This window comes from Paraburkholderia gardini, assembly GCF_907164545.1.
GTDB lineage: Bacteria > Pseudomonadota > Gammaproteobacteria > Burkholderiales > Burkholderiaceae > Paraburkholderia > Paraburkholderia gardini.
Map to the genome: position 1 here is coordinate 1 of NZ_CAJQZB010000032.1, position 57,671 is coordinate 57,671.

The following is a 57,671-nucleotide window of genomic DNA, read 5'->3' on the forward strand; positions in this document are numbered from 1 at the left end:
GCTTTAGCGCCTTACTCTGGTCCCATGCAACTTGTTGCGGTCGACCAGAGTTGGCGCTTTAGTGCCTTACTCTGGTCCCATGCAACTTGTTGCGGTCGACCAGAGTTGGCGCTTTAGTGCCTTACTCTGGTCCCATGCAAGTCGAGATCGCGGCATGCCAGGCAACGCCGCAGCGTACTTGCGCTATTCGAAAAAAGGCATAATACAGCCTCGCCGGTGTCCCTCGGGACCTAAGAGGGAACACAGATCGACTGTGGCTGCCCCCGCAACTGTATGCAGCGAGTCCGCGCCTCACCTGTGCCACTGGTTCGACCGGGAAGGCCGGCGCGGACCACGACCTGCGAGCCAGGAGACCTGCCGGTGAGACCTGTTCGTGCCAGCCAACGTCGGGCGGGGTGTACCGATGCCGCAGCATCTCCTCCATGACGAGGCGCTCGGGCCGTCGCGCGACGCACAACCCGGTGATCTCTTGAACCACGTTACGTCTGCCTTCGCTTCCACTGCATCGCTGCGCCCTTCGGCTTGCCCGGGGCTGTGGCGCATCGTGCAGGCACGCGACGGCGGTCTGTGCAGAATCAGGCTGCCGTGCGGTGAACTGCGCGCGGATCAGGCGCTCGCTATCGCGGATGCTGCAAAGCGGCACACGTCCGGCGTAATCGAAGTGACGAACCGCGCGAACCTGCAACTACGCGGCGTACGCACCGGCGAGGAAAACGCGCTAACAGGCCGGCTGCTCGACGCAGGATCAGGACCACAAGCGCCACGCGACGCTCACGAAACGAACCCGGTCGCGCGCGACGATCTTCGCAATCTGATGGTGAGCCCGCTTGCAGGGCGCGATCCGCACGCGCTCTTCGACATTACGTCGCTTGCTGCGCAGATACTTTCGCTTCTGCAAACCGATCCGCGATTCACGGCGCTTTCGCCCAAATTCGCGTTGATGCTCGACGGTGGCGAACGTCTTGCCATGCTCGACCATCCGCACGATATCTGGCTTGCTGCAGTGCGGGATCGCAAGGACGTGCGGTTTGCCTTTGGGCTTGCGGGGTGTCCGCCTGTCTTGCATACATCCCGGCATACGGCGTCCGGTACTGTCTTGCCTCATCAGGTTCCCGCGCTCGTCGCCGCGTTGCTGCATACGTTTCTGGATCTCGCCGCGCCTGACGACTCGCGCATGCGCGATGTGCTGGCCGCGCACGGCATCGCGGCCTTCATGGAGCAGGTGCAGGCGCGAGTCGATTTCACTCTTGCGAATGATTTTCACGTTGACACCTGGCGTCGCTTGCCGGCTCAGGTGTCACTCAGACTCGGATCGCATTCGCAAGACGGTGCGAATCTCTCTTACGTGGGCGCTCAACCGGTGCTCGGCCGTCTCGACTTTAAAACGCTGCAGGCGCTCGCCCGGCTTGCCATCGATGCCGGCAGCACAACGCTTCGCATGACGCCGTGGCAAGGCATCATCATTCCGGACGTTCCCGACGACAAAGCATCGCAAGTGTTAAAGCGACTTGAGTCGATTGGACTCGTCACGGATGCCGCCAATCCGCTGGCACATGTCATCGCCTGCACCGGTTCGCAAGGCTGCGTGAAAGGCATGGCCGACACCAAGGCCGACGCCCTTCTTCTCGCGGCCCGCCTGCCGGTCGGTGTCGATGTTCATTTCAGCGGTTGCCCGCGCTCCTGCGCGGCGGCGCATTGCGCGCCGTGGACGCTGCTTGCCGTGGCGCCCGCCCGCTACGACCTTTTTCGACGCGACGGCACACCTGGTTTTGGCGCGCCCGTCGCACGCAATCTGACGATCGATCAGGCGGCCGATACGCTCGAACGCCTGACCCGGAGTTCATTCGATGCTTGATTACATTCGCGACGGTCGGGAAATCTATCGCAGGTCTTTCGCCACGATCCGCGCCGAGGCCGACCTGCGTCACATTCCCGCCAACCTCGAAAAGCTGGCCGTGCGCGTGATTCACGCGTGCGGCATGGTCGACGTCGTCGACGATCTGCAGTTTTCCGCCGGCGCGGGCGCCGCCGGACGCGCGGCGCTGCTGCGCGGCGCACCGGTGCTATGCGACGCGCGCATGGTCGCCGAAGGCATCACGCGCGCGCGTCTGCCGGCCGACAATCCGGTCATCTGCACGCTGGGCGATCCCGGCGTGGCACCGATGGCGCTCACGCTGCACAACACGCGCTCGGCCGCCGCACTCGAACTGTGGCGACCGCATATCGAAGGCAGCGTCGTCGTGATCGGCAACGCGCCCACGGCGCTCTTCTATCTGCTCGAAATGCTCGACGCCGGTGCGCCAAAACCCGCGTTGATCCTCGGCTTTCCGGTGGGTTTCGTCGGCGCGATGGAATCGAAGGCGATGCTCGCGCAGAACAGTCGCGGCGTGCCGTTCGTGATCGTCGCGGGACGGCGTGGCGGTAGCGCCATGGCCGCGGCAGCCGTGAACGCCCTCGCTTCGGAGGAAGAATAAATGACGGTGCGTGGACGTCTTTTTGGACTCGGTGTAGGACCTGGCGACCCGGAGCTGATCACACTGAAAGCGGTGCGTCTGCTGAAGGACGCGCCCGTCGTCGCGTACTTCGTGGCCAAAGGAAAAAAGGGCAACGCGTTCGGGATCATCGAGATGCATCTGGACGAAGCGCAGGAACGCCTGCCGCTCGTCTACCCCGTGACGACCGAAACGCTCGCGCCGCCGCTTTCGTATGAAACCGTGATCGCCGACTTCTACGACACCGCCGCCGACATCATCGCTCGCCATCTCGATGTGGGCCGCGATGTCGCGGTGATCTGCGAGGGCGATCCGTTTTTCTACGGCTCGTATATGTATCTGCATGACCGTCTGGCGCCCCGCTTCGAAGCGCAAGTGGTGCCCGGCGTATGTTCGATGCTGGGCGGGGCGGCGATACTCGGCTCGCCGCTCGTCTATCGCAACCAGACGCTTTCCGTGCTGTCGGGCGTGCTGCCGGAAGACGAACTGAAACGACGGCTCGCCGACGCAGACGCCGCGGTCGTGATGAAACTCGGCCGCAATTTCGACAAGGTGCGGCGCGTGCTGTGCGAACTCGGCCTTGAAAAGCGTGCGCTTTACGTCGAGCGCGCCACGATGACAAACCAGCGGATCGTGCCACTCGCTGAAGTCGATCCGATGGCGTCGCCCTATTTCTCGCTGCTCGTCGTGCCGGGTGAAAAATGGCGTGGATGAATTCAACCGCGCCCGCCATCGTGATTCTCGGCGCCGGCGCACTCGACACGGCGCGACGCATAGCGGCGTGCTATCCCGGCGCGCAGGTTCACGGGCTTGCAGGACGTGTCGAGGCGGACATCGCCTACAGCGAACTCAGCGCCCATCTGCGAGAGTTGTACACGCGCGGCACGCCGCTCGTCGCGTTGTGCGCAGCGGGCATCGTGATTCGCTGCCTCGCACCGCTGCTTTCGGACAAAGGCGCGGAGCCGCCCGTACTGGCCGTGGCCGAAGACGGCAGCGCGGTCGTGCCGTTGCTGGGCGGTCTGGCCGGCGTGAACCGGATGGCCCGCGAAATCGCCGACGCGCTGAACATCGCGCCCGCCATCACGACGAGCGGCGAGCTGCGTTTCGGCACATGCGTGCTGAATCCGCCCGACGGGTACGCGCTTTCGAGTCTTGCCCAGGGCAAGCGCTTCGTATCGGACCTGCTCGCGGGCGAAAGTACGCGCATCGAAGGCGAAGCGCCCTGGCTCGACGACGCGCAGTTGCCGCGCTCATCCAACGCACGGCTCGCCATACGCGTCACGCCGCAAGCATGGAACGGCAGCGCGGACGAGTTGCTGATCCATCCACGCAGCGTCATCGCCGCGATCGGTGGTCTTGATGGCGACATCGTCGGGCATGTGCAGGATGCGTTGAGCGCAAACGGGATCGCAGCGCTCTCGCTGGCTGCGCTGCTCGCGCCCATGGAGCGCGCAGGGGAACTCGCGCTGACCGAAGCAGCCGCAGCGCTCGGCGTGGCGCTCCGTTTTGTCGCCATGCCCACCACCGGCAACAACGAACAGAAACCGCACACGCTCCTGGCCCCGGCGATGCGTGTGCCGCACGACATTCTGGCCGGCGATTCGCCGGTTGCGCTGGCGATCGCGCGCGCCCCGGTCGATCCCTTTTCCGTCGGGCAGACACGTGGGCGACTAAGCGTCATCGGTCTCGGCCCGGGCGATGCGCGCCTGATGGTGCCCGCCGCACGCGAGGCGCTCGACGCGGCCACCGATGTGCTCGGCTACGAAACCTACGTGACGATGGCCGGCCCGTTCCGCGCGGACCAGCGCGTACACGGCACCGACAACCGCGAAGAGATGCAGCGCGCGCGTCACGCATTCGAACTGGCCGCCCAGGGATGTTCGGTCGTGATGGTGTCGTCCGGCGACCCCGGCGTGTTCGCAATGGCCGCCGCCGTGCTGGAGGCGCTTCACGAATCGGGCAACGCACGCTGGGCCAGCGTCGAACTCGAAATCCTGCCGGGTGTATCGGCGGCCATGGCGACGGCCGCGCAGGCCGGGGCGCCGCTCGGTCACGATTTCTGCATGCTGTCGCTTTCCGATAATCTCAAGCCGTGGGATGTCATTGAAAATCGCCTGAGACACGCCGCCGGGGCCGATCTCGTGATGGCTTTCTATAATCCGGTTTCGCGCGCGCGCCCCTGGCAACTCGACAAGGCGCTCGATATCGTTCGCGAATTCCGTTCGCCTGAGACAACGGTCGTGCTGGGAAGAAACGTCGGCAGACCCGGCGGCCAGGTACGCCACACGTCGCTTGGAGCGCTTCGCAGTGAAATGGTCGATATGCGGACGATGGTGATTATCGGATCATCGCTTACACGCGCGTTTTCGGTGAATGGCGGGGTGGAATGGGCTTATACGCCAAGGTGGTATCGCCAGGGTTAAGAAGTTGCATCCAGTGCTATTAACCGATGCACAACAGGTATCCAGTTCGATTATTGCCTGTAATAATGGAGGTTCTTAAGTCTTCAATTAAAGTTTTATTTTGCCGGGCCGTATACGGCCGTTAAGAACCCGAAACGAGGTGGTCGGTATATGGCGTCAAACGAACTGGCAGAAGAAGAATCGGTCGTCGCACCCGAACTGGCGTTTAAGCCCAGTGATGTTCCTTTAGCCACACCGCTGTCGTGGCCCATTGTCGATCAGGACGGCGCCCTGTTGCGTGAACGCGGCGCATCGATTGCCAACGAGGACGAACGCCGTTTTCTCTTCGCGCATTTCAAGCCTCGCCGCAAGGAGACGACGGTTGCGGGCGCAACGTCCGCGCAGCCTGAAAGCGAAACCCCGCTGCCCTCGTCGCTTCCCGAAATGCATTTGCCGATCGGCGCGCTGCTCGGCGTGCGTTCGCTGATCGGCATGGGCCGCCCGATGCATCCCGCCCGCGTGATCGGCTTCGCGCCGAACCAGGTGCTGTTCATCACGCCGCCGGCCGCGAACGGCAAGGCCGCGCCGATCGAGCTCAACGAAAACCTCGACATCGTCGCGATTGCGAGCCAGGCGGTTTACCGCTTTACGTGTACCGTCGAAGCGCTCTGCAGCAATCCCTTTCATTACATTGTGTTGTCGAAACCCGGCGCGATCCGCCGGCTGCGCGAACGGCGCTCGATCCGCGTGCGCGCGCATCTGGCCGTTCGCCACGGCACCGAAGCGAATGAAGCCTGGGACGGCGTGGGTCTCGCGGACGGCGTCAGCGTGCTGGGTCTGTCACTCGCGACGACGAGCGCGCTGGGGCGCATAGGTGAGCGGCTGCGTCTGTCGTTCTGGGTCACATCGGGCGAGATCCAAACGTTGATCGAAACGCGCGCGGTGATCCGCAATCTGCAAGCTCACGAGAAGCACAAGGAACTGGTCGCGCACGGCCTCGAGTTCGATGTGCTGGAACCGTCGATGCAGACCGCGCTCAAAGCGTTCGTGTTCGACCGTCAGGACGATGTGTACATCTGGAGCAGCATGACGCGTGCGTGAACCGAACCTGATCGCGTCCAGCGGAAATCACGATGCGATCAGATCTTCCGGTGTACAGCACAGTGCATCCCAGGCGCGCGCGATCTGTTCGCAACGGCCAAGCCTCACGGCACCACGTTCGAAATCGACGCACACGATCTGATCGGCAAACACCGGACGCACGGGCAGGTCGCTGCTGCGTCCATCCGATAGCAGCCACAGCCAGCGCTGCTGTCCCGGCTTGCCGCGCGCGGCGCGCTCAAGGACGTGAGCCGCCCGCGACACGCCGAGCGCAAGTGGCGTCCCTCCTCCTCCACCCACTGGCTGTAGCCAGCGCTCGTTCCACCAGCGTGGCACCGCGGGCCCGAACCGTACGTCGGCACGCGCACCGCCGAAACACACCAGCGCGGTTTCGGCGCGCGCAGTGGACGCCTGATCGAACATCGCGACAAGCAGGCCCTTTGCCAGCGCAAGCTGCTGGCCCGACATCATCGAGCCGGAACAGTCGAGAACGAAACAGTGCAGCACGCCGCCCTTCGACGCTTCGCGCCTGAAGCGCACGTGCGCGCGTGCGAGCGGCTCACGCCGTTTCGCCGCGAGCGTCGACGGCCAGTCGATACGTCTGCCGGGTTTTGAGCCCCGCGTGCCAGCGCCTGCTGTATGTGGCCATCGAACGCCGCTGATCGATCCAGCGGCGGCGCCTGATCGATGGCTCAGCGTTTTTTTGCAGGTAACGGAATGACGCCTTTGACGCGCATCGTACCGGCTGCCTCCGGCGGCAGTTGTCCCCAATCGCCTTCGCTGCCGGTTTTGCGTTCCGCCTGGGACGTCTGCGGAAATTCGTGCATTTCCTGTTGCGCAGGCGGCGATGACGATTGTGGCGCATGCGTATCCGCATCGCGATTCACGCGGCGGTGCCGCAACACCGCTTCCGCCACACGATCGACATGTTCGACCGTGATCGCCGCGGCCCCTTCCAGCGCTGCCAGCGCACGTGCTGCGCGCAGCATGACGATATCCGCGCGCATCCCGTCGACAGCGGCATCGATACATACACGGCTGACGTGCCCGTGCACCGTATCGTCGAACGCAAGTTGCGGCAGCCGTTCACGCGCGGCGTGAATACGCTGCACATAAGCTGCCTGTTGTGTCGCGTAGCTCGCGCGAAAGGTGTCCGGGTCAGCGTCAAACGCAAGGCGCGCCTTGACGATCGCTTGCCGCACCTTCGAATCGAAGCAGTTTTCGAGTTCCACCATCAAACCGAACCGGTCGATAAGTTGTGGGCGCAACTCGCCTTCCTGCGGATTCATCGTGCCGATCAGCACGAAGCTCGCCGCGTGACTATGCGAAACGCCATCGCGCTCAACCGTGTTCACGCCGCTCGCGGCTGCATCGAGCAGCGCATCCACAAGCGCGTCTGGCAACAGGTTGACCTCGTCGACATACAGCACGCCGCGATGCGCTTTTGCAAGCAGACCCGGCGAAAACTTCACCGAGCCGTCGCGCAGCGCGGTTTCGATATCCAGTGTGCCGATCAGACGCTCTTCGCTGGCACCCAGCGGCAGCGTGACGAGTTGCCCCTCGGGCAGCAATTCGGCGAGAGCCCGGGCGGTCGTCGACTTCGCGGTGCCACGCGGGCCGCTCACCAGCACGCCGCCGAGTCCCGGATCGATTGCCGCAAGCAATAGCGCCTGCTGCAACGGCGCCTGCCCGATCAACGCCGCGAACGGAAACGTGGTGCGGGCGGTTGACGACGACGCGATGCCGCCGCCGGGCAAATCCGTCGATGCGTTCATGTTCGTGTTCCTTCGAGTTGCTGTTCGCTTGCCAGCAGATGCTGCTCGATCTGCGCGCGATAGTCGCCCGGGTTTTGCCACAGGCCGCGCTGCACCGCTTCGAGCAGACGCTCGCAGATGCCATGCAGCGCGTGCGGATTGTGCTTCGCGAGAAAATCCCGCGTCGCGCTATCGTTCAGGTAGGCGTCGGTGACGAGCGCGTACTGGTGATCCGAAATCACGCGTGCCGTCGCATCGAAACCGTAAAGATAGTCGACGGTGGCGGCGATTTCCGCGGCGCCCTTGTAGCCATGACGCTTCACGCCGTCCAGCCATTTCGGATTCACCACGCGTGAGCGGATCACCCGCGCGATTTCTTCATGCAACGTGCGGATGCGCGGTGCAGCCGGATTGCTGTGATCGGCGTGATAGATATGCGGCTGCGTACCCGCGAGATGCCGGACAGCCGCGACCATGCCGCCCTGGAACTGGTAGTAGTCGTTCGAATCGAGTACGTCGTGTTCGCGATTGTCCTGATTCTGAAGCACGACATCCAGCGCCGCGAGACGTGTACCGAAGACCTCGCGCGCGTCCTCACCCGCGCTCTTCTGCGCGTACGCATAGCCGCCCCATGCCCGATACGCTTCGGCCAGATCCGCGTCGGTCTGCCATTGCCGTGTGTCGATCATCTCCTGCAGACCCGCGCCATACGAACCGGGCTTCGCGCTGAAAACGCGCCAGCCGGCGCGGCGGCGCGCTTCGGCTGCATCCATGCCGCGCGCCATCAACGCCTCTTTTTCGCGCAGCACGCGAACGCGGACGGGATTCATTTCCTCGGGTTCGTCGAGTTCGGCGACAGCCTGCACGGCCGCGTCGAACAGATGCATCACGTTGGCGAACGCATCGCGAAAGAAGCCCGATACGCGCAAGGTCACGTCGATACGTGGGCGATCGAACGCCTCGATCGGCATGATCTCGAAGTCGGTCACACGATGGCTGCCTGGCGCCCACCGGGGTCGAACGCCGAGCAATGCCAGCGCCTGCGCGATGTCGTCGCCGCCGGTGCGCATCGTCGCGGTGCCCCACACCGACAGGCCGATCGCACGCGGATAGTCGCCGTGTTCCTGCACGTGGCGCTCGATCAGCTGCTGCGCCGATTTCAGGCCCAACGTCCACGCCGACTGGGTCGGCACGGCACGTGTGTCGACCGAATAGAAGTTACGGCCGGTCGGCAGCACGTCGGGACGACCACGCGAAGGTGAGCCGCTCGGGCCCGGCGGCACGAAGCGGCCCTCAAGCCCGCGCCCCAGTTGCAGCATTTCCTGCGGTCCACAGGCATCGAGCCGCGGCAGGATGTCGTTTCGCAGACGCTCGATCACACGTTCCGCCTGAGGCAACGTACCGGCTTGATATACCGCTCCAGCCTGCAACGCGCTCCCGCCTGCAATATCGTTCAGCAATGCCGACGCCAGTAATTCGAGCCGTTCGCGCGTGTCGCCGTTATGCCGCCACGGCGCGTCGCTGACCTGCTGAAGGACGTCGGGGCGCGCGCCTTCCCATGTCGCTGCCCAGTCCGCTGTCAAAGGATCGAAGAGATGATCCATCTGCAGATCGCGCGCGAGCGCATCGATCAGCCCTGCCTTCTCGCGCTGTCCGTCCCCCACCGGAAAACGGCCGAGCGCAAGCAGCGTATCGCGTCGCTGAACGCCTCGCGGCGACTGTCCAAACGTGTGCAAGCCATCGCGAATCTGCGCTTCCTTCAATTCGCACAGGTACGCATCGGCGCGCGTGAGCAGCGCGTCTTCCGCATCCAGGCCGTCGGGCAGACCGAGACTCAGCTCCTCGTGCAGACGATGCGTGATGATCGTTTCGAGAATGGTCCGCCGCAGCAGTTTCGAGCGACGTGGATCGACCATCAACGCTTCATAGTATTCGTCGACCTGGCGTTCGAGATCCTGCAACGGGCCGTAGCTCTCCGCACGCGTGAGGGGTGGCATCAGATGATCGATGATGACCGCCTGCGTGCGCCGCTTCGCCTGGCTGCCCTCGCCCGGGTCGTTGACGATAAACGGATACAGATGCGGCATCGGCCCGAGAATGAGATCGGGCCAGCAGGTGTCGCTGAGCGCGACGCTCTTGCCCGGCAGCCATTCCAGGTTGCCGTGCTTGCCGACATGCACGACCGCGTCGATACCGAACTGGTGACGCAGCCAGAAATAGAACGCCAGATACGCATGCGGCGGCACGAGATCGGCGTCGTGATAGCTGGCGTAATCGCCGCCTTCGCGCGAGCGCGCCGGCTGGATGCCGATGAACACATGCGCGCAACGCCAGCCCGCGATCATGAAGCGGCCACGCCGCAGCGACGGGTCCTGATCGGGCGTGCCCCATCGTGCGTTCAACGCGTCGCGTACCTCAGCGGGCAACTGCTGGAAATGCGTCAGATAGTCGTCGAGCGCAAGGCTTTGCAGTGCCGGGCGCAGGTCGCGCACCACCGGGTCGTTCGTCACGCCTTCAGTAAGCGTACGCATCAGGGCATCGCCATCGACGGGAATATCGTCAACCTTATAGCCGTGCTCACGCAACATCGAAAGAATGCCGACAACGGACGCAGGCGTGTCGAGCCCCACGCCATTGCCGATGCGCCCTTCGCTTACGGGATAATTCGCGAGAATCAGCGCGAGCTTCTTGTCCGCGTTGTCGATACGCCGCAGCCTGCACCAGCGTCGGCTCAACTCCGCGAGAAACGCGACGCGCCCGTGATCGGGCTGATAACGCACGACGTCGACTTCAGTGTGCGGACACCGATACGCAAGCCCCTTGAAACTGATGGCCCGCGTGATGATGCGGCCGTCCACTTCGGGCAGCGCGATATGCATCGCGATATCGCGCGAATTGAGGCCCTGATTGTCCTTGAGCCAGTCGTCGCGATTGCCGCCGCTCAGGATCACCTGCATCACGGGCGCGTCGCCCGCAAGCGCGAGCGGTTCGGGATCGTCAATCGCCGACGCGGCGAATGCAGTGGTGTTAAGTACCAGCGCCACGTCATGTCGCGCGCACAATTGCTGCACCATGTCGCGGCTGACGTTGTCCTTCAGCGATGTGATCGCGAGTGGCAACGGATTAAGACCCTGTGCATGGAGCGCGTCGATCAGTGCATCGAACACAGCGGTGTTCGCCGCCTGTAGATGCGCGCGATAAAAGAGAATCGCGACGACAGGTGCATTGCCATGCCAGCGTGCCTGCCAGTCTTCGATCGTCGGGACGTCGCGCGACGGATGGTAAAGCGATGCGGCGGGCAACGGTTGCGCAAGCGACGGCTCTTCGCCCCAGCCCAGCGCATGATGCGCGATACAACGCAGAAAACGCTCCGCATTCCGCGGGCCGCCCTCGCGAAGATAGCGCCATAGCTGATGACATAGCGCGGCATCGGCCGTGCTGCGTGCAAGCAGATTCGGGTCTTCCTGCAGGTCGCCTGAGAACATCGCCAGCACCTGCTGCCTGCGTTCGGCGAGCGCGACCACCTGTTCGATGCCGTAAGGCCAGTACGCCTCGCCGCCCAGATGATCGACGATCACCACCTTCGCGTACTGCAATACGTCCTCGACGTAGAAATCGACCGACGCCGGTTGCCTGAGAAACGTCACGTTCGCGAGCCGCAGGCTCGGAAAATCAGCGCCCAGCCGCGGAAATACGCTCGCGAGCAGCGATAGCGTGGTGTCGGCCGAACTGAGCACCACGATGTCCGCGGGACGCTGATCGATCCGGATAACGCCCGCCGTATCGTCGACGAAACCGCCGGGCGTGGTGCGCAGCAGATGCATGTCGTTTTACGCCTGTTGCGTCGTGCCGTGGGGCACGGCATTCATCGCGACGTCGAATGCCTGCTGCAACGTTTTCCGGTCGAGGTCTTCGCCGATCAGCACGAAACGGCTCGCGCGTGGTTCGTCCGCCTGCCAGCGCCGGTCGAAATAGCTGTCGAAGCGCCGGCCCACGCCCTGAATCACGAGACGCATCGCAGCGCCCGGCAATGCCGCGAAACCTTTGACGCGATAGATCGTGTGGCTCTCGACCAGGCTTTGCAACGCCGCGATGGTCGCTTCACGCGAGGCAACATTTGCCGCAACCACGACGGAATCGAATTCGTCGTGGTGATGATCGGCGTCGTCGGCCGAACCGTGATGATCGTGACGCAGATGGATCGACTCTTCGGAAGCCGACTGAAGACCCAGCAGCGCATGAAGGTCGAGTTGCCCCATGTGCGCGCGCACCACCTTCACCTGCGACGGGATTTCCTCACGGATGAGGGCCTCGACCTCGCGTTGCTTCGATTCGTCGAGCAGGTCGGTCTTGTTGAGAATCACCAGATCCGCTGCGGACAACTGGTCTTCGAACAGTTCGTGCAGCGGCGATTCGTGATCGAGATTCGGATCGGCCTTGCGCTGCGCGTCGACGGCCAGTGGGTTTTCCGCGAATTGTCCACTTGCTACGGCAGGACCGTCGACCACGGTGACGACTGCGTCGACCGTAAAGCTGTTCTTGATCTGCGGCCAGTTGAATGCCTTGACCAGCGGCTTGGGCAACGCGAGGCCGGACGTTTCGATCAGCACGTGATCGATCTGGTCGCGACGCTCGACGAGTTTTTCCATGACCGGGAAAAACTCTTCCTGCACGGTGCAGCAAAGGCAGCCGTTGGCGAGTTCATACAATTGACCTTCCGCCTCGCTGCCATCTTCATTGCAGCCGATGCCGCAACCCTTGAGGATTTCGCCGTCGATGCCGAGCTCGCCGAATTCGTTGACGATCACCGCAACGCGAAGGCCGCCTGCATGTTGAAGAATGTGCCGCAGCAACGTGGTCTTGCCGCTGCCGAGGAAGCCCGTAACGATCGTGACGGGAATCTTGCGCGTCTGCATCCTGACTCCAGGGGGTGGACAGTTGAAGTAGATGGGGACGAAAAACGGGTTGCCCGGAATGACTGGACAATCGAAGAAAGCATGGACGATACGCCGCATCCCCGCGGCATTTGCCTGTTTTTCTCGGGCCGGTATCCGGGCTGACGAAATCGCCGCTTCACCTTCCCGCGCATTCGACACGTTGCGCAGTGGACAGATAGTTGCACGTCGTGACATGCATCTATTGAAGCCGGCCTGGCATTGCGTGTGCGCAATGCCTTCGCTTACCGTTGCGGGGGCAGCACAGGTTGGCCCGATCCGTGCAGGAAGGGCTCCCTGTTTCCCGTTTAACTGCGCGCACGGAGCGTGCGCGCGAGCACCAGAGTGCGTGCGAGTGTAGGCTTCGACGGTGGCGACGTCAAGAAAAGGACTATGCGTACGGGTGCGTGCTCGGGGGGGCTTTGGCGAGGCTTTTCAGGCCCGGCGCGCAATACTCATGTACATGTAACCTCTCGAAGCCGAGTCACGTTTCAGTCATCTGCACCAGACCTGGTTAATTCATCAAGTCTGCTCTTTGTGATTCGGGTCATGCAATCCCAAAAGGTGATATAGCGCATGGAGGCTTCGCCCAGCATATAAGTTTCATAATAACAGCCACTCTCACGATATTGCGCCCAAATTTCTTGTGATTTTACGAAATACGGCAACGCCAACGGTTCACCATCTGCCTTAAGAGACTTGTCATTCTCCACTATTTCCGATCGGAGAGCCTTAAGCTTTTTTTCGAGATTCCTGTTCGCGCGCTCATAATTTCTGTGAGCGCATTCTGAAATGTCCATTGTTCCTGCATGCTCGCCAATTTCGCACAATTTAGAAATTTCAGAAGAGGTAAACCCCGAGAAATACATCGACGAAGGTTCAAACTTCCTGTAATCGAATTCACCAGAATAGATTGTTTTCGCCGATGCAGCTATCGACAAGACGCAAGGAAACAGACTGATAATTTTTTTAATGTTGTGCATCGTATATTCCTGCTTTGAATAGTCTCGCCTCGCTTTCGCGTCTCTGGCGCAATCTGGGATTACGGGCATGGAACCTGCAGATAAAGGCGGGCATCATCTCGTAATGCCCGTGATTGACTTCATCGGCCAGCTCTCTCACAGCACCGCCTGCACCGGCATTAAATACAACGCTTACCATGGCATCGTATTCGTACTGAAAAAGCGGGACCATTACGAGCGAATTCAATCTACTTTGTACTTGCTGCAAGTCGTGCCTCAGTAGGTCTCTTGCACGTTCTAAAGATATTATTTGGCCGACGTGCAGATTATCATTCGGCAAAACGAGGTGCCCGCATCCGACCGTAGGGTTGCCTTGGTCATCAAGGTAGACTTGCAAAATCATCCCGTCCATCACCTGAGCGTCTATATGAGTATGGTTCGAGTAGAAGATACGCGTCATGCCGTTCATTCTTCCGCTTTCCCATTCACCCAAAAAGGAAAGACACTGATTTGACGCCCGCCACGGTTTGCATAGTCTGTCCGTAGCTACCGTTACGCACGAATCTGAATTGGTGTTTGTTACCACGTTTGCAAGTGCATCCGGCATTAGATCTCCCTTTTGTGACCGAGATAAATCCGGATAGATTGCGCGCCTTTTGTTTGATATCGCTCAGTGCGTCCCTGTGAATCAGTTACGCTGTGCCTCAGCTCACCCGAAGGCATGCGAACTGTGTAATAGGTGCTCGTGAGAGGCGTTCCCTTTGCATCAACAAGCGTGAATTGTTCATCGTGCTGCGCCGCTCCAGCCTGCGCTGTCGCGGGATTCGCCTCACGTATCACCAGCGCTGCCGCTTCCTGGGACGTGAAGGACATCGTCATACCGCGCTCGGCATAGAAAACCGGCGGCGGGCTGCAATCGCAGATGTTGATATCACCGCTCAAGGCCCATTGCTTTCCGTTGGGGCCGGTTCCGGGCCTGCGCGGTCCCTTCGGTGCGATGAAACCCTCGCGTTTGCAGGCAGTGCAATACGTTTTCATGTAAAGCGTGGCGATTTGTACGCAGGGTGGCGGATTGGAACACGTAACGCCCTCTAACCCTTCCGTGATCACGGCGCTCCCACCCCGATCCCCTTTGGCAAGAAAATAGCGAATCATGCAGCCTCACTCCCGCGCTGCATTTCGGCTTCCGTTACCGGTTCGTAGGTACGGGGATGCGCGCCTCCTTCGCGTTCCGGACTGTCCGAAATCGTATCGCCGTTATCGAGCGTGCTACCAACGTAGGCGAACTGCGCATAAGCCCGATTGGCTTTCATGGAAAGCCCACTCGTAATGCGCGCCGTCGAGCCATCCGGGTAGCAAACCAGGTCACCGATCTGACCGACGTCAATATCGCCGCTGAGGCTGCGCCATTTGCCGCTTACTTCGCGCAGGACGCCGCCGCGCGCGGTGGTCGAACCGCGCAGCGCAAAACGCCAGCACGGCTCGTCAGGCGGCGGCACATAGGACGGATCGAACAGGCCTTCGGGTTTCTCACCCGCGGCAACGAACAGGCCGGACGTTCCATCATCCCAAGGCGTGAAGACGATGCGGTCCCCGTTGCTCAGATGACTGCCGACAAGCGCAAGGCATTTGCCGTCATAAGACGATCGACTGCCTGATCCGTCAACAATAGCGGCTTCGCTTCCATCGCAATAGGTGACAACATCACCTACGCGCGCGACGTACAGACCGCAAATGGACAGCCCGGACGTTGCGTGTGTTACATAGCCGCCGCGCTCCGTGCGTGCTCCAACCGTTGCGAATGCGTACGTGGTGCCTTCACGTTTCTGTTGCTCCATTCTGGATCGTCCTTTTTAAAATTGAAGGGAACTACGTCAGACTCGTGATTCGGGGAAAGGTCGGACATCCCCCGATGAGTGCCGGAGTGCGCAGGCCTTTTTCCTGAACCAGTTGCCAATATCGTTAACTGATCATCCAAATATAATAAGGTCAACAAAATACTTTAGAGATAGCATTGAATTTACAATTCTTTATAAATCCGTCTTTCCGCTCTATTTCTAACGCATACTTCTACGGAGAAACATGAAAAATAGCGCGAGGCCATCGCGCCTTTCCAGTTGATGAAGCAGGGGACCCACGTTGGCCTGATACGCGCAGGAAGGGTTCCCTGTTTCACGTTTAACTGCGCACCGACCGTGCTCCCAGGCGCCTTCTGACAGGCTGTTTCGCATTGGCCTGTGATATCGTATGCGCGCGTTTGGTACCCGCACATGCATTCGCATGTGCAGTTAAACGGGAAACAGGAAGCAACGTAACGCGCTCGGCCTGTGCTGTCCCCGCAACGGTACGCGACCCGCGGATCATTCGTCCGCGCATGTCATTCAACGCCACTGCCTGCGCCGTGCGGGTGGGAAGGCGAATGGCACGTGGTCGTCAGCCCGGATACCGGCCAGACGCGAGGGGCGACCGCTGCGATCGCCGAAGGCCCGATCCGCGGGGGACGGAATGAGGCGCCTGACGTGTGGCAACGCATGATTCATCTATTCCATGAAGCCGTCATGACGACGGCCTTCCTGCTTTCCCTCACTGACTGCAGCGCGCGGCCCGGTACGCTCGCAGCCCACGTCGCGCCATACTCATCCACGATCATCGTGACCGGCGGCGCCGTGATGCATGGCGACACCGTATGAAAACGCTGACAGTCGGCATCGGTTGCAGACGCAACGCGTCCGCCCGGCAGATCGAATCCGCCGTGCGCGCGGCGCTCGCGCTGGCGGCCCGTTCTCTCGACGACGTCATCGCCGTCGCCACGATCGAATCGAAAGCGCACGAGCCCGGCATCGCTGGATTCTGTGCTCACCACGCGCTCCCGTTGCACACGTTCACCGCCGGACAGATCGACGCGTTCGGCGAACTGCCCACGCCGTCCAGTGCGGTACGCGCGAAACTTGGCGTCGACGGCGTATGCGAACCGTGCGCACTGCTTGCGTTGCCCGGCGCCACGCTGATCGTCCCCAAAACCGTGCTCGATGGCGTGACGATTGCCATCGCCAGCGCACCCTGAACATTACGAAAAACAGGACACGCCATGAAGACAGATCCCGAATCGCATCAACGCATGACGCAACGCCGTCGCGAGGGCCACGAAAAGAAACAGGCTTCGGCGACGGTCGAAAAAGGCCTGCTGATCGTCAACACGGGCACCGGCAAAGGCAAGACCACCGCCGCGTTCGGCATGGCCGTGCGCGTGCTCGGACACGGCATGAAACTCGGTGTAGTGCAGTTCATCAAGGGCGCGCTTCACACGTCCGAGCGCGACTTCCTCGGCGCGCAGGCGCATTGCGAGTTCATCACGATGGGCGACGGTTACACGTGGAATACGCAGGACCGCGACAAGGACATCGCGACGGCCCGCAAGGGCTGGACCGAAGCACGCCGCATGATCGAAAGCGGCGATTATCAGATGGTGATTCTCGATGAGCTGAATACCGTGCTGAAGTACGACTATCTTCCGCTCGACGAAGTGCTTGAAGTGCTGACGGCACGGCCGGACATGGTGCATGTTGTCGTGACCGGCCGTCACGCGCCCGATGCGCTGATCGAAGCGGCCGACCTCGTCACCGAAATGCGGATCGTCAAGCATCCGTATCGCGAGCAGGGTGTGAAGGCGCAACGCGGCGTGGAATTCTGAACGATGTCCGCGTGCCCCGCCCTCTTCATTAGCGCGCCGGCCTCGGGTCAGGGCAAGACCACGATTACCGCCGGTCTGGCGCGCCATCACGCGCAGCTGGGGCGACGCGTACGCGTCTTCAAGACGGGGCCCGATTTTCTCGACCCGATGATTCTCGCGCGGGCGAGCGGCGCGCCGGTGCAGTCGCTCGATCTGTGGATGGTCGGCGAACATGCGTGTCGCGTGTTGCTGGCGGAAGCGGCGGAAGACGCCGACCTGATCCTGATCGAAGGCGTAATGGGTCTTTTCGACGGCACGCCATCCAGCGCCGATCTGGCGACGACGTTCAACGTGCCGGTGGTCGGCGTGATTTCGGCGAAAGCCATGGCGCAGACGTTCGGCGCGGTCGCGTTCGGCCTCGCGCATTTTCGGCCGCACGTGCCGTTTCAGGGCGTGTTCGCGAACCGCGTCGGTTCGGCGCGGCACGCACAGATGCTTGAAGAAGCGTTGCCCGACGGTTTGCGCTGGATGGGACATATCGCGAGCGCGAGCGACATCGAGTTGCCGGACCGCCATCTCGGCCTCCATCAGGCCGACGAAATCGCCGACCTCGACGCGCGCATCGACCGCGCAGCCGATGCGCTCGCCGGCACGCCGCTCGCCGGTCTGCCGGCGCCGGTGGATTTTGGCACGGCATCACGCGAAACGATGCCGCGTCTGCTCGATGGCATGCGGATCGCCATCGCGCGCGACGCGGCGTTTTCATTTATTTATCCGGCCAACGTCACGCTTCTCGAGAAGCTCGGCGCGAGCGTCACATATTTTTCGCCGCTCGCAGACGAACCCGTACCCGCGGCCGTCGACGCGCTCTGGTTGCCCGGCGGTTATCCGGAACTGCATGCACCGACGCTTTCGCGCAATACGGTCAGCGCGGCGTCGATTCACGCCCACGCGCGGGCCGGCAAAACACTGATTGCCGAATGCGGCGGCATGCTGTATCTGCTGGATACGCTCACTGACATCAACGGCACGTGCACACCGATGCTCGGTCTGCTACCCGGCGATGCGACGATGCAGTCCCGTCTTGCGTCGCTTGGCATGCAGCAGATCACCGGTACGCGCGGCGCGATGCGTGGGCACACGTTTCACTACTCACGCCTGGAGACGACGATGACGCCGCTGACAAAAGCCGTGCGCGCGCAATCGACGGCACCGGGCGAAGCGGTGTTCCGGGCCGGCAACATCGTCGCGACTTACATGCACAGTTACTGGCCCTCCAATCCGGCTTTCACGGCTGCACTCTTTCATGGCGAAGCGTTTTAGCGATCCGGACCGCGCGGCCGTCTACCGCGCCATTCACGAGCGACGCGACATGCGGCACTTCGTCAGCGAGCCGGTCGATCCGGCCGTATTGAAGCGTTTGCTGGACGCCGCCCATCACGCGCCAAGCGTCGGTTTCATGCAGCCGTGGCGCATTGCCCGCATCACCGACGCCTCGCTTCGCGCCGCACTGCACGCCGCTGTCGAACGCGAGCGGCTGAACACCGCCGATGCGCTCGGCAAGCGTCGCGACGAGTTCATGAAACTGAAAGTGGAAGGCATGCTCGAGTGCGGCGAACTGCTGGTCATGGCGCTCATGGACGATCGGGAGAAACACATTTTCGGTCGACGTACGCTGCCGGAAATGGACCTTGCGTCCGTTGCGTGCGCCATCCAGAACATGTGGCTCGCGGCGCGCGCGGAAGGCCTCGGGATGGGATGGGTATCGCTCTTCGACGTCGACGAAGTGCGCACGCTGCTACGTATGCCAGCCGGCGCGCGGCCGGTGGGCATTCTGTGTCTTGGGCACGTCGATGCGTTTTACGATCAGCCGATGCTCGAAACCGAACGCTGGGCATCGCGGATGCCGCTAGAAGCGTGTGTCTTTGAAAATTGCTGGCCCGAAGAAGACGCGCCTGGCGATAGCGTGAACGTGAACGCCAGCGCCGCTAAAGACGCTTAAGCCTCACGCGGTTATCGCTGGCGCGACACTTGCACGCGGCGCACCCACCCTCACCTTCAGCCCGGCCGACGAAAATGCCTCGGCGGACTCTGGCGGCAACGCCGCATCGGTCACCAGCAGATCGACTTCTTCCGGACTGAATGCCCGCACCAGCGCACTATGGCCGAATTTCGCGTGATCAGCTGCCACGACGCGCTGCTCCGCCTGCGCGAATGCAGCTTGTGCGAACGCCGCGTCCCACGGTAGCGAATCCATGAAGTGCCCGTGATTGTCGATCGCCGTCACCGAGACGATCGCGTAGCGCACATGGAACTGACGCATGAACGTCAGCACGTTCTCGCCGAACGCGGAGGCGTCATCCGGACGTAATTCCCCGCCCGTCATGAAGACACGGTTTTCGTTGCGCGGCGCGAGCGTGCGCGCGATTTCCGCGGAATTCGTCACCACCGTGAGCCGCGAATGCGCGCACAACGCCTGCGCGATGTGAACGCAGGTGCTGCCGCTGTCGAGAATCAGCGAATCGCCATCCTCGACCAGTTCGCCGATGCGCGCCGCGATGATCTGCTTGCCCTCGCGACTTTCCAGCATGCGGCGCTGGAACGGCGGCTCGTCGACGTGCCCGGGCAGCATGATGCCGCCGTGAACCTTGACGAGCAGTCCGTCGCTGATCATCGGTTTGACCGTGCGGCGAATGGTTTCGTCGGATACGTCGAAAAGCCTCGCCAGTGCGGTAATCGTGCAGGTCTGCTGCGAGCGCACGATGCGCATGATTTCAGCCTGGCGCTGGGTGGGAAACATAGGCGTGCCATCAGGTCTCGGAGACCGCAGTCTAACAAAGGCATTGGCTGCCCGGAAGCCAAACCCCTCAAGTTTCCACATAAATAAACATTTCACACGTCATCCCACGCCAATCTTTGTGTATTTATCGATGTAAATCTTGAATTCAACGTCATTTTTCTGCAATATACTTCCGACAATATCCACATATATCCACACACATTCACGGAATAAAACCATGACAACCACTCTTCCCCAGCATGCGCGTGTGGTAATCGTCGGCGGCGGCATCGTGGGCTGCTCGGTCGCGTATCACCTGACAAAGCTCGGCTGGACCGACGTCGTGCTGCTCGAACAGGGTCAGTTGTCATGCGGCACGACGTGGCATGCGGCCGGCCTTGTCGGCCAGCTGCGCGCGCAGGAAAGCATGACGAAGCTGATCCGCTATTCGACCGCGCTCTACGCCCGGCTCGAAGCGGAAACCGGGCTGGGTACCGGCTGGAAACAATGTGGATCGCTGTCGGTCGCGCGTACGGCCGAGCGCATGACGCAGCTGAAACGCACGGCCGCGGTTGCCCGTGCGTACGGTGTCGCCTGCGACGTGATCGGCCCGAAGGAAGCCGGCGAACTGTGGCCGGTGATGCGCACCGACGATCTGCTCGGCGCGGTCTGGCTGCCCGGCGACGGCAAGGCGAATCCGACCGACCTCACCCAGGCGCTCGCGCGCGGCGCGCGAACCGGCGGCGCGCGCATCGTCGAAAACACACGGGTGAGCGCGATTCACACGCGGCCTTCTGCTTCGGGCGGCCGCGAAGCGTGCGGCCTCGCGTGGCAAAACAAGGATGGCGAGGCGGGCACGATCGAAGCGGAAGTCATCGTCAATTGCGCGGGCCAGTGGGCAAAGGCAATCGGCCGTCTGTGCGGCGTGACGGTGCCGCTGCATTCGGCCGAGCACTACTACATCGTCACTGAACGGATCGCAGGCGTGCATCCGGATCTGCCTGTCATGCGCGACCCGGACGGCTTTATCTATTTCAAGGAGGAAGTCGGCGGTCTCGTCATGGGCGGATTCGAACCGGACGCGAAACCGTGGGGTATGAACGGCATTCCGGAAAACTTCGAGTTCCAGTTGCTCCCCGACGACTGGGATCAGTTCCAGATCCTGATGGAAAACGCGCTGCAACGCGTGCCCGCGCTCGAAACCGCGCAGGTCAGGCAGTTCTACAACGGACCGGAATCGTTCACGCCGGACAACAACTTCATGCTGGGCGAGGCGCCCGAACTGAAACGCTTTTTCGTCGGTGCCGGGTTCAATTCGATGGGTATCGCATCGGCCGGCGGCGCGGGGATGGCGCTCGCGGAATGGATCGTCGCGGGCGAACCGACGATGGACCTGTGGCCTGTCGACATTCGCCGCTTCGCGCGCTTTAACGGCAACGACACGTGGCTGCACGACCGGGTCAAGGAAACGCTAGGGCTGCATTACGCGATGCCGTGGCCGAATCGCGAACTCGACAGCGCGCGGCCGTTTCGCCGCTCGCCGCTTTACGCGCTGCTCAAGGAAGACGGGGCGTGTTTCGGCAGCAAGATGGGTTGGGAGCGCGCGAATTTCTTTGCGCCCTCGCCGGCAGAAGCGCATATCGACTATGCGTTCGGCCAGCAGAACTGGCTCGCGTGGAGCGGCGCGGAACATCGCGCGTGCCGCGAGGCCGTGGCGCTCTTCGACATGACGTCGTTCTCCAAATTCCTGGTAAAGGGACGCGATGCCGAAGCGGTGCTGCAAGGCATCGTCGCCAACGATGTCGCGGTGCCGCCCGGCACGACGGTCTATACCGGCATGCTCAACGAGCGCGGCACGTACGAATCGGATTTCACGCTCACGCGGCTTGCCGATGACCAGTATCTGATCGTCACCGGTTCCGCGCAGACCACGCGCGATTTCGACACGATCGAAAAGCTGATTCCACAGGACAGCTATTGCACGCTCGTCGATGTCACCAGCCAGTATGCGGTGCTCGCGGTGATGGGGCCGCGTTCGCGTGCGCTCTTGCAACGCGTCTCAAGAGCAGACTTCAGCAACGAGGCGTTCGCCTTCGGGCAAAGCCGGGAAGTCGATATCGGCTATGCGACTGTGCGGGCGACGCGGTTGACCTATGTCGGCGAACTGGGATGGGAGCTGTATGTACCCGTCGAGTTTGCCGTGGGCGTATATGAGACGTTGCATGCAGCGGGCAAGGAATTCGGGCTCGTGAACGCGGGGTACTACGCGATCGATTCGCTGCGGATCGAAAAGGGCTATCGCGCGTGGGGACGTGAGTTGACACCGGACTCGAGTCCGTTCGAGGCGGGCCTCGGGTTTGCCTGCAAGCTTTCTGGCGACGTCGCTTTTCGTGGGCGCGATGCGTTGCTGAAACTGAAGGCAGCGCCTTTGCGGCGACGCATGGTCGTACTCACCGTCGACGGCGCCAGCGACCGGATGCTATGGGGTGGTGAAGCAATTCTGCGCGACGGCGTGGTGGTGGGATTCGTCTCGTCCGCCGCCTTCGGGCACACGTTCGGATGCCCGGTTGCGATGGGATACGTGTCGAACGCCGCGGGCACTATCGATGAGGCGTTCCTGGCAGACGGCCGGTTCGTCGTGGATGTTGCAGGAGACACGTTGCCGGCAACGCTGCACGTCAAGGCGCCTTACGATCCGAAGTCGCTAAGGATCAAAGCCTGATCGGGTGTGGTGTGTGGAGCGGCGCAACTGGCCCCACAGCGCTATCCGCGCCGCCCCGCTCCTGCAATGTCACGCGGTGCCGCACCCAGTAGCCGGTTGACCCAATGCGCCATATGACTCTGATGGGCAAAACCGGTCTCCAGCGCGATCTGCGTGACGCTCAGCCGTCCCTCCAGCAGCAACGCTCTCGCCCGCTCGACCCTGCGCTGGATCACATACCGATGCACCGGCGTGCCGAGCGTCTCCCTGAACAACGCCTTGAAATGCGGCACGCTCAGGCCAGCGACGGCAGCGAGTTCCGTTAGCGTGAGCGGCTGGTCGAGGTTGGCCTCGACGTAGTCGATGACCCGTGTCGCCATGATCGGCGCGAGCGTGCGTCGACGGTCGTCCCGCTCTGGAACGCCCGCCGTCAGCCTGACGATCAGCGCCGTGCACAGGCTTTCCGCATACAGCGCATCCGATGCTTCCTCGGCCTCGAGTTCTGCCCGCAATGCCCACGAAAGATGTTGCAGGCGCGGATCGCGTAGCTGGAATTGCGCGCGCAATGTTGTACGCGAAGGGCTCGCGTCGAGTTGCTCCATCGTCGTGCGCGCAAAGGTGTCGTCAATCCAGATGCGCAGGATCGTGCAGTCGCCGTCGTCCGTCCATTCGCCGTCGAGCCCCGCGGGGATGACGTCCATATCGCCGTGCGCCTGGATCCGCGACACGCGGCGACCGTCGCACCGGCAGCGCGCTCTCACCGGTGCGCCGACATGCACGCCAATGCGGTGATACGGCGTGCCCGGAATGCGATGCGACCCCGCCGCAACACCCACCAGCGCCGCGCCGAAACCTCGCCAGCCGGGCGATGCGCTCGAACGCGGGCTGACTGTTCTTCCGGCTGGCGGGACAGGCAAAGGGCGCGCGGTGTTCATGACGTTTCCTTCTGACAGGGGACATTGGGTGCGCCCATTGTGATGCCATTCGGGCGATTCTGCAGGCGTTCATTGTCGTGCGGTTCGTCGAAAAAAATCATCCGGATCTGCTCAAACCGGTCCGTGTATGTGCATCCTGGTTGCACCGCTCGCCCATGATGGACTCACGCCATTCATTCATCGACGAGGAGTGCCACGTGTTTGTCATTTTCGGCGCAACAGGACATGCAGGCCGTCTCACCGCTACCCGGCTTCGCGAAGCCGGCCTTCCGGTACGCGCTGTCGTCAGGCGTGCGGACCAGGCAAAAGAATTGAAGGCGACCGGGTGTGAGATCGCGTTCGCGGACCTCATGGATCTGGCCTCGGTCACAAAGGCCATTGAAGGCGCACAGGCCGTGCAGATGATCTGCCCGGTGCCGTCCGGTCACGCAGACCCTGAACATGCAATGCACACCATGATCGATGTCGCCGCTCAGGCGTTGCGCGCCAACCCGCCGCAACATGTGCTCGCGATCTCCGATTACGGCGCCGAGCTCGACATGAATACCGGCATTACGCGGCTCTTCCATTATCTTGAACGGCAGCTCAGCGCGAGTGTGCCGCGTCTGACGCTGCTTCGCTCAGCCGAACACATGCAGAACTGGAGCCGCGCGATACCCGTCGCGCTCGCCACCGGCATGCTGCCAGGCCTGCATCATCCGCTCACGAAACGCTTCCCGAGCGTCGCCGCGCAGGATGTCGGCGCGCTGGCCGCGACGTTGTTGCGCGAAGGACCACCGGTCACCGCAACCCGTATCGTCAGCATTGAAGCGATGGTGCGCGTCTCGCCGATGGACGTCGCGCGCGTGATCCAGCAGGAAGCGGGGCGTGAGATCGTCGCGCGTGAATTGCCACGCGATCAATGGTTTTCGGTGCTCACCAGGGGCGGCTTAAGCGCGAAGCACGCAAACCTCATCGTGGATCTTTACGATGCGCACAACGCGGGGCACATCGATATCGAAGCCAATGTCACCGGGCGCCGTTTCGGTACGACCGCACTCGCGGACGTACTCGCGCCGCTCGTCAGACAGGCCGTGCTGGACGCTCAATGAAACGGTGCAAACACTCAGGAGACGCTACTAACCTGACGTGACCGGCACAAACGACCACGGCGCGCATGACCGGCACAACCGGCACCGCGCACCGCGACATGCGCGAACAGCAAACGCGGTTATTCGTTTTCTTCGAAGTAGTGTCCGAACTTGACCTGCTTCGTGCGGATATAACGCTCGTTTTCCTCGCGCGTCGGAATGGCGAGCGCCACGCGTTCGCACACCGGGATGCCGTGTTTCGTGAGCGTGTCGAACTTCTTCGGGTTATTGCTCATCAGTCGCACGGACGTGACCTTCAGGAGACGCAGGATCGCGGCGGCCGAATCGTATTCACGGGCGTCGTCGGGCAGGCCCAGATCAAGGTTCGCCTCGACGGTGTCGCGCCCCTGCTCCTGCAGCGCGTAGGCGCGGATCTTGTTGCTAAGCCCAATGCCGCGCCCTTCGTGACCGCGCAGATACAGCAGTACGCCACAACCTTCCGCAGCGATATAGCGCAGCGCCTGATCGAGCTGCTCGCCGCAATCGCAGCGATACGAACCCAGTACGTCGCCCGTCAGGCATTCCGAATGCAGACGCGTCAGCACGGACTTGCCGGTCGTGATGTCGCCCATCACCAGCGCGAGATGCTCCGCTCCGTTTTCGACGACGCGAAAGACGTATGACGTGAACGTGCCATAACGGGTGGGGAGCGTGGCGGTGGCGTCGAGCACGACGCATTCGGTGTCGTCGGATGCGCAGTTCGTGGACGGTACGTAAGGCGTGGACATGGCGTTGGACAAGAGTGCGGACAGATCTGATGCATGGCCGGGACGAAAACCCGGAGATCGATCCCGGCGTTGAAGCCAGGTCAAGACTGGACTGGAGTTTACCGCTATTCGGCATAGCGCACCGGTTCAACCCCACGGAACGCCCCGCTTCAGCCTGAAGCATGAACCACCGCACGTGGCGCGCAACGGCAGAGCGCGCCTATACTGGAATCGCCTGTCTACACGACAGCGCGCCACCCACCGACGTGCTGCATTGCGATACGGAGCCGCTCCATGACAAGCGTTGCGCAAGTACTTAAAACGAAGCCGGACAACACCGTCTACACGGTCACGACCGGGGATTCCGTCTACGACGCGATCAAACTGATGGCGGACAGGCAGATCGGCGCACTGGTCGTCATGGATGGCGACAGCATCGCCGGCATCATCACCGAACGTGACTACGCGAGAAAGGTCGTGCTGATGGATCGCGCATCGAAGGCGACGCCCGTGCGCGACATCATGAGCCGCGCAGTGCGCTTCGTGCGGCCCGAGCAGACCACCGACGACTGCATGGCGATCATGACCGACTTCCGCATGCGCCACCTGCCTGTCATCGACAGGGAAAAACTCGTCGGCATGGTGTCGATTGGCGATCTGGTGAAGAACATCATCGCGGAGCAGCAGTTCACGATCCAGCAACTGGAGCTGTACATCACAGGAGAGCGGCCCGCGTAGCGGCGTCCGCATTGCAGTGCAGTCACCGCGCATCACACGGCGCAGGCGGCAACGAAAAAGCGCCCAAACCGCGAGGATTGGGCGAAGCCACCTGTATGGCGGCGGAGGTTCCTTGAAAAAGGTTGCATCGGCTTTCGCCCTGGGACATCTGCATGCCCCAGGGCGAAAGCCGGCATGCGACGCAGGCCGTCAGTTCATGTAGTAACGGCTGACGGCGAGCGATTAATTGCCGAAGTAGACATTCCGCTGTTGCGGCGTCATACCCGAAGCGCCCGATTGCGAAGAGCCGTGCGTGCCCATACCGTAACCGCTTGTATCGGCGGCCGGCGCCTGCGCCGTGGCCATGTTCTGCGCATTCACACGCTGCTCGGCAGCCTGGATATCGGCCGGATATTGTGGATCGCTACGCGCCGGGTCATAGCCCGCCTGTTCAAGCTGGATCAATTGCTGACGCACCTCAGCGCGGGTTACGGGCTGGTTCGTCTGGGCAAACGAAATAACCGGAGCAGCAAGGACTGCAGCGACGACAACCACCTTGATCAGGGATTTCATGACTCACCTCCAGAACGCTGTTTTTGCCTGCGCAAAACACATGATGTGTCGAGCGACTAAATTCAGTGTAGTCACCACCGCACAAAGGGAAAACCCTTATTTCAGACATAAACACTTGCGAGATTCGCAAGAATACGGGCATGCAGGTTGGTTGAAAGCCTTGTCAGTCGATATTTACCGTAATAATCGCAGGAATCGTAAACGATTGAAGGGAATCCCGGATTCAGACGCCCGATATGCCCGTCGAAGGCAGTAAAAGGAGTCGGCGCGGTCCGCTGACGTATGCGCTGTTGGGCATATAAAAACGCAATGGCCGATGCATTTCGCGTGAAAGGCCAATCCGTTTCGTCGCCGCGACGGCTGGGTCTGCCTCGTCTTCATCCTTGCCGATCCACAAATCGCGCCCGGTGCACAGATCGCGGCCGTCGAACGACTGCCCAATGCCGAACGCCGCCGTAAGCCGCCCGGGCCCACGCGCGAGATCGCGCAGCGGCACGCGCGGCCGCCTCGCTTCCATGAGCGGGATGCCATCGACAGGCTCGACGGCGCGAAGCAAAACGCCCGCGCCGATATTGACGGTTTCGCTCGACATATTGAGCATGTACGCTGTGCCGTATGTCAGCCGCACATACGCATGGCCCCGCTCGAGGAACATCGACCCGTTATAGGGGCGACGTCCCTGAAAGGCATGGCTTGTCGAATCGCCCAGCGGATAGGCTTCCATTTCGACTATCCGCCCACTGATACGACCTTCCGGTATATCGTGAACGAGGTATTTACCGACCATGAAGCGCGCGAGTTCTATCGTGTCGACGGGTAGTTCATCACGCCTGAGCGGCACGATGCGCGCGGGTTGCGGTGTGATACGTTGCGTCAAAGCCTCATTTCGTGGTCGCGTGGCAGTCACTATGGCACCATTTGGGGTATCTTTACCTTCCGGCACAACTGAACAGGCATACCGGCAGGTGTTTTAGCGCTTCTGTCTGCATTATCGCCATTTACAAAGCAATACCAGAACACCGTTCCATCGCGACTCAATCCAGAAGTACCTTGGTGGTGTAGGGCAACGGTTCCGCCCGGAACCCGCGCAAAATTGTGACAACAGGAGAAAATGCATGAAGGCAATCCACGCAATCAAACTGGCAGGTAGCGCACTTCTCGTCGTGGCATCGATCAGCGCCTATGCCCAGGCAAGCGACGCCACCGCTCCCGATACGTCGACGACAGCTGGCGCCAAGCAGCAATACAAGGCGACCAAGGCAGCTAACCGCGCGCTCCAGAAAAAGGTGCGTGCAGCGCTGTCGAAGGCCAAGGGTGTAAGCGTCGCCAACATTACCGTTCGCGCACGCGACGGCGCTGTCACGCTGCAAGGCACGGTGCCGGAACAGGGTCAAAGCGACAAGGCAACGGAAGTCGCCAAGGGCGTGGCAGGCGTGACGTCCGTGAAGAACGCACTGTCGGTTCGTCCGGAAGGCACGTAATAGCAAGCGGGCCGATTCATCCCCGCCAGACGCCGCCCTCGAAAGAGGCGGCGTTTTTTTCGCATATTCCCGGCGTCTTTATAACGCGCTTTTAGAGCGGACTTATAACCGGTGCTGTTGAACAGCGATTAAAGCCATCATTCAGCTTTCAAAACTTCGCTGCATTTCGCGGGCAATGACGATTTGCTGAATCTGCGTTGTGCCTTCATAAATCCGGAAAAGGCGCACGTCGCGATAGAACCGCTCAATGCCATATTCGCTCATATAACCCGCGCCGCCGAAAATCTGCACGGCGCGGTCGGCCACCCGCCCGCACATTTCCGTGGCGAACATCTTCGCGCACGACGATTCGGCCGTCACTTTCTCACCCGCATCGCGCCGGCGCGCGGCGTCGACGATCATGCAGCGCGACGCGTAGATTTCCGCCTTGCTGTCGGCGAGCATCGCCTGGATCAATTCGAATTCCACTATCGCCTTGCCGAACTGCCGGCGCTCCATCGCATAACGCAGCGCATCGGCCAGCATGCGTTCAGCGGCGCCTGTCGCGACGGCCGCGATATGCAGACGTCCCTTGTCGAGCACCTTCATCGCGGTCTTGAAACCCACACCTTCTTTTTCGCCGATGAGGTTTTCCGCCGGCACGCGACAGTTCTCGAAGATCACGTCACACGTATGCGCACCCTTCTGGCCCATCTTGCGATCGATCCGGCCAAGCGACAGCCCCGTCGTCCCGGCTTCGACAACGAACGCCGAGATCGCGCCCGCCCCCTTGCCGGCCGGGTCCGTGCGCGCCATCACGGTAAAGAGCCCGGCTTCGGGCGCATTCGTGATGAAGCGCTTGGTGCCGTTCAGCACATAATGGTCGCCGTCGCGCACGGCGGTGGTCCGCAGCGACGCGGCATCCGAGCCCGCTTCCGGTTCGGTGAGGCAGAACGAGCCGATCAGTTCGCCCGATGCGAGGCGCGGCAGATATTTTTCCTTTTGCGCAGGCGTCCCGTCGATCACAATGCCGGTTGAGCCGATGCCGTTGTTGCTGCCGATCGCCGAGCGAAACGCAGGCGAGGTCTTGCCGAGCTCCATCGCGGCAAGCACTTCCTCTTCCATCGTGAGGCCGAGGCCGCCGTGCTCTTCGGGCAGACACAGGCCAAAGAGACCGAGATCCTTCATTTCCTGCAGCAGGCCAGCCGGAATCTGGTCGGTTTCCGCGACGATCTCCTCGCTGGGTACGAGGCGCTCACGAACAAAGCGGCTGATGCTGTCTAGCAGCATGTTCAAGGTTTCCTGACTGCGGATCACGAAGTCTCCTTAAGATTGCAGTTTCATCATGCCTCGATAATTTTTTTATTCTAGCGTACAGGCTGGCTGCCTCCGCGGCCGCCCACCGCCCGTCGACACCCATACTGGACAGGAACTCCCCGCATGACTACAACATCGACGCTGCTGCCACGCTGGACACTGTGGGTGCCGGTCGCCGGCTGGATCGTGCTCGCTGCCGCCGCGCTACTGCCAGGCAATGCCGTACTGCTCGCGCTCGTCGGCGCCGCGCTCGCGGGTGCGGTCTTCGCGGGCGTCCACCATGCGGAAGTCGTCGCGCATCGCGTGGGCGAACCGTTCGGCACGCTGGTGCTCGCCGTCGCCGTGACGGTGATCGAAGTGGCGCTGATCGTCTCCGTGATGCTGAGCGCGGGCCCCGAGAAAGCCGGCCTTGCACGCGATACGGTGTTTGCCGCGGTGATGATCGTCTGTAACGGGATCGTGGGGATGTGCCTGCTTGCAGGCGGCATCCGCCATCGGGAGCAGGATTTCCAGATTCGCGGCGCCAGTGCCGCGCTTGCGGTGCTGGCATCGCTTTCGGTACTGACGCTGGTGATGCCGAATTTCACCAGCGCCGCCGGGCCCGTGCTCACGCCTTCGCAACTGGCGTTTGCGGGCGTGTCGTCGCTCGTGCTGTATGGCGTATTCGTGTTCGTGCAGACCGTGCGGCATCGCGATTACTTTCTGGCCGACGTCTCCGGTGAAAACGCCCATGTCGGGCCGCCCAGCGCACGGGTGACCCTGCTGAGCGCCGGTCTGCTCGTGGTGTGTCTCGTCGCGGTTGTCCTGCTCGCGAAGCTGCTCTCGCCCGTGGTGGAAACGGCGGTGGCCAATGCGGGCCTGCCAGAGGCCGTCGTCGGAATCGTGATCGCGGCGCTCGTGCTGCTGCCGGAAGCGCTCGCCGCGTTGCGCGCCGCGCGCGCGGACCGTCTGCAAACCAGCCTCAATCTCGCGCTCGGTTCGGCGCTCGCGAGTATCGGCCTGACGATTCCCACCGTCGCGGTCGTGTTTCTCTATATCGGTCAGCCGCTGCAACTCGGGATCGACGGCAAGGACATGGTGCTGCTGTTCCTGACGCTCGTGGTCGGCACGCTGACGCTCGGCACCGGCCGCACCACGATCCTGCAAGGCGCGGTGCATCTGTCGCTGTTCGCCGCGTGGTTGTTCCTGTCGATCGCGCCTTGAGGGCACGGGCCTTGCGGACGTGCTTTTCAAGGCCCGCGCAACCGCTCAGGCGATCGTTTCAGTCCAGTGTTCCGCGATCCATTCGCGAAACAGATTGAGCTTCTGCTGATGCGCGACGCTGTCCGGGTACACGAAGTAATAGCGCGCGCCCGTGGTCAGCACGGTATCGAACGGCCGCACGAGCCGCTTCGCCGCGACGTCCTCGTCGATCAGCGCGAGGTCGCTGATCGCGACGCCAAAGCCCTGTAGCGCGGCATTCGTCGCGAGATCGAGCGTATCGAAGCTTGGGCCGTGATTCGCATCGATATCGCGGGCCTCGACGTGATCGAGCCACATCTTCCAGTCGCGATGATCGCGCGTGGGATGCAGCAGCGTGTGCCGCGCGAGATCGGCGACACTGCCAAGCGGCTTGTCGTCGAGGAGTTCCGGCGCGCAGACGGGCGTCAGGCGTTCCTCGAACAGCGCCACCGACTGCACGTCCGCCCCCGGCGACGAACCGTAGACGATCGCGGCGTCGAACGGCTCGATCTGGAAATCGACGTCGTGCTGCCACGTGGTGGTGACCTGCACGTGCAGGTCGGGATATTCCGCCTGAAACTGCATGATCTTCGGCAGCATCCAGCGCATCACGCAGGTCGGCACCTTCAACGCCAGATCCGTGCGTTGACGCGTCAGGCGCAACGAGATTTCCTCGATCCGCGCGAAGCTCTCCTTGACGGCAGGCAGCAGCGATTCGCCTTCGGCGGTCAGCGTAAGACCCTTTGCATGCCGTTTAAACAGTGGAAAGCCGTAATAGTCTTCCAGCGCGAGAATCTGGCGGCTGACCGCGCCTTGCGTCAGGCACAGGTGATCCGCGGCACGCGTGAAGCTGCGATGCCGCGCGACCGTTTCGAAAATCTGCAGGGCGTTAAGAGGGGGAAGTCGTCGCATGATGGGGGCGCCCAGCTATCAGGAAAATGCATTGCAGCCCGCGTATCGATCCAATGCGCGGATGCGTGTCACGCCCGCAGGATACGCCATTCAAAACACCTGCACGACTGGCGTTTGCCCGCGCACGCATGCGTTCGTCTCATGGGCACGTCGATCGTCAGGCCGCTGCACCATGAAAAAACAGTTCGGGGATGACACCGGAGCGCCGTTCTTCATGCGGCTTACGCACCGCTTTAGTGCCGCACGCGTGTTTTTCGCACCATGACAGACCTTTCCTCATACCTCCAGTCCGCGCAGCCTGCGCTGCCACGCTGGACGTAAACCCGCACACGGCGCTGCCCCAAGCCTTCGCACGATTGGCACAGGCCGCCATCTGGCGTGCTCCGCCCCGAAGCGCATGAGAATCCGTCATGGCTTCCATGCAGAGATTTCGTTTGTTGCGTGATTTTGGCAAACCTAGAGTGCATCAACGCGCCACACCATCGGCTGCGCCGGGTTGCAACGTTCACAACGGGAGAGACGGCCATGCATGACATCAAAAGACGACAGGTAATCAAGACGATCGGTGCGGCAGTCGCTGCCTCCACGCTGCCGATGCCGTTCATCAACGTGAATGCGCAGGAACGCAAGTTCGCCGGTCAGACGCTGCGTCTGTTGACCTGGTCGGACGACACGGGCGCCGCCGCCATGCGCAACATCGCGGCCACGTTCACCGAAAAGACCGGCGCGAAAGTCATCGCCGACCGCGCCGACGGCACCTCCGGCATGGTCGCCAAGACGAAGGCCGCGGGCGACCGTCCGACCTATGACGTGATCACGCTGGCAGGCGTCGGCGCCTCGGGGCTCGGCGATGCGGGTCTGCTCGTCAAGCCCGATCTCGACAAGCTGCCCAATCTCAAGGACGTACCCGCGCAGTACCGCACGGGCGCGAATGGCTTTGGCGTCGGTTACCTGCTGTGGTCCGACGGCCTGATCTACAACACCGCGACCGTCAAGACGCCGCCGGCATCGTACGAAGCGCTGTGGGACCCGAAGTACGCCGGCCGCATTTTCCTGCCGCCGCCGGAATGGGCCGAAGCGGTCGATCTCGCGATCATCTCGGCGAAGCTCGCGGGCGGCTCGCAGCAGAACATCGAGCCGGGCTTCAGGAAGCTCGCGCTGCTGAAAGACCGCGTGATGACGCTCGGCGAAAATCCGAACCAGGTGGCCGACCTGTTCCGTACCGGTTCGCTCGATATCGGCGGCATCTATTCGCCGGCCTTTTTTCCGGCGCAGATCCGCAAGCCCGAGTACAAGATGGGCATCACGTATGGCATGAAGGAAGGTTTCGCGACGCAGCTGATGTTCACGGTGATTCCGAAGGCGCACCCGGGCAACATCGATCTGATCCACGCGTTCATCAACCATTCGATCGACGCCGGCGTGCAAGGTCGCATGGCGGCCGACGTGCTGAACGGCCCGGTGAATTCGAAAGCGCAGATTCCCGCGGAGAGCCGTGCGTTCGTGCCGAGCCCGCAGCAGATCGCCGAAAAAGCCATCCTGCACGACGACAAGGCGCTCGCCAGCGTGCAACCCGCGTGGATCAAGCGCTACACCGAAATCTTCGCGGCATGACCACGATGCCCGCGCTTTCGTCGCCGCGCGCCAGCTCCGGTGCACCGGATGAACCGGGAGCGGGCACGTCGGACGGTCTGCTCGCGCGGGCCCGTCCGTGGATCCTGCTCGCGCCGATCCTCGCGTTTCTCGCGGTACTGGCGGCCGCGGCGCTCGTCGTGCTGCGGATGAGCTTCGGCACGTCCGGTCACGAATGGCACGGCTTCACGCTGCAGAACTACGCGGACCTCGCCGACAGCTACTTCATGAAATCGTTGTGGCTGACCTTGCGGCTCGCGTTCCAGAGCATGGTGTGCGCCGTGCTGCTGGCGATCCCGGTCGCGCTGGCGATGGCGCGCACCGAATCGCGGCTGGCGCGTCGCCTGCTGCTGGCGGGCGTGCTGTTGCCGCTACTCGTGAATCTGCTGCTGCAGGGATATGGCTGGCTCGTGATCCTCGGGCCGGCCGGCCTGCTCAATCACGCCTTGATCGCGAGCGGTCTCGTCGATCGCCCCGTGCAGTGGCTCTATCGCGAGCACGGCGTGCTGCTCGGGCTGATCCAGACCGCGTTCCCGCTCGCCGTGCTGCCGCTTTCGAGCGCGATGCGCGCGGTGTCGCGCTCTTACGAGGAAGCCGCCGCCACGCTCGGCGCGACACGCATGCAAACGCTGCGTCATGTGATGTTGCCGCTCGCGATGCCCGGTCTTGTATCGGGCGCGCTGCTCGTATTCGCCTACAACGCCAGCGCGTTTGCCGTGCCGCTGCTGCTCGGCGGCCGACGCGTGCCGATGCTCGCCGTGCTGGTCCACGATCAGGTCGCGCCGCTCCTGAACTGGCCGGCGGCCTCTGCATCGGGCATCGTGCTGATGGTCGCGACGCTTGTCGTGATGGCGATCTCGCAGCGCCTCGTGCACCGCACGCAACGTCTCGAAGTGGAGCCGAAAGCATGAGCACCGTCGCCCGTTCGCGCACGTTCCGCCTGCCCTCGACGATGCCCGGCCGCCTCGGCAAGATGTCGAGCCTGCTCGCCGCGATCGTGCTGTTTCTCGCCGCGCTGCCGATCCTCACGATGATCACGATGTCGTTCAGCGCATCGGACACGCTCGATTTTCCGCCGCACGCATACAGTCTGCAGTGGTATCGCGCGGCGTGGCACACGTTCGTCTCGCCCGATGCAAGCGACGTGCTCTCGATGGGCAGCGCGCTCTCCACGAGCCTGATCGTCGCGATCTCGACCATGATCATCGCGACGCTGGTGTCCGTGCCCGCCGCCTACGCGCTGTCGCGTTACCGCTTTCGCGGCAAACCGGCGGTCGAGCAACTGGTCGCGTTGCCGCTCGTCTATCCGCTCGTGATGCTCGGGCTTTCGTTGCTGCTGGTATTCAACGCGCTGCCGGTCGAACTCGGCGTGTTCAGGCTCATCATCGCGCACGTGATTCTCGCGCTGCCGTTCACGGTGAAGAACTGCGCGGCATTGGTGGCGACGATCGGCCTGGAATTCGAGGAAGCGGCCTGCGTGCTCGGCGCGAGCCCGCGACGCGCGCTGATCGACGTCGTGCTGCCATTGATGAAGCCGGGTATTCTCGCCGGCATGCTGTTCGCGTTCATCATCTCGTTCAATGAATTCACCGTGACGTTTTTCCTCTACGGCATCAACACGATGACACTGCCGGTGTGGCTTTACAGCCGCACCGTGTCGTCGCTCGATCCCACCGTGTTTTCGTTCGCGGTGTTCATCGTCGCGATCGATTTCGTACTGATCTGGGCGCTGGAAAAACTGGTCGGCGACGAAGGTGTCGCGCTCTAACTTGTGCAAGCTTGAGGAATCACCATGACGCATCTGACCTTGCAATCCGTGACGAAGCGCTTCAACGGCTCGACCGCTGTCGACAGCGTCGACCTCAGCGTGCCCGACGGCAAGCTCGTCTGCTTTCTCGGCCCGTCGGGTTGCGGCAAGACCACGCTGCTGCGGATCATCGCCGGGCTCGAAACACCCACCTCGGGCAGCGTGATGTTCGCCGGCAAGGACCTCACGCATGTGCCCGCGAACCGGCGCGATTTCGGCATGGTGTTCCAGTCGCTCGCGCTGTTTCCCCATATGAGCGTCGCGGAAAACATCGCGTATCCGCTGCGTCTGCGCAAGACGGACAAGGCCGCGCAATCGCGCCGGATCGCCGAGCTGCTCGAACTGATCCAGCTGCCTCACATGGCGAACAGGCCGGTGACGCAACTCTCGGGCGGCCAGCGTCAACGTGTGGCGATCGCGCGCGCGATCGCTTCGTCGCCAAAACTGCTGCTGCTCGACGAACCGCTTTCCGCGCTCGACGCCAAACTGCGCGAAGCGATGCAGGTCGAAATCCGGCTGCTACAACAGCGCCTCGGCATCACGACGATCATGGTCACGCACGACCAGCGCGAAGCCATGACCATGGCCGACGAAATCGTCGTGATGGAAAAAGGCCGCATTGCGCAGGTCGGCAGACCGCTCGATATCTACCGCGATCCGGTGAGCGAATTCGTCGCCGGTTTCATCGGCCTTGGCAACATACTGCCGGTTACGCACGACGGCCACGGCGGCGTCAGCCTGCCAGGCGGCCAGCAGATCATCGTGGCGAATCCGGTGCGCGTCGCCGCGGCGGCCGGCGACGGAATACGCCTTCTCATCCGTCCCGAGGACGTCTGCGTCAAACCGGCTTCCGGTGAAAAGAGCGGCAACCAGCTGGCCGGCACCGTCACGTTCATTCGCGACGTGGGCGCCACGCTCGAAGCGACCATCGACTGCGCGGGTTTCACGCTCACCGCCGCGACCACGCCGCGCGAAACGCCGGGGCTCGCGACCGGCATGCCCGTGCTTGCCGAACTGCCTGCGCACGCGTGCAAACTGATTGCAGCCCGCACCACGCATTGATATTTCCAGTACCCACGTTTTCGACAGAGGAACGACTCATGACCACCCTTCACTCCCTCAACGCACGCACACGCCGCATGCTCAAGGCGACGGCTGCCACGCTTGCATTGACCAGCGCCGTGGCGCTCGGCGCGTATGCACCGGCTGCACACGCCGATGCCATCGACACGATCGCGAAGACCGGCGTGGTGCGCGTCGGCGTTTTCATGGACTATCCGCCGTTCGGCTCGATCGGTCCGGACATGAAGCCGATGGGTTATGACATCGACGTCGCCAACCTGATCGGCAAGACGCTCAACGCGAAGGTTGAACTGGTCGCCGTGACGGGCGACAACCGGATGGCGTACCTCGCCGATCACAAGGCCGACATGCTGCTCTCCGTCGGCCAGACGCCGGAGCGCGAAAAGGTCATCGACTTCTCGAAGCCGTACGCGCCGTACTACCTCGCCGTGTTCGGTCCGAAATCGCTGGCCGTCAAGAACGCGAACGACCTCGCCGGCAAGTCGATTTCGGTGGCGCGCGGCACGCTGGAAGATCTGAGCGTCACCAGGATCGCCCCGCCGACCGCCACGATCAAACGTTTCGACGACCCGAACGGCGCCATTTCTGCATTTCTTTCTGGTCAGGTACAGTTGATGGTGGTCGGCAACGACGTGGGTGCGACGATTCTCGCCCGTCACCCCGCGATCGATCCGGAACAGAAATTCGCGCTGTTCAGCTCGCCGGATCACGTCGGCCTCAACAAGAACGAGCCGCGCCTGCTGCAAAAGGTCGACGAAACGATCTCGAAGGCACGTAAGGACGGCACGATGAACGCGATTTCGCAGAAGTGGCTGCGCACGCCGCTGCCGGCCGATCTTTAAGCCGACAGCGCAGGCCCGGGCCGCGTCTGCCGCACCCGGGCTTCACCAGACGATGACCAGCACCTCATGAGCTATGTGTTCGATTTCAGCGGCTTCGGCATATACACGGGTCTGCTTGCCCGTGGCGTCGGCGTCACCCTTGGGCTTACCGCCGCATCGACGGTGCTGGGCGGGCTCATCGCCATTGCCGGTGCGGGCATCGGTATCGGCGGCCCGCGCTGGGCGCGCATGGTGGTCGCGGCGTATGTGGAGCTGATCCGCAACACGCCGTTTATCGTGCAGCTGTTTTTCATTTTCTTCGGCTTGCCGGGGCTCGGTATTCATATCGACGAAGTCTCGGCCGCGGTTCTCGCGATGTCGGTGAATCTCGGCGCGTATGCGACCGAAATCGTACGCGCCGGCATCGATTCGATTCCGCGCGGCCAGGTACAGGCCGCGATGGCACTCGGGCTGCACGGGCGTCAGGTGTTTCGTCACGTGGTGCTGCCGCAGGCAATCGCGAACGTCTTTCCCGCGCTGCTGGGCCAGGTGCTGATCGTGATGCTCGGCTCGGCGGTGGTCTCGCAGATTTCGGTGCCGGACCTGACGTACGCGGCCAACTTTATCCAGTCGCGCAATTTCCGCTCGTTCGAGAGCTACGTGATCATCACCGCGACGTATCTGTTCCTTTCGATCGCGTTGCGGCTGCTGATGAACCGTCTCGGCGCGCGCCTCTTCGCCGGTCGCATGCCGCGCTCGCGTTCCACGCCGCGCGGCCTGTTGCGTCTTGTCCTTGCATGGCGCAGTACGCGCGCGTTGCCTGCGGAGCGTTCGTGATGATGGAATTCACGCTCTGGGATATCGCCCGCAACCTGCTGCTCGCAGCACGCTGGACCGTACTTCTTTCGTTGATCGCCTTTGTGTGCGGCGGCACGGTCGGGCTGATCCTGCTCGCCGCACGTGTGTCGCCGCTGTCATGGCTGCGACGCGTCGTCGTGCTCTACGTCGAGTTGTTTCAGGGCACGCCGCTACTGATGCAGCTTTTCCTCGCGTTCTTCGGGCTGCCGCTGCTGGGCATCGACGTTTCGCCATGGGTCGCGGCGACCGTCACGCTCACGCTCTATACGAGTGCCTATCTCGCGGATATCTGGCGCGGTTGCGTCGAAGCCGTGCCGCGCGGCCAGTGGGCGGCGGGCGCGAGTCTTGGCATGACGCACACGCAGCAGTTGCGCTATATCGTATGGCCACAGGCGCGCAAGATCGCAACGGCGCCGACCGTAGGCTTTCTCGTGCAGGTCGTGAAAAGCACAGCGCTTACATCGATCATCGGCTTTGTCGAACTCACAAAGACCGGCTCGATGATCACCAATGCGGTGTTTCGTCCGTTCCCGATCTACGGCATGGTCGCATTGCTCTACTTCGCGATGTGCTTTCCGCTGACCTGGTATGCGCGTTCGCTCGAACGCAAGGCGCGGGTCGGACAGCATCGGTAAACGTTGCGCATCATTGACGCGTATCCCAGGTACGGACCGTAGCGCTGCCTGACGCGCCAGCCGGTGAAATGAAAGCCGGCTACCCCGTCCGTGGTTCTGTCGAAGGCTCCCCTGGCACGCGGCGCTCCCGCGGCATGGCAGCACCCGGCGTGCGTCCGGCCGGGCCGTCTGCCCCGGTCGCCGGGCGACTTCCGTCCTCGGCGTCATGGTCGGGTGGCGACCACGCACCGGGTCCATTCGACGGGGTGTGAAGCTGCATGTGCGGCACGGGAATCTCGATCCCGGCCTCGTCCATCTTGCGCTTGAGCCGCGCGTTAAAGGCGCGCGCCACGCTCCACTGTTGTAGCGGCTTCGTTTTGATCTGCGCTTTCACGACCATCCAGTTGGTCTCAAAGCGGTCGAGCCCCCACACTTCGACCGGCCCCAATATCTCGCTGCTGAGGCGAAAATCCTGCATCAGCTCGGCGCCTGCTTCCGTGATCATGCGCGTGACTTCCTCCAGATCAAGGGAGAACGGCACCCGCACCTCGAATAACGCGTTGGCGAAGTCGCGCGACAGGTTCTTCACGATCTTGATCTGCGAGAACGGAACGGTGTGTACCGCGCCTTGCCCGTCACGCAGCCGGACCGTTCGAATCGTCAGGTCCATGACAACGCCCGCATGGCCACCATCGATCTCGATCCAGTCACCGACCGAGATTGTTTCCTCGACAATGATAAAGAGCCCCGTGATCAGATCGGTCACGAGCGTCTTTGCACCGAAACCGACTGCGAGACCGATCACGCCCGCACCGGCAAGAAGCGGTGTCAGATTGATGCCCAGACTGGCGGCGGCAATGGTGGCAGCCAGGCTCGCTACCGTCACGAAAACCGCGTTACGCACAATCGGCAACATCGTGCGGGCGCGCACGCCAGGATTGAGCGCCTTGTTACGCGAACTGCCCGGACCCAGTGTTTCAAGAATTGCGGTGTCGATCAGAATCCAGATGAACCAGGCAACGAAGACCGTGGCGATGACTGCAATCAGCGCATGCCTGAAAGCCGGTGTCATCGCACTGTGCCTGACCAGGCGCGCAATCGGACCACTCCACAAGTCCAGTTCGAACTGGATGAACGCGAGCCACACCAGAAGAATGAACAGCGTGCTCGCGAAGCGCACGAGTCGCATCAGATGCGGCGCGCGGCGCTGCCTGGGCGTATCCCTTCGACGTGTGAAATGCAGCAGGAGTGCCGACGCGAACAGCGTGAGCACAAGTAACAGCGCACTGAAAAGCGACAGTTGCAATACACTCCCGGCCGCGCCACGTGCGTCGACGATTGCGACGATCGATGCGATCGCGATCACGAGGATCGGGATGTGCCACAACGACGCAAGGATATCGAACGCTTCCGTGGCGAGTTTGTGATCGCGCCTTCGCGCATACGGGCGATTGCGTATCAGATGCGTGACGGGCCGCCGGTAAGCGAGCGCGAAATATGCGATCAGGAGAACCGCCGCCACATTTGCGAATGCCGACACGAGCCCGGAGAGATTCGCGCCCAGCAGCTGTGTGACATCCGGGTTCGCCGTAGCGTCGCCGAGCGCGCCACATACGCCGATCGCGAAAAGCGGCCAGAAGCTTCGCGCGAGCAGTTGCTGGACCGCGGTACGCCGGTGTGCCGAACTGAAGACCGAGAACATGATCATGCAGATTGCCGAGAAGATCGAGCCTGCAACGATCGAGTAGGCGATCACGACTCCCAGCGTGCGGCCGAGCGCATCGGGCATTCCACGCACGAACAGCAGCACCGCCACGAACGCGAGAATCCATGGACCCGCCCGCTGCAATGCGAAGTTCAACAGTTCTATCGACGTCGGATTCGGCTTCAGCGCGACGTCCCAGCCATAACGTATGCGAAGGCGCCGCTGCAGATAGATCAGCAAGCCGGCGCACCCGCCCCAGACCGCCAGCGTCGCGGTCATGCCGCGCAAAACGATGCCGGGCGACTCGCCGCTCTCACCCGACACGATGGCCCGCAGCTCATTTGCCGCCACTCTGGAACGGGCCACCCAGTAATGCAGCGGTGTGCGACCCTCGTTCAGATCCGTCTCGACGGACGCAATGCCTGATGCAATCGCGCCGAGCAGATCGCTGTTGGCCTGTGCGGACGGCAGGGGTGTCTGCGCCGCGGGCGCAACACTTTGGGTGCCTTCACGAAGCCCCTTCAAATGGGCGACGAGCGCTTTGCGTTGTGTATCGTTCTCGAGCGTGCCGATCAGGTTGTCCAGCGAGCTCGCGAGTTCAGCCTGGCTGGCGGGCGAAGGTGCCGATGCAGCCTGTACTGCCGAGGCCGGCTGCGCTGAAGCACCGTTCGCCCTGTTGGCGAAGTTTTGCAGCGCGGCGGGAAGCGGCACGGCTAATGCCGGATTGCCGGCCGTCGTAAAGAGCAGAAGGCAGCTGGCCACGGTCAGCCATAAGCACGCACACCAGACGGCGCGCAGCGTACGTGTGCGCCACAAGCCAGCATGTAGAACTGCGCGAGTCCACGGTCTTGTGAAGACCCCGGCATGGTGGGTTTCACACCGCATAAATGCTGCCATGGAGATCCCTGACGAAAGGTCACCCCTAAGAGCCGGGTCACGGGCTAACGCGAATGCGAAGCGTCCAGCCACGATCCGTCTGCGCTTCGTACCGGAACTACGGACAATTGCCTGCACCCGCATGAAGCGACGCCCTTCGGTACTCTCGCGCCAAGGTTAGCGCATCAAGCGTCGCTGTGTCATCTGCAATGCGCGCCGCGTGCAGCAGGCACCGTCGATCCCTCGCTCGCGGAAGTCCCGTCCACAACGTCGGCTTCGCAGCAACTTTCACTATATTTACATCGAACCGCTTCCACGAAACCAGACATCGGTATGCAGTTGACAGCCGCGGCATCGCTCGCCCTCGCCAGCCAGGCGATGGCGGTCTGACCGGCGCACCTGAAACGCGGCCTGTCAGTTCACGACAACATGGTAACGCCCTTTCCGGTTCCGGTCCCAAGGCCGTCCGTCGCCGCCCCCTCGATCTCAATATATAGTTGTGACATCTACTATTTTTTCTGAAAACCCTAAATAATTACGGATTCGTGCCGACAATCGTTTTGTTGACTACGCATCCAGATTACTGAAAACGTCTGGCAATATCAGGGCAACATGCCCACTCACTGTCGATCAGGTTACGCATGCAGAAGCTCAAAGGCTCGATCAGGTTGAAGGTGTACGCGGCTCTCGGTGCCTGCCTGACGATTGTTTTCATCAACGGCGTGATTGGGGCGCGAGGAGCGCGCGCGCTCGAGGAACACCGCGCGAACAGCTATGCCCATGAAACGGTACCGGTGGAAGATCTCGCGGCAACCCGGATCAACGCACTGGGAATCCATATCGCACTGATGCGACTGCTTGCCCAGCGCGATCCCGGCGAAGTGCGGCAGACAGAAGCACACATTCGCGAACTGGAAAAGAAACTGACCGCCTCGTGGACCGACTATTACCCGGGCAGGCTGACCGACGACGCGAAGCGCGCAGTCGCGAACCGGATCGCTACGTGCGTCAACGAGTTCCTCTCACTCGTCGACGCCGCAGTGGCCGATATCGATGCCGGCAATCCTGCCGGTGCTGCTGCGACCCTGGACAAGCTGATGTCCGTCAGCGTCAGTCTCTCTGACGGGCTGGACAGGAATTCCGCCATGCAGGTTGCCCAGATCGAGGAATCCAACCAGAAAAGCGAACACCTCTATGTTCTGGTGAGGTGCCTCGAATGGGGAGGATTTTTCATGGCGTTCGTGGTTGTCATCTGTGCGGCGGCCTATCTCCTGAAGGTGATCCTCGGTCCGCTCAGGTCCGCGGTGGATGTGGCCGAACGCATCGCTGGCGGCAAGCTCGACAACGACATCACCATTGTGTCGAACGACGAGTTCGGCAATATGCTGCATGCGCTCAGGACGATGGACCGGCAACTGACCGATGTCGTACGCGGCATCAAGAGTTCCAGTGAGTCAATCTCGGTCGCCGCGGGTGAGATCGCCGCTGGCAACACCGATCTCTCGTCCCGCACGGAGCAGCAGGCTGCCTCGCTTGAGGAAACAGCCGCCAGCATGGAACAGCTCACGGCGACGGTCCGCCAGAACGCAGGGAACGCACATCAGGCGACAACCCTTGCATCCAGCGCCACTGAAATTGCCCACGCCGGTAACGCCGTTGTCGGCCGCATGCTGGCAACGATGGGTGACATATCAACCAGTGCCGCGACGATCGGCGACATCACCACACTCATCGAAAGCATCGCGTTCCAGACGAATATCCTTGCACTCAATGCCGCGGTGGAAGCAGCGCGCGCGGGCGAGCAGGGTCGCGGCTTTGCCGTTGTCGCGGGCGAGGTTCGCAGTCTTGCCCAGCGCGCGTCGAGTGCGGCGAAGGAGATCAAGGATCTTGTCCAGCACTCGGTGCAGACCGTGCGCGTCGGGTCGGAGCAGGCGGGAGAGGTCGGGCGCGTGATGGAGCAGGTGCTGCAGGCCATCAAACGCGTGGCAGACATCAATGCCGAAATCTCGGTAGCGTCCGAGGAACAACGCCGCGGCATCGAGCAGGTCAATCTTGCGGTCGGTCAGATGGACGAGGTGACGCAACAGAATGCCGCGCTGGTCGAAGAGGCCTCAGCGGCGGCCCAATCGCTCGACCAGATGGCCGCGCAGCAGAAGAACGCGGTGGCCGTCTTCACACTCGGCGATCGCGGCATCGGCCCGACACCTGCTCTCCACGGTATTGGGGCGGGATAGACAGGTGGCTGACAACGCTTCGCCGGCCAGCGGAGCGCGGGTTATCGCAAAGCCCGCTGATACTCGCCAGCCTGCGTCGCCTTGTAAAGCATGTCGCCCACGCCCGCAAACGTACCCGATACGCTTGCGCTGGCGCTCGCCCGGCATGCGCCATGGCGTTTCGTATGAAGCTGCGCCCACTCCACCGCTCAGATGGCGAAGCGCCGCGGGCAGAATGGCGCTCTCCTCCCGGCCCCTCGCTTACCGCACGAGCCTGGCGCATCGGGCAAGCGCCGACGACAGCCCGGTCAGCGCGGCCCTGCTGACGGGCGGACGCGCAACATTCGATTCGGGATCGTCATGCCGCCCGTGTTCGCAAAGGCTCAGCAGCAGAAGTTCATCGACTTCAGCGCAAACTTCCGGCACGCGGTTCCGAACCCGACTGAAGCGTCGCGCTTCCTTGCAGCGCTGAAGCAGGTGCACGGTCTGTCGTACCTACGTGATCACCGACTGCATGGCTAACCAGCACGGGGGCAATGCGCCCTCGTCTTCCGCATGCACAGCGCCCAGAAGACATAGCCACCTGTGTAGCAGGCTGGAGAGTCGCGTTGATACCCGGCACACGCGGCCACATTGACGATCTCCTCGCCTGCCCATTCTGTAAAAGGGTTACAGTAGACGGTTGCAATGGCAGGAAACCATGACCCCACATTCCCCTCCCGCGCGGAAAGGGGCACGCGTGCCTTGCAAGGAACAAAATGGGGGCTCGACACTCGATCCCCCGCGGCAAGTTTTGAGGTGCAACCAGACCGATGACAAATCAACTACCCGTTGCCAGCCCGGAACTGACCCTCAAGATCTGCCCTCCCCGTGCACCGCGACACATGCTCGCGCGAGCGCGCCTGAGCGCGGAAAGTGGGCGCTTTCGCGAATGTCCGGTGACGATCGTGCAGGCGCCACCGGGCTTCGGGAAAACCTCACTGCTGATCCAGTGGCGCCACGAATACCTGATGCGCGGCAGCGCGGCGGCGTGGCTCTCGCTTGACGGGCGAGACGATCCACGGCGCCTGCTCGTGGGTTTGACGCTGGCCGTCCGGACCGGCTCCGGGCGGGCAACCTTCGGCAGACGTCTGCTGGAAGGCGGCGCCGCGCCAGACGCGCCGCTCGAAGGCGTCATCGTGTGGCTTGCCGATGTCGCGCGCACAGCGCTCGACATCGTCCTGATACTCGACGAAGCGGAGCAGTTGCAGCAGGCGAGTCAGGAGGTGCTCGGCCACCTGCTCGAAAACCTGCCCGCCAACCTGCGCGTCGTGGTTGCCGCCCGCGGCGGTTACGACAAGGTCATCTCACGCCTGCGTCCCTACGGTCTTTGCGCGACGGTCGATGCCTCGTCGCTGCGCTTTCGCCTCGATGAAACCATCTCGTTGATTGCGAGCCGTTTCGGTGCCGAGGTCGGTGCTGACGCGAGCGCGAGGCTGCACGACATCACCGAGGGCTGGCCGCTTGGCCTGCAACTCGCCCTTTCCGCCATCGCTGATACACAGGATCCCGTTTCCGCGATTGACGCCTTCGCCAGCAGCGCGGGCGGCATTCGCGAACAGTTCGTGATGGCGCTGCTCGAACGACTCAGCCCCGAAGACGCCGATTTCCTGTCGCGCGTCTCGATCGTCGACCTCATGCACGCCGACCTCTGCGCAGCGCTCACCGGGATGCCGGACGCAAGGCAACGGCTCTTGCGTCTTGCCAGCGAAACACCCCTCTTTTTCAGCGCGCAGGGGCGTGGCGAGTGGTTCCGGCTGCACTCGATGGCCCGCGAAGCTTTGCGCGTGCGTCTGGCTGCACTCCCCGACACGTTACGGCTCGATCTGCACAGGCGCGCGATGCAATGGCTGGCTGACGAGGGCATGACCGAAGCCGCTGCGCGCCACGCCCTCGCGTGCGGGGAGACCGAGACCGCCTACGCACTCGCACAGCGCAGCCTCCACGAAGCCTTGACGCAGGGGCGTCTCGTCGACGTGCTCGAATGGCTGGACTGGCTGCCGGAGACGGTGCTGGACCAGCATCCGCGTATGCGCCTTGCGATTGCGTGGGCGCTGGCAATGAGCGACCGTCACCAGGAAGCGCAGATCCAGGCTCAGGCCATATTGCGTAGCGCCGAGCCCGAGGAGGCGGTGCAATACGAAGTCGACCTTATCCTGAGCGCGGCGGCGTATTTTTCCGACGAACCCGACCGCGCGGCTCGCGTGATGGAGCGTTGGGGCGACACGCCTCCGACTGACGACGCCTGGCTGCAGCAGGTGCATGCGAACCGGCTTGCCGCGCGGGCAACGATGCTGGGCGAGTACGCCGCATCGCGCCATTTGCTGCGGCAAACGCCGCGTGGTGGATCCACGGTCGCCTGCCGCTACGTGAGCCGCTGGCGCGACTACATGACGGGCTTTGGCTATCTGCTTGAAGGGCAGATGCTGCTCGCCGAGCGTACCCTGCGCCCGGCGCTGGTCCAGGCGGACGACGATCTTGGCCGGCGACACCCTTTCTCCTGCATGATCGCGGCGCTACTTGCCGCGACCCGGTTCACACGCGGCGATTTCGACGAAGCTACTGCACTACTGGCCAACCGTCTCGACATCCTGGAACGGCGCGGCACGCCCGACGCGATCATCGTGGCGTACCGGACGCTTGCGCGTATTGCCGCCGCCGCGGGCGCCGACCATCGGGCGCTTGACCTCCTGGGGACGCTTGACGCGATCGGCGCTGCACGCGGCACGCCGCGGCTTTGCGTCGCCAGCCTGACCGAGCAGATCCGGTTGCATAGTGGACGCTACCGTGCCGCGACATGCCGGACGCTTGTCGAACGCATCGACCAGATCGTGGCGCGGCACGCGTCGCCAGATGACCACGTCAAACGTCGCACGCTGCTCCTGCATCAGGACATCGCGCGCGCATATGCCGACATGGCCGCCCAGGACTGGGAGGCCGCCGGACGGAATCTGGCGCGCGCGCAGGCCGGCGCCGAGGCAATGAATCAGGGTGCCGTGCGGGTCGACGTGATGACGTTGCGGGCTTTCGTCCTCGATAACTGCGGGGAGCCCGCCGCTGACCTGCTGAACGAGGCGACAGGCCTCAGTGAGTCATACGGAATGAAGCTGGTGCCGCTCGACCTGCACCCTGCCGTCGCCGGGTGGGCCAACGTTCCCGGAGGCAATCGTCAAACTCATTCGCACGCCGGGGTGTATCGATCCACGACAGAGGTCGCCACGCCTGCGGCGGAGGGCACGAGCGGGCATCGTGCAATCCCCAGCATGACGCTGACGCCGAAGGAGCGTTCCGTGCTGGAACTGCTCACTCGCCACCTCACCAACAAGGAAATCGCACTCGCCCTGGGAATCGGCCAGGAAACGGTGAAATGGCATTTGAAGAATCTGTTCGTCAAACTCGATGTGACTTCACGCAAGCAGATTGTCTGTCGCGCACAACTCATGGGTCTCCTTCAGGATACGGCCCGGTTGAGTCCGGATTCGGCTGAATGAACAAACAGGCCGCCCCAGTGAATCCGGTATGACATGGTTGATTTTTCAAATAGACCGGATTCGACGTCTCCTTGCCTGCATGCCGTTAAAACCCTTAAGGGAAATCCTGACGACCTTTTCCAGGTCCAAATAAATATAGATGTGAAATCAACCAGTTTTTGTCACAAATGCGCAACGCAGCGTGAAGTGGTGGGTAGCGCGAAGCGCGCGATGTTCTCCCGGAGTTACCTGAAAGCCTTATGCAGCATGGAGAAGCGGTCTTTCGCCGGTACCGGAATTACGGGAAACCCGCCCCCCCTCTGATGGGGGGGAAAGATGCGAGGCGGTTACGTATGCTCTCAATCTAACAGCAGCGCGGATCCACAGGGGCTTGCCGCGGTGCGTCAGATTGACCATCAATACGCCGGAGACCGCATGAAGTTAAAGATTACAGGGGCAGCAGCACTTCTCGCATTTGCAGGTGTCGCACACGCGCAGTCGTCAGTGACGCTGTACGGAACAGTGGATACGGGTTTGCTGTGGCAAAACACTGCAGCCGCAAATTTCCTCCCGGTCGCTTCAAAAAACCCTGATCTTGGGCACGTCGTCCGCCTGAAGGACGGCGGCATTTACTCGAGCCTCTTCGGCATGAAGGGCACCGAGGACATCGGCGGCGGCTACAAGATCAACTTCCGGCTCCAGGGCTCTTTCGATAGCGGTACCGGCAAGTTCCAGCTGAGCGACACGGCCGGTGCGACAGCCATGTTCAACCAGATTGCAACGGTAGGCGTATCGGGCGCGTTCGGCAAGTTCGACGCCGGTCGCCAGCTCGCACCGATGGCTTACGCCCTCGCAGATACGGACGTGCGCAACGCGTGGTTCTTCGGCAGCGTCCTGACCGCGTGGCTCACGATGAACCAGCAGTCGGGCTGGACGGCAAACAGCACCAACGGCAGCATCGGTGCGCTGTATGACAGCAATGCGCTGGTCTACAACTCGCCCTCCTTCCATGGCGCATCGGTCGCGCTGGAATATGCTCCGGGCGGCGTGGCGGGTCATTTCCAGGGCGGCACGCGCGAGTCCGCAGTGCTCAAGTATTCGAACTACGGCCTGAATGCCGCAGCCGTCTACTACAACGGGCATGACGCCAGCCCGTACCCGTACCCGACTGCGGGAAACCCAGGCGCGACCCCGATCCCGGCTACGGGCGTGAACAACAACCGCTTCGTCTACTTCGGCGGGAAATACACGTGGCATGGCCTCTCGGTCTCGGGTTCGTTCAGCAACGGTCGCAACCCGGCGAACGAGAACGGCAACCTCGCGGCGGGCGTCGCCTCGGGTGATTTCGACATGTGGACGGGTGGCATCGGTTATCGTTTTTCGCCTGCATTCGAAGTCACGTCGGGCATCTACTACGTGAAGGACGAAAAGCATAACCAGAACCAGTCGGACGCCTATGTGCTCGGTGCCGACTACAGCCTGTCGAAGGCAACGACGCTGTATGGTCAGGTCGGCTACGTTTCCAACCGTGGCACGATGAACCAGACTCTCGTGTACGGCCAGCCGGTTGCGGTGGGCAAGAATACCGCCGCTGGCATGGTCGGCATCCGCCACTCCTTCTGAGGCGGAACGCCAGGCTGGCGGGTCGCAGATACGCCTTCTTCGGCATTCAAAGCCGCCTCGTTCGAGGCGGCTTTTTTATGTGCCGGATATGCCCGGCAACGTCTGGGCGAACACGTTCGCACGCCGTCCCAGCCGGCGCACGAAATGCTTGCGAGTTCAATCAGTGTATGATTTGCCGGCTCTCTGCCACCGGGGCGTTGATCGACTGGTCAGGCGAAGCAAGGAACGCGCGACTCCCCGCAATCTCACGTTACACTTTCATGACGACGGCCGATCCTACACCTGATGAATCCCTGACCTATCGGCTCAAGGCACTTGGCAAGATCGCCGACCGGATGAGCAGCGAGTTGTCCCGCGGGAAACTTGGCCTGCCCATGCCAGAGGCGATGATTATTGGCGTTCTCGGCGCCTTTGGGCCGCTAACCGTCATGGACATCTCACGCCGGTCGAACCTCGACAAAAGTCAGGCAAGCCGCACTACCGAGACGTTGATCGGAAAAGGACTGCTGTCGCGCACGGCGAGCAATCAGGATGGTCGCAGCGTCATCATTTCGTTGATGCCGGAAGGACGGAAGATTTTCAGGAAAATTGCCCCGATGGTGGAGAAGCGGGACAAAGAACTCTACCGGTGTCTGAGCGAACCGGAGATGGACGCACTGCGATATCTGCTGGACAAGCTTCTCGAATCGCACGGATGGCAAGCCGAATAAGGCCTGTCACGCATACCGGCTGATGCATGACCAGCCGGTGCGAGACGCGCCTGCTCGACCAGCCCGCTGTGCGGGGATTTACATCTGAACCCGCGTATCGCAACGACACTGGCTGGCCAGCCGGCGGTGAAGTCGACTGGCCATCGAGGTTACTGGGTGCCGAATGCCGGTTTCCCGACTGTCAGCTTGTTGTTCACCGAAGTCACGCCTGTTACTCCACCCGCGATTTCCGCGACTTTCGCGACCTGCGCAGCGTCTGATGCGGTTCCGTTCAGCGTGACAGCGCCGTTCTTCGCGGTGACACTGATATCGCCGGCGCTGATCTCCTTGTGCTTCGAGATGGCCGCATAGATATTCTTGCGCAGCGCGCGATCCGCCTTGCGGCCGGTCCCGGCCGGTGCCGCGCTGGACGCGACCATTGCGGAAGCACCGGCAGGCGCCGCCGTTGCACCGGATGCCTGGCCGCCCTGCGACCACGCGTTCATGGACATCGCAACGATGCACGTGCCGATCGCCAGCCTGAGTCCCCTGATTTTTTGCATTCACGTCTCCTGTTGTCGTGGACCGTCGGCCCCGTAGATTGCCGGGCGCGAGCCCGGCGGATTCCGCTTTGACCGGATCAGGTTTTCGCTACCATCGTGGGCGACGTCAGGCCGTGAGGTAGTAGTCTTTAAACCTGTCCCTCAACTGGTTCTTGAGGACCTTGCCAGTCGCGCCGAGAGGAAGGGTGTCGATAAATACGACGGCATCGGGCTTCCACCATTTCGCCACACGACTGTCAAAGAAATCGAGCAGCTCAGCGCTTTCAAGCGCGCTCCCAGGTTGCTTCACGATCAGCAGCAGCGGGCGTTCGTCCCACTTCGGGTGCCTCGCGGCGATGCACACTGCACTCGCCACTTCCGGGTGCAGGCTCGCCACGTTTTCGATGTCGATCGAACTGATCCATTCACCGCCGGACTTGATGACGTCCTTGCTGCGGTCGGTGATCTGCATGAAGCCGTCGGCATCGATCTTCGCCACGTCGCCCGTCGGAAACCAGCCGTCGCATAGCGGCGACGTCTCATCGCAACCGAAATATCCCGTCGTCACCCACGGACCGCGCACCTGCAGGTCACCCGCCGCGCGGCCGTTCCACGGCAACGCTTCGCCGTCGGGGCCCACGATTCTCATGTCGATGCCAAACACGGCACGGCCCTGCTTTGCCTGGACCGCATAGCGCTGCTGCGTCGGCAACGACAGGTGATACCCCTTGAAACTGCACACCGTGCCGACCGGGCTCAGTTCGGTCATGCCCCACGCGTGCAGGACGTCGACGTGATAGCGCTCCTGGAATTCCGTCGTCATGGCCGTCGGGCATGGTGCCCCGCCGACGATCGTGCGGCGCATGGCAGTAAACGTCGAGCCACGCTCGGCCACATGCCGGAGCAGCCCCTGCCATACGGTCGGAACACCCGCGGAGAGCGTGACCTGTTCGGCCTCGATCAGCTCATAAAGCGATTTTCCGTCGAGTGCGGGCCCCGGAAACACGAGCTTGGCGCCGACCATGCATGCGATATACGGCAGACCCCACGCATTCACGTGGAACATGGGGACGACCGGCAGGATCACATCGCGTGCCGAGCAGTTCAGCGAGTCGGGCAATGCCGCTGCATAGGTGTGCAGAATCGTCGAACGATGGCTGTACAACACCCCTTTCGGATTGCCGGTGGTGCCTGACGTGTAGCAGAGCGACGACGCGGTGTTCTCGTCCAGAAGCGGCCACGTAAAGTCATCGCCGTGTCCGTCGATGAGGTCTTCGTAGCACATCAGCATGCCCGGCACATCGTGCGTGGCCGGCATGTTCGCGCGATCGGTCATCGCGACGAACACCTTCGGGCTCTTGATACGCGACGCGACGGACTCGATCAGCGGCAGGAACGTCAGGTCGAAGAAGATCGCGCGATCGTCAGCGTGATCGATGATGTAGGCAAGCTGATCGACGTGCAGACGCGGGTTGAGCGTGTGCAGGACAGCGCCGGAACCCGACACCGCAAAGTACAGCTCCATGTGGCGGTAGCCGTTCCATGCCAGCGTGCCGACGCGCTCACCCTCGCCGATCCCGATACCAGCGAGTGCATTGGCGAGGCGTCGGGCGCGTTGCGCCAGATCGCGATAGCGATAGCGGTGAATGTCGCCTTCGACCCGTCGCGACACGATTTCCTGCTCGCCGTGATGCCGCTCGGCGTGGGTGAGGAGCGAGGCGACCAGCAGCGGCTGCTGCATCATCAATCCATGCATGGGGTACCTTCCTGAATTATCTTGTTCCGCATTGCTGCGCGTGACACTGTGCCGGGGGCGCCTCGTCGACAGTGAGTTCGAGCGTGCCGCCGACGTTCCGGACGGGAATCTTGTCCAGATTCAGACCGTCCATCCCCGGCATGCAACCGGTCACGACGTTGAAACGCAGGCCGTGCGCGGGGCAACGAAGCAGGTGCCCGTCGAGCTGGCCGCCCGCAAGCGATGCGCCGTTGTGCGGGCACGCGTTTTCGATGGCGTGGAGTTCACCTTCGATGTTAAAGATCACGATGCTGCGGCCATCGACGAAAGCAAGCTTGCGCTGTCCTGGCGCGAGTTCATCGGCCGGCCCGACGGGTATCTGTCGCGACATCATCTGTTCTCCTGATCGACAGCGGAGCGCAACATGGCATCCACGATCGCACCGGGCGAGTACGCACCTGACAGCGACAGGGCCGAATTGATCACATAATGCGGCACGCCGCTAACATCGTCAGCCTGCGGCGAATGTGGGCGTGCCATCGTGTCTCCGCGTCGCGCTGCCGCCAGGTGTTCGGCGAGGCCTGCCGCGTCGAGGCCGCACGCGAGGCCAGTTCGTTCGAGCACGTCCAGGTCGCCAATGTCCTCGCCGTCCATGAAGTAGCCCGTGAAGAGACGGTCGATCAGCGGCGCAGGCGAAAACCCCGCGCCCGTGGCGACAGCCCACGCAACGAGGCCGTGCGCGGCCCGCGTATTGGGCATCACCTCGATCCTGTCGAACGCCAGCTGGACACCCGCGGCGTGCGCGGCCTCCTGAACCTGCGCGCGCCGCGCCGCGACCGCGTCCGGACTGCCCAGACGACTCACATAGAACGCCTGATAGGGCACGCCACCTGCAGGTATATCGGGCAGCAACTGATGCGAGTGCCACCGCACCTTGACGGTGACATCCGGGCGCAAGGTGGCGAAGCGGTTGACGGCCGCGTCGAGATTGCGTTTGCCAATCAGGCACCACGGGCAGACAAAATCGAAGTGGACATCGACCGTCAGTGACGCGTTTCTATTGACAGGAGTGCCCTGCTTCGTTGTCCCGTTCATGTCAGAGAAGCTCACGAATCAGGGTTTCTGCCTGCGGCCACTCGCCGTAGCCGGCCGCCGGGTTCAGATGCCCAACCTCACCGAGGTCGACGAGGCGGCTGCCCCAGTCCGCGGCCATCGCCGCAGCACGATTGAACGCTCCCAGCGGATCGTTGCGGCTGGCGCCCAGAATGCTCGGGAACGGCAACGGCTTGCGCGGATGCGGCAGCCAGCCATTCGCTTCGAGCGCGTCGAGCGTCGGATAGCCGGCGGGCATGGGCATTTCCACGTCCGCGGGCGTCGCGAGCAACGCGCCCTGGATCGGGCGATTGTGGCGCTGCGCCCATTGCACGGTAATCATCACACCGGCGCTATGAGCGACCAGTACGATCGGGCCATCGATCTTCGCGATCGCCTCGTCCAGTGCCGCGACACGCGCCGCACAGCTGAGCTTGTCGTGCTCGAGCGGCGGCACCGAAGCTGCCTTGGGCAGGCGCGCCTGCAACAGCGTCTGCCAGTGTTCGGCGACGTGATCGCGCAGACCCGGCACGATCAGTACGGTCGGTTCTGTATTGAGAGTCACGATGCGGATCCCTTCAGGTTAGTACGGCCGGTCGCCGACAATGCCGGCGCGGTCCATCTTGCGATGGCACGGCGGGTAATCCATCACTGCGTAGTGCTGTGTGCTGCGGTTGTCCCAGATCGCGATGCTGTTCGGCTTCCAGCGCCAGCGCACCTGGTGCTCCGGGATATACGCCTGGCTGATCAGATAACGCAGCAGTTCGGACGCGCCCGGATTGGCGTCCTGACCGAAACGCACGCGCGCCGGCGTGTGGAAGTTCGTGAAGTGCGTCGTGAACGCATTGACGAACAGAATCTTCTCGCCCGTGTCGGGGTGCGTGCGCACGACCGGATGCTCCGCGTCGGGGTACTGGGCCTTCAGTGCATGGCGCTTCCCGATCGGCATCGCCGCACCGAAACTCGCCTCGATGCTGTGGCGTGCGCGCAAATCGGCGATCTGCTCCTTCACGTGCGCGGGCAGGTTCTCGTACGCGAGCACCATGTTTGCCCACATCGTGTCGCCGCCGACGGGCGGACATTCGACGCAGCGCAGCACGGCACCAAATGGCGGGGCTTCCCGCCACGTGGCGTCCGAGTGCCAGGAATTTTCGTAGCGGTCGTTGGGCTGGTCCGGCGACTTGTAGATACGCACGAGTCCCGGATGCTCAGGGTCGCTGCCCGCAACCGGGTGATCTTCCAGTTCGCCGAAGCGGCGCGCGAAACTGACATGTTCAGCGCGGCTGATGTCCTGATCGCGCAGGAACAGCACGCGATGTTTGACCAGGTTCGCGCGGATCTCGGCGAAGAGCCCATCGTCATGGATCGCATCGGCGAGCTTGACGCCGACCAGTTCAGCGCCGAGGGCGTTAGTGAGTTGTTCGACACGCATGGTGCCCTCCCTAGATAACGAAGACCGACGAGCCCGTCGTCCTGCGCGTTTCGAGATCGCGATGCGCCTGCGCGGCATCCTCGAGCGAGTAACGCTGGTTGATCTCGATCTTGATGCGGCCGGCCGCAACGTGGCCGAACAGTTCGGCAGCGAGGTCCGCTTTTTCCGCCGGGTCGGCGATATAGTCGGCGAGCGCCGGACGCGTCAGATACGGCGAGCCCTTCATTGCGAGGATCTGCGGGTTGAATGCAGGGATCGGGCCCGATGCCGTGCCAACGCAAACAATGAGACCGCGGCGCTTGACCGAATCCAGCGTGGCTTCGAAGGTGTCCTTGCCGACGCTGTCGAAAACGACATTGACGCCAGCGCCATCGGTCAACTCGCGCACGCGCCGTGCGACATCTTCATGGCTGTAGTTGATGGTGTAGTCGCAACCGTGCGCGCGGGCGACTTCCGCCTTCGCGTCGCTCGACACGGTGCCGATCACCGTGACCCCGAGCAGCTTCGCCCATTGCGAGACGATCAGCCCGACGCCGCCAGCGGCCGCGTGCAGCAGGACCGTGTCGCCGGCCTTGAAGTCATGGATGCGTCGCATCAGATACGACGAGGTCAGCCCGCGCATGGTCATGGCTGCAGCCGTTTCGCACGCGATGCCGTCAGGCAGCTTGATGAGCGGCGCGGCCGGGCACAGGCGCCCGGTGCTGTACGCCCCAAGCGTGTTAATGAAGCCTGTGTAGGTGACACGATCGCCCACCGCGACGTTCGTGACGCCCGCGCCCAGCGCCTCGACCACGCCGGCTGCTTCCACGCCCATGCCGGCAGGCAGTGGGACCGGATACAGGCCGGAGCGGAAATAGGTATCCGCGAAGTTGAGGCCGACTGCCTCATGGCGCAGGCGAACCTGCCCCGGGCCCGGATCGCCCACTTCAACGTCTTCGTAGCGCAGGACCTCAGGGCCACCGGTCTCATGAAAGCGGACTGCTTTCGCCATGATTCGTTCTCCAGGTTGTTTCTTGATCTGCTAAAAAGGATTACGCCTGCCGGAGGACCATCGCCTCCCGCCGCAGGCGTCTGTTACCGCATGACGTCCGGGTACTGCCGTGCTCCAGCGCGACGTGGCTAGTGCCCGGCCTGCTCACGCAGTGCGTTCACACGGTCGAGATCGCGCGCGTAGCTGCGACGGCCGATAGCGAACGCAACAGCTGCGAGCAGCGGTGCCAGCGGTACCAACTGCAGGGCGCCGAGCAGGCCGATGCGGTCTGCGACGATGCCCGTGAGAATCGCCGCGGGGGCGAGGCCTAACAGGTTGTTCGCGAGTGTCAGCGTGGCGAATGCCGAAGCGTGGATCGACGGCGGCGTAAGGTTCGCTAGCATCGCGCCCGAAGGCCCCGTCGCGCCAGCACAGAAAAACATGCCGCAACCGATCAGGACGAGCTGAGCCGGGCCGCCCGGCAGCTGGAATGCCGTACCGAGCAGCACGCAGCACAACAGGCAGTACGCGATCGCGGCCATCCACTTTCTCTTTGCAACCTTTCTGCTGAGACGGTCGGCCAGGTTGCCGCACACGATCATGCCAAGGCCGGTCACCAGCACGAACACCGCGGCACTCATGGCCGCCTTGCCAGGCGCCATGCCGTAATAGCGGTTCAGGAAGCTCGGCATCCACGCCCACACGGCCGCCGGCACGAGCAGATGAATCCCGCTGCCCACGTAGGCGCAAACGACGGAGCGCGTGGAAAACAGTCCCTTCACCAGCGCGCTGAAACTCATGCGCACGCCAAGGTCGCCCTTCGTCGCGGCGCCCGGCGGTTGCACTGCCGCCAGCTTTTTCTCGGTGACAACGCAACGATAGACGACCACCAGCACGATACCGAGGCAGGCCATGGCGCCGAACGACCAGCGCCATCCGAGATGGGTCCCGACGGCGCCGCCGATCGCCATGCCCAGCACGGAGCCAAACGCGCCGCCCGCCATGAAGGTACCCGTGAGCGTGGCGCGCAGGCGCGCCGGAAAAATACTCAGGACGAGCGCGATGCCCACGCTGCCGTAGGCCGCCTCGCCAATCCCGACGAAAGCGCGCGCAATCAGCATCTCGCCGTAACTCGTCGAGATCGCGCAGCCGAGCGTCGCGAGACTCCACAGCGCCGCCATCAGTGCGATGCTCTTGACGCGGCCCCAGCGATCCGCCAGAACCGAAAGCGGAAAGGTCAGCACGCCAACCATCAATGCGACGACGCTGCTAAGCGAGCCGAGCTTCGTGTCGGAGAGGTTCCACGCGGACTTGATAAACGGAAAGACCGCGTTCAATACCTGACGCGACATATAGTCGGAAAGCAGCAGACCGATCGTCAGCGCGCAAACCACCCACGCGTAGACTGGAATGTCCGACTTCGTTATTGTAGTTTCGCCCGTCGTGGGCTCAGCGTGCTGCAAAAGCATTGTTGTCTCCATCACGTCTCTCGGCATCTCGTGCCTTTTGCCCGCAAGGGACCAAAGGGGCCGGTATGTGTGTCGCTTCCCGAACCGGGTCCGGGAGCCTCCTTCAACCACCCTGTTACGCTGCGCGCAGCGGCCGGTTCTTCACACCAGCCTTGCGGTTCGGTGCCATGCCGTTGGCCGCGAGCGTTTCATCGACTGTCTCGTACTGCACACCGATCTTGTAGATTGCGCGCGCTTCCTTGCCGCTCGCGATCTCACGACCCAGTTCGCGCGCCACACGCACGCACTGTTCGATCTGCTGCGCCGAAGTCATCCGGTTGCCGTGCTGGTCGATGATCGTGTCCTCGATGCCGCAGCGCGGATGCAGACCCATCGCCATCGCCATCATGTTGAACGGCAGCACGTTCTTCAGCAGCGACTCGGCCGTGAGCGTGCCGCCATCCGGCGCACGGTGCACGAAGTTGAAGAAGTTGTGCGGGTTCGGGCCGTCGAAGCCACCGCCGATGCCAATCCACGTCAGGTTCAGCGGACCCTTGTAGACGCCCTTGCGCACGAGGCGATCGAGCGTTTCGAGCGCATGGATGCCGGTGAGCTGGAAGTGCGGCTGGATGCCCGAAGCCTGCAGGCGGCGCAGGTGCTCTTCCACCCACGCCGGGCCGGCCGGCACGGTCATTTCACTATATGCGGCATGGAGAAGCGGATTCGCAAGCGAAGTGCCTTCAAGGTACTCCGGATAGAGCAGTTCCATGATGTTCATCTGCGTGGTGTTGATCGCGACGGTCACCTGGTCCGGCTTCGGGTCGAGATCGGCCAGCATGTGACGCGTGTCGTCGGACAGCCACTTCGCGGCCTGGCCATCGTCTTCCGGTGCAAACGAAATCGAGCCGCCCACCTGGATGATCATGTCCGGCACGGCTGCACGCACGCCTGCAATCAGTTCATTGAACTTCGACAGACGCTTGGAGCCTTTGCCGTCCAGTTCACGCACGTGCAGGTGAAGCACCGTTGCACCCGCGTTGTAGCAGTCCACAGCCTTTTGAATCTGCTCTTCCATCGTCACCGGAATGTCTTCAGGGAAATCCTGGGGCATCCATTCCGGACCGTACGGTGCGACGGTGATGACTACCTTTTCCTGATTTTCGGGGTGCAGCGAGTCGTCGAGAAATTGCATCGTGTTCTCCAGATATGGTTGGACTTTCCACCTCCGCGCCAGAGCAATCCTGGACGCGACGGA

Annotated in this window: 51 protein-coding genes and 3 riboswitches; of the genes, 26 read left to right on the forward strand and 25 right to left on the reverse strand. The window is 62.5% G+C overall.

Annotation, left to right across the window (positions count from 1 at the left end):
- Window positions 1–197: 197 nt before the first annotated feature.
- A riboswitch (cobalamin riboswitch) is annotated at window positions 198–376 on the forward strand.
- Between the two features lie 93 nt (window positions 377–469).
- The 5 genes from cobG (at window position 470) to LPA37_RS20385 (ending at window position 5,995) form a co-directional block, all read left to right on the forward strand.
- Complete coding sequence (cobG, locus tag LPA37_RS20365; RefSeq protein ID WP_324251899.1) at window positions 470–1,855, forward strand: precorrin-3B synthase; 1,386 nt, start codon at window positions 470–472, stop codon at window positions 1,853–1,855.
- Window positions 1,848–2,474 carry a precorrin-8X methylmutase gene (locus LPA37_RS20370; protein ID WP_229013507.1) on the forward strand — a complete coding sequence of 209 codons (627 nt, stop codon included), beginning with the start codon at window positions 1,848–1,850 and terminating at the stop codon, window positions 2,472–2,474. The genes cobG and LPA37_RS20370 overlap by 8 nt, the downstream gene beginning before the upstream one ends.
- Window positions 2,475–3,206: a precorrin-2 C(20)-methyltransferase gene (locus tag LPA37_RS20375; protein WP_229013508.1), complete on the forward strand. Its 732-nt coding sequence runs from the start codon at window positions 2,475–2,477 to the stop codon at window positions 3,204–3,206.
- Window positions 3,203–4,915 carry a precorrin-3B C(17)-methyltransferase gene (cobJ, locus tag LPA37_RS20380; RefSeq protein WP_407672582.1) on the forward strand — a complete coding sequence of 571 codons (1,713 nt, stop codon included), beginning with the start codon at window positions 3,203–3,205 and terminating at the stop codon, window positions 4,913–4,915. Before LPA37_RS20375 ends, cobJ begins: the two co-directional genes overlap by 4 nt.
- Window positions 4,916–5,065: 150 nt before the next feature.
- On the forward strand, window positions 5,066–5,995 hold the full coding sequence (locus tag LPA37_RS20385) for a flagellar brake domain-containing protein (RefSeq protein ID WP_229013511.1): 930 nt from the start codon (window positions 5,066–5,068) through the stop codon (window positions 5,993–5,995).
- Between the two features lie 27 nt (window positions 5,996–6,022).
- Here the strand turns inward: LPA37_RS20385 and LPA37_RS20390 are convergent, their stop codons facing one another.
- From LPA37_RS20390 to LPA37_RS20425, 8 genes are all read right to left on the reverse strand, one after another.
- Complete coding sequence (locus LPA37_RS20390; RefSeq protein ID WP_229013566.1) at window positions 6,023–6,658, reverse strand: vWA domain-containing protein; 636 nt, start codon at window positions 6,656–6,658, stop codon at window positions 6,023–6,025.
- Window positions 6,659–6,687: 29 nt separating this feature from the next.
- Entirely contained in the window at window positions 6,688–7,770 is a 1,083-nt protein-coding gene (locus LPA37_RS20395; protein WP_228976610.1) for an ATP-binding protein, read from the reverse strand.
- Window positions 7,767–11,573: a cobaltochelatase subunit CobN gene (cobN, locus tag LPA37_RS20400; protein ID WP_229013513.1), complete on the reverse strand. Its 3,807-nt coding sequence runs from the start codon at window positions 11,571–11,573 to the stop codon at window positions 7,767–7,769. Before cobN ends, LPA37_RS20395 begins: the two co-directional genes overlap by 4 nt.
- Window positions 11,574–11,579: 6 nt before the next feature.
- A complete protein-coding gene (gene cobW, locus LPA37_RS20405) occupies window positions 11,580–12,665 on the reverse strand; it encodes a cobalamin biosynthesis protein CobW (RefSeq protein ID WP_229013514.1) in 1,086 nt (361 codons plus the stop codon).
- A gap of 109 nt (window positions 12,666–12,774) precedes the next feature.
- Window positions 12,775–13,043: riboswitch (cobalamin riboswitch) on the reverse strand.
- Between the two features lie 131 nt (window positions 13,044–13,174).
- Window positions 13,175–13,666, reverse strand: coding sequence for a lysozyme inhibitor LprI family protein (locus LPA37_RS20410; RefSeq protein WP_229013515.1), 492 nt, complete (start codon window positions 13,664–13,666; stop codon window positions 13,175–13,177).
- Window positions 13,653–14,114 carry a lysozyme gene (locus tag LPA37_RS20415; RefSeq protein WP_229013516.1) on the reverse strand — a complete coding sequence of 154 codons (462 nt, stop codon included), beginning with the start codon at window positions 14,112–14,114 and terminating at the stop codon, window positions 13,653–13,655. The genes LPA37_RS20410 and LPA37_RS20415 overlap by 14 nt, the downstream gene beginning before the upstream one ends.
- A 137-nt stretch (window positions 14,115–14,251) precedes the next feature.
- Window positions 14,252–14,800 carry a PAAR domain-containing protein gene (locus LPA37_RS20420; RefSeq protein ID WP_229013517.1) on the reverse strand — a complete coding sequence of 183 codons (549 nt, stop codon included), beginning with the start codon at window positions 14,798–14,800 and terminating at the stop codon, window positions 14,252–14,254.
- Window positions 14,797–15,483: a PAAR domain-containing protein gene (locus LPA37_RS20425; RefSeq protein WP_229013518.1), complete on the reverse strand. Its 687-nt coding sequence runs from the start codon at window positions 15,481–15,483 to the stop codon at window positions 14,797–14,799. The genes LPA37_RS20420 and LPA37_RS20425 overlap by 4 nt, the downstream gene beginning before the upstream one ends.
- A gap of 403 nt (window positions 15,484–15,886) precedes the next feature.
- Window positions 15,887–16,113, forward strand: a riboswitch (cobalamin riboswitch).
- A 63-nt stretch (window positions 16,114–16,176) separates the two neighbouring features.
- Here LPA37_RS20425 and LPA37_RS20430 point away from each other — a divergent pair.
- The 5 genes from LPA37_RS20430 to bluB are packed head-to-tail and all read left to right on the forward strand — an operon-like array spanning window position 16,177 to window position 19,317.
- On the forward strand, window positions 16,177–16,335 hold the full coding sequence (locus tag LPA37_RS20430) for a hypothetical protein (RefSeq protein ID WP_229013520.1): 159 nt from the start codon (window positions 16,177–16,179) through the stop codon (window positions 16,333–16,335).
- Entirely contained in the window at window positions 16,332–16,709 is a 378-nt protein-coding gene (locus LPA37_RS20435; protein ID WP_229013521.1) for a cobalamin biosynthesis protein, read from the forward strand. Before LPA37_RS20430 ends, LPA37_RS20435 begins: the two co-directional genes overlap by 4 nt.
- Window positions 16,710–16,733: 24 nt before the next feature.
- Entirely contained in the window at window positions 16,734–17,336 is a 603-nt protein-coding gene (gene cobO / locus LPA37_RS20440; RefSeq protein ID WP_228976599.1) for a cob(I)yrinic acid a,c-diamide adenosyltransferase, read from the forward strand.
- Window positions 17,337–17,339: 3 nt separating this feature from the next.
- Window positions 17,340–18,638, forward strand: coding sequence for a cobyrinate a,c-diamide synthase (locus LPA37_RS20445; protein WP_229013523.1), 1,299 nt, complete (start codon window positions 17,340–17,342; stop codon window positions 18,636–18,638).
- Window positions 18,622–19,317, forward strand: a complete 696-nt coding sequence (gene bluB / locus LPA37_RS20450) for a 5,6-dimethylbenzimidazole synthase (protein ID WP_229013524.1) — start codon at window positions 18,622–18,624, stop codon at window positions 19,315–19,317. Before LPA37_RS20445 ends, bluB begins: the two co-directional genes overlap by 17 nt.
- Window positions 19,318–19,320: 3 nt before the next feature.
- On the opposite strand, the gene LPA37_RS20455 is transcribed toward bluB, so the two are convergent.
- Window positions 19,321–20,115 (reverse strand): DeoR/GlpR family DNA-binding transcription regulator, encoded by a 795-nt coding sequence (locus LPA37_RS20455; RefSeq protein WP_229013525.1) that lies wholly within the window; start codon window positions 20,113–20,115, stop codon window positions 19,321–19,323.
- 217 nt (window positions 20,116–20,332) lie between these two features.
- Between LPA37_RS20455 and LPA37_RS20460 the strand changes: the two genes are divergently transcribed.
- Window positions 20,333–22,816: a GcvT family protein gene (locus LPA37_RS20460; protein WP_229013527.1), complete on the forward strand. Its 2,484-nt coding sequence runs from the start codon at window positions 20,333–20,335 to the stop codon at window positions 22,814–22,816.
- A 41-nt stretch (window positions 22,817–22,857) separates the two neighbouring features.
- Here the strand turns inward: LPA37_RS20460 and LPA37_RS20465 are convergent, their stop codons facing one another.
- Entirely contained in the window at window positions 22,858–23,730 is an 873-nt protein-coding gene (locus tag LPA37_RS20465; protein WP_229013528.1) for an AraC family transcriptional regulator, read from the reverse strand.
- Window positions 23,731–23,927: 197 nt separating this feature from the next.
- Here LPA37_RS20465 and LPA37_RS20470 point away from each other — a divergent pair, with 197 nt between their 5' ends.
- Window positions 23,928–24,821: an NmrA family NAD(P)-binding protein gene (locus tag LPA37_RS20470; RefSeq protein ID WP_229013529.1), complete on the forward strand. Its 894-nt coding sequence runs from the start codon at window positions 23,928–23,930 to the stop codon at window positions 24,819–24,821.
- 119 nt (window positions 24,822–24,940) lie between these two features.
- Here the strand turns inward: LPA37_RS20470 and ribA are convergent, their stop codons facing one another.
- Complete coding sequence (gene ribA / locus LPA37_RS20475) at window positions 24,941–25,588, reverse strand: GTP cyclohydrolase II (RefSeq protein ID WP_229013530.1); 648 nt, start codon at window positions 25,586–25,588, stop codon at window positions 24,941–24,943.
- 273 nt (window positions 25,589–25,861) lie between these two features.
- Between ribA and LPA37_RS20480 the strand changes: the two genes are divergently transcribed.
- Window positions 25,862–26,305: a CBS domain-containing protein gene (locus tag LPA37_RS20480; RefSeq protein ID WP_228976587.1), complete on the forward strand. Its 444-nt coding sequence runs from the start codon at window positions 25,862–25,864 to the stop codon at window positions 26,303–26,305.
- A 222-nt stretch (window positions 26,306–26,527) separates the two neighbouring features.
- On the opposite strand, the gene LPA37_RS20485 is transcribed toward LPA37_RS20480, so the two are convergent.
- Both LPA37_RS20485 and LPA37_RS20490 read right to left on the reverse strand, forming a co-directional pair.
- A complete protein-coding gene (locus tag LPA37_RS20485) occupies window positions 26,528–26,857 on the reverse strand; it encodes a DUF4148 domain-containing protein (RefSeq protein WP_228976585.1) in 330 nt (109 codons plus the stop codon).
- Window positions 26,858–27,080: 223 nt separating this feature from the next.
- Window positions 27,081–27,734 carry a DNA-3-methyladenine glycosylase gene (locus tag LPA37_RS20490; protein ID WP_229013532.1) on the reverse strand — a complete coding sequence of 218 codons (654 nt, stop codon included), beginning with the start codon at window positions 27,732–27,734 and terminating at the stop codon, window positions 27,081–27,083.
- Window positions 27,735–27,972: 238 nt separating this feature from the next.
- Between LPA37_RS20490 and LPA37_RS20495 the strand changes: the two genes are divergently transcribed.
- Window positions 27,973–28,338, forward strand: coding sequence for a BON domain-containing protein (locus tag LPA37_RS20495; RefSeq protein ID WP_228976583.1), 366 nt, complete (start codon window positions 27,973–27,975; stop codon window positions 28,336–28,338).
- 141 nt (window positions 28,339–28,479) lie between these two features.
- Here LPA37_RS20495 and LPA37_RS20500 read toward each other — a convergent pair whose 3' ends face one another.
- Window positions 28,480–29,634, reverse strand: coding sequence for an acyl-CoA dehydrogenase family protein (locus tag LPA37_RS20500; protein ID WP_229013534.1), 1,155 nt, complete (start codon window positions 29,632–29,634; stop codon window positions 28,480–28,482).
- A 123-nt stretch (window positions 29,635–29,757) separates the two neighbouring features.
- Between LPA37_RS20500 and LPA37_RS20505 the strand changes: the two genes are divergently transcribed.
- Entirely contained in the window at window positions 29,758–30,837 is a 1,080-nt protein-coding gene (locus LPA37_RS20505) for a calcium:proton antiporter (protein WP_229013536.1), read from the forward strand.
- A gap of 45 nt (window positions 30,838–30,882) precedes the next feature.
- Here LPA37_RS20505 and LPA37_RS20510 read toward each other — a convergent pair whose 3' ends face one another.
- Window positions 30,883–31,767 carry a LysR substrate-binding domain-containing protein gene (locus LPA37_RS20510; RefSeq protein ID WP_228976577.1) on the reverse strand — a complete coding sequence of 295 codons (885 nt, stop codon included), beginning with the start codon at window positions 31,765–31,767 and terminating at the stop codon, window positions 30,883–30,885.
- 525 nt (window positions 31,768–32,292) lie between these two features.
- Here LPA37_RS20510 and LPA37_RS20515 point away from each other — a divergent pair.
- The 7 genes from LPA37_RS20515 (at window position 32,293) to LPA37_RS20545 (ending at window position 38,603) form a co-directional block, all read left to right on the forward strand.
- A complete protein-coding gene (locus tag LPA37_RS20515; RefSeq protein WP_228976575.1) occupies window positions 32,293–33,381 on the forward strand; it encodes an ABC transporter substrate-binding protein in 1,089 nt (362 codons plus the stop codon).
- Window positions 33,378–34,310 (forward strand): ABC transporter permease, encoded by a 933-nt coding sequence (locus LPA37_RS20520; protein WP_228976571.1) that lies wholly within the window; start codon window positions 33,378–33,380, stop codon window positions 34,308–34,310. The genes LPA37_RS20515 and LPA37_RS20520 overlap by 4 nt, the downstream gene beginning before the upstream one ends.
- Window positions 34,307–35,167 (forward strand): ABC transporter permease, encoded by an 861-nt coding sequence (locus LPA37_RS20525; protein ID WP_229013537.1) that lies wholly within the window; start codon window positions 34,307–34,309, stop codon window positions 35,165–35,167. The genes LPA37_RS20520 and LPA37_RS20525 overlap by 4 nt, the downstream gene beginning before the upstream one ends.
- Window positions 35,168–35,191: 24 nt before the next feature.
- Window positions 35,192–36,268, forward strand: coding sequence for an ABC transporter ATP-binding protein (locus LPA37_RS20530; protein WP_229013539.1), 1,077 nt, complete (start codon window positions 35,192–35,194; stop codon window positions 36,266–36,268).
- Between the two features lie 38 nt (window positions 36,269–36,306).
- Complete coding sequence (locus LPA37_RS20535) at window positions 36,307–37,131, forward strand: transporter substrate-binding domain-containing protein (protein WP_229013540.1); 825 nt, start codon at window positions 36,307–36,309, stop codon at window positions 37,129–37,131.
- A 66-nt stretch (window positions 37,132–37,197) separates the two neighbouring features.
- Window positions 37,198–37,947 (forward strand): amino acid ABC transporter permease, encoded by a 750-nt coding sequence (locus tag LPA37_RS20540; protein ID WP_229013541.1) that lies wholly within the window; start codon window positions 37,198–37,200, stop codon window positions 37,945–37,947.
- Window positions 37,947–38,603, forward strand: coding sequence for an amino acid ABC transporter permease (locus tag LPA37_RS20545; protein WP_228976561.1), 657 nt, complete (start codon window positions 37,947–37,949; stop codon window positions 38,601–38,603). Before LPA37_RS20540 ends, LPA37_RS20545 begins: the two co-directional genes overlap by 1 nt.
- Before the next feature lie 79 nt (window positions 38,604–38,682).
- Here the strand turns inward: LPA37_RS20545 and LPA37_RS20550 are convergent, their stop codons facing one another.
- Window positions 38,683–41,049 carry a mechanosensitive ion channel family protein gene (locus tag LPA37_RS20550; RefSeq protein ID WP_324251897.1) on the reverse strand — a complete coding sequence of 789 codons (2,367 nt, stop codon included), beginning with the start codon at window positions 41,047–41,049 and terminating at the stop codon, window positions 38,683–38,685.
- Window positions 41,050–41,804: 755 nt separating this feature from the next.
- Between LPA37_RS20550 and LPA37_RS20555 the strand changes: the two genes are divergently transcribed.
- The 4 genes from LPA37_RS20555 (at window position 41,805) to LPA37_RS20570 (ending at window position 49,218) form a co-directional block, all read left to right on the forward strand.
- Window positions 41,805–43,397 carry a methyl-accepting chemotaxis protein gene (locus LPA37_RS20555; protein WP_229013543.1) on the forward strand — a complete coding sequence of 531 codons (1,593 nt, stop codon included), beginning with the start codon at window positions 41,805–41,807 and terminating at the stop codon, window positions 43,395–43,397.
- A 791-nt stretch (window positions 43,398–44,188) separates the two neighbouring features.
- Window positions 44,189–46,906: a LuxR C-terminal-related transcriptional regulator gene (locus tag LPA37_RS20560; protein ID WP_229013545.1), complete on the forward strand. Its 2,718-nt coding sequence runs from the start codon at window positions 44,189–44,191 to the stop codon at window positions 46,904–46,906.
- Between the two features lie 414 nt (window positions 46,907–47,320).
- Window positions 47,321–48,508, forward strand: coding sequence for a porin (locus LPA37_RS20565; protein ID WP_228976553.1), 1,188 nt, complete (start codon window positions 47,321–47,323; stop codon window positions 48,506–48,508).
- A gap of 260 nt (window positions 48,509–48,768) precedes the next feature.
- Complete coding sequence (locus LPA37_RS20570) at window positions 48,769–49,218, forward strand: MarR family winged helix-turn-helix transcriptional regulator (RefSeq protein WP_229013546.1); 450 nt, start codon at window positions 48,769–48,771, stop codon at window positions 49,216–49,218.
- A gap of 149 nt (window positions 49,219–49,367) precedes the next feature.
- On the opposite strand, the gene LPA37_RS20575 is transcribed toward LPA37_RS20570, so the two are convergent.
- From LPA37_RS20575 to LPA37_RS20615, 9 genes are all read right to left on the reverse strand, one after another.
- Entirely contained in the window at window positions 49,368–49,760 is a 393-nt protein-coding gene (locus LPA37_RS20575; RefSeq protein WP_229013547.1) for a BON domain-containing protein, read from the reverse strand.
- A 106-nt stretch (window positions 49,761–49,866) separates the two neighbouring features.
- On the reverse strand, window positions 49,867–51,495 hold the full coding sequence (locus LPA37_RS20580) for a 3-(methylthio)propionyl-CoA ligase (RefSeq protein WP_229013548.1): 1,629 nt from the start codon (window positions 51,493–51,495) through the stop codon (window positions 49,867–49,869).
- A gap of 16 nt (window positions 51,496–51,511) precedes the next feature.
- A complete protein-coding gene (locus LPA37_RS20585) occupies window positions 51,512–51,865 on the reverse strand; it encodes a Rieske (2Fe-2S) protein (RefSeq protein ID WP_229013568.1) in 354 nt (117 codons plus the stop codon).
- Window positions 51,865–52,569 carry a DsbA family oxidoreductase gene (locus LPA37_RS20590; RefSeq protein ID WP_229013550.1) on the reverse strand — a complete coding sequence of 235 codons (705 nt, stop codon included), beginning with the start codon at window positions 52,567–52,569 and terminating at the stop codon, window positions 51,865–51,867. Before LPA37_RS20590 ends, LPA37_RS20585 begins: the two co-directional genes overlap by 1 nt.
- A 1-nt stretch (window position 52,570) precedes the next feature.
- Window positions 52,571–53,131, reverse strand: a complete 561-nt coding sequence (locus LPA37_RS20595; RefSeq protein WP_229013551.1) for an RBBP9/YdeN family alpha/beta hydrolase — start codon at window positions 53,129–53,131, stop codon at window positions 52,571–52,573.
- A gap of 18 nt (window positions 53,132–53,149) precedes the next feature.
- On the reverse strand, window positions 53,150–53,998 hold the full coding sequence (locus LPA37_RS20600) for a TauD/TfdA dioxygenase family protein (RefSeq protein WP_228976543.1): 849 nt from the start codon (window positions 53,996–53,998) through the stop codon (window positions 53,150–53,152).
- A 10-nt stretch (window positions 53,999–54,008) separates the two neighbouring features.
- Complete coding sequence (locus LPA37_RS20605; RefSeq protein WP_228976542.1) at window positions 54,009–54,989, reverse strand: quinone oxidoreductase family protein; 981 nt, start codon at window positions 54,987–54,989, stop codon at window positions 54,009–54,011.
- Between the two features lie 128 nt (window positions 54,990–55,117).
- Window positions 55,118–56,437, reverse strand: a complete 1,320-nt coding sequence (locus tag LPA37_RS20610) for an MFS transporter (RefSeq protein WP_229013552.1) — start codon at window positions 56,435–56,437, stop codon at window positions 55,118–55,120.
- 115 nt (window positions 56,438–56,552) lie between these two features.
- Window positions 56,553–57,608, reverse strand: coding sequence for a BKACE family enzyme (locus tag LPA37_RS20615; protein ID WP_229013554.1), 1,056 nt, complete (start codon window positions 57,606–57,608; stop codon window positions 56,553–56,555).
- Window positions 57,609–57,671: the final 63 nt, after the last annotated feature.

Bases quoted from the DNA above. Each gene is read 5' to 3' on its own strand.
- LPA37_RS20600 (WP_228976543.1), bottom strand. From the start codon at position 53,998: ATGCGTGTCGAACAACTCACTAACGCCCTCGGCGCTGAACTGGTCGGC.
- LPA37_RS20505 (WP_229013536.1), top strand. From the start codon at position 29,758: ATGACTACAACATCGACGCTGCTGCCACGCTGGACACTGTGGGTGCCG.
- LPA37_RS20545 (WP_228976561.1), top strand. From the start codon at position 37,947: ATGATGGAATTCACGCTCTGGGATATCGCCCGCAACCTGCTGCTCGCA.
- LPA37_RS20460 (WP_229013527.1), top strand. From the start codon at position 20,333: ATGACAACCACTCTTCCCCAGCATGCGCGTGTGGTAATCGTCGGCGGC.
- LPA37_RS20485 (WP_228976585.1), bottom strand. From the start codon at position 26,857: ATGAAATCCCTGATCAAGGTGGTTGTCGTCGCTGCAGTCCTTGCTGCT.
- LPA37_RS20375 (WP_229013508.1), top strand. From the start codon at position 2,475: ATGACGGTGCGTGGACGTCTTTTTGGACTCGGTGTAGGACCTGGCGAC.
- LPA37_RS20575 (WP_229013547.1), bottom strand. From the start codon at position 49,760: ATGCAAAAAATCAGGGGACTCAGGCTGGCGATCGGCACGTGCATCGTT.
- LPA37_RS20565 (WP_228976553.1), top strand. From the start codon at position 47,321: ATGAAGTTAAAGATTACAGGGGCAGCAGCACTTCTCGCATTTGCAGGT.
- LPA37_RS20585 (WP_229013568.1), bottom strand. From the start codon at position 51,865: ATGTCGCGACAGATACCCGTCGGGCCGGCCGATGAACTCGCGCCAGGA.
- LPA37_RS20495 (WP_228976583.1), top strand. From the start codon at position 27,973: ATGAAGGCAATCCACGCAATCAAACTGGCAGGTAGCGCACTTCTCGTC.
- LPA37_RS20530 (WP_229013539.1), top strand. From the start codon at position 35,192: ATGACGCATCTGACCTTGCAATCCGTGACGAAGCGCTTCAACGGCTCG.
- LPA37_RS20535 (WP_229013540.1), top strand. From the start codon at position 36,307: ATGACCACCCTTCACTCCCTCAACGCACGCACACGCCGCATGCTCAAG.
- LPA37_RS20455 (WP_229013525.1), bottom strand. From the start codon at position 20,115: ATGTTTCCCACCCAGCGCCAGGCTGAAATCATGCGCATCGTGCGCTCG.
- LPA37_RS20610 (WP_229013552.1), bottom strand. From the start codon at position 56,437: ATGCTTTTGCAGCACGCTGAGCCCACGACGGGCGAAACTACAATAACG.
- LPA37_RS20425 (WP_229013518.1), bottom strand. From the start codon at position 15,483: ATGGAGCAACAGAAACGTGAAGGCACCACGTACGCATTCGCAACGGTT.
- LPA37_RS20570 (WP_229013546.1), top strand. From the start codon at position 48,769: ATGACGACGGCCGATCCTACACCTGATGAATCCCTGACCTATCGGCTC.
- LPA37_RS20385 (WP_229013511.1), top strand. From the start codon at position 5,066: ATGGCGTCAAACGAACTGGCAGAAGAAGAATCGGTCGTCGCACCCGAA.
- bluB (WP_229013524.1), top strand. From the start codon at position 18,622: ATGGCGAAGCGTTTTAGCGATCCGGACCGCGCGGCCGTCTACCGCGCC.
- LPA37_RS20510 (WP_228976577.1), bottom strand. From the start codon at position 31,767: ATGCGACGACTTCCCCCTCTTAACGCCCTGCAGATTTTCGAAACGGTC.
- LPA37_RS20410 (WP_229013515.1), bottom strand. From the start codon at position 13,666: ATGCACAACATTAAAAAAATTATCAGTCTGTTTCCTTGCGTCTTGTCG.
- LPA37_RS20435 (WP_229013521.1), top strand. From the start codon at position 16,332: ATGAAAACGCTGACAGTCGGCATCGGTTGCAGACGCAACGCGTCCGCC.
- cobJ (WP_407672582.1), top strand. From the start codon at position 3,203: ATGAATTCAACCGCGCCCGCCATCGTGATTCTCGGCGCCGGCGCACTC.
- LPA37_RS20430 (WP_229013520.1), top strand. From the start codon at position 16,177: ATGATTCATCTATTCCATGAAGCCGTCATGACGACGGCCTTCCTGCTT.
- LPA37_RS20415 (WP_229013516.1), bottom strand. From the start codon at position 14,114: ATGAACGGCATGACGCGTATCTTCTACTCGAACCATACTCATATAGAC.
- LPA37_RS20520 (WP_228976571.1), top strand. From the start codon at position 33,378: ATGACCACGATGCCCGCGCTTTCGTCGCCGCGCGCCAGCTCCGGTGCA.
- ribA (WP_229013530.1), bottom strand. From the start codon at position 25,588: ATGTCCACGCCTTACGTACCGTCCACGAACTGCGCATCCGACGACACC.
- LPA37_RS20615 (WP_229013554.1), bottom strand. From the start codon at position 57,608: ATGCAATTTCTCGACGACTCGCTGCACCCCGAAAATCAGGAAAAGGTA.
- cobO (WP_228976599.1), top strand. From the start codon at position 16,734: ATGAAGACAGATCCCGAATCGCATCAACGCATGACGCAACGCCGTCGC.
- LPA37_RS20465 (WP_229013528.1), bottom strand. From the start codon at position 23,730: ATGAACACCGCGCGCCCTTTGCCTGTCCCGCCAGCCGGAAGAACAGTC.
- LPA37_RS20555 (WP_229013543.1), top strand. From the start codon at position 41,805: ATGCAGAAGCTCAAAGGCTCGATCAGGTTGAAGGTGTACGCGGCTCTC.
- LPA37_RS20560 (WP_229013545.1), top strand. From the start codon at position 44,189: ATGACAAATCAACTACCCGTTGCCAGCCCGGAACTGACCCTCAAGATC.
- LPA37_RS20445 (WP_229013523.1), top strand. From the start codon at position 17,340: ATGTCCGCGTGCCCCGCCCTCTTCATTAGCGCGCCGGCCTCGGGTCAG.
- cobW (WP_229013514.1), bottom strand. From the start codon at position 12,665: ATGCAGACGCGCAAGATTCCCGTCACGATCGTTACGGGCTTCCTCGGC.
- LPA37_RS20540 (WP_229013541.1), top strand. From the start codon at position 37,198: ATGAGCTATGTGTTCGATTTCAGCGGCTTCGGCATATACACGGGTCTG.
- LPA37_RS20515 (WP_228976575.1), top strand. From the start codon at position 32,293: ATGCATGACATCAAAAGACGACAGGTAATCAAGACGATCGGTGCGGCA.
- LPA37_RS20395 (WP_228976610.1), bottom strand. From the start codon at position 7,770: ATGAACGCATCGACGGATTTGCCCGGCGGCGGCATCGCGTCGTCGTCA.
- LPA37_RS20590 (WP_229013550.1), bottom strand. From the start codon at position 52,569: ATGAACGGGACAACGAAGCAGGGCACTCCTGTCAATAGAAACGCGTCA.
- cobN (WP_229013513.1), bottom strand. From the start codon at position 11,573: ATGCATCTGCTGCGCACCACGCCCGGCGGTTTCGTCGACGATACGGCG.
- LPA37_RS20480 (WP_228976587.1), top strand. From the start codon at position 25,862: ATGACAAGCGTTGCGCAAGTACTTAAAACGAAGCCGGACAACACCGTC.
- LPA37_RS20525 (WP_229013537.1), top strand. From the start codon at position 34,307: ATGAGCACCGTCGCCCGTTCGCGCACGTTCCGCCTGCCCTCGACGATG.
- LPA37_RS20580 (WP_229013548.1), bottom strand. From the start codon at position 51,495: ATGCATGGATTGATGATGCAGCAGCCGCTGCTGGTCGCCTCGCTCCTC.
- LPA37_RS20420 (WP_229013517.1), bottom strand. From the start codon at position 14,800: ATGATTCGCTATTTTCTTGCCAAAGGGGATCGGGGTGGGAGCGCCGTG.
- LPA37_RS20605 (WP_228976542.1), bottom strand. From the start codon at position 54,989: ATGGCGAAAGCAGTCCGCTTTCATGAGACCGGTGGCCCTGAGGTCCTG.
- LPA37_RS20370 (WP_229013507.1), top strand. From the start codon at position 1,848: ATGCTTGATTACATTCGCGACGGTCGGGAAATCTATCGCAGGTCTTTC.